We start from the raw sequence: 56591 nt of genomic DNA, 5'->3' as shown, positions 1-56591 counted from the left end.
CTCGGCGGCGTTCACCACGAACAGCGCCGCATCCGCCGCGCGCAGTCCGGCCCGCAGTTCGCCGACGAAATCGGCGTAGCCGGGGGTATCCAACAGGTTGATCTTGATGCCGTCCCACAGCAGCGGGACCACCGAGAGCTGCACCGAGCGATGCTGGCGGTGCTCGATCTCGTCGTAGTCGGACAGCGATGTGCCGTCCTCGACGCGGCCCGCCCTGTTCAGCGCGCCCGTGGTCAGCGCAAGCGCCTCGACCAGCGTCGTCTTACCGGATCCGCTCGGGCCGACCAGGACAACATTGCGGATGGCCTCCGGCCGCTCCGCCGCCATCGCCTTGCCGTTCACCTCTGCGGGTGCACTCGTCTTCTCGACCATGGTGGTTCCGCTCCCGCTGTGTCGATTGGCGGTGCGCGCGACGGCCAGCGTGGTTTACGCTTCGCCGCCTCCTGACCCGTCGTTCACACCGCAAACACCTGCTGTACTTCGAGCTTCCCACCAACGTTCACCCGGCGCACACGCTTCGCTCGAGATCGTTCCCCGCCCATGGCGCGCCTCGGGCCCCCGCATCCGATGCGAGGGCCCGACCGACGTGAAAATTCAGTTGCCGAAGCGGGCGAGTACCGCGCTGGCTTCCTGCGCCGCGGTGCCCTCCTCGGCGAGATGTGCCATGGTTTCCGGGATTTCGCGGCCGTGATGGCGCATCGCCTGCGCGTAGAGGCGTCCGGCGCGGTACGACGAACGGACCAGCGGTCCGGCCATCACACCGGCGAAACCGATCTCCTCGGCCACCTTCGAATGCGCGACGAACTCCTCCGGCTTCACCCAGCGATCCACCGGGTGGTGCCGCGGCGACGGCCGCAGGTACTGGGTGATGGTGAGGATGTCGCAGCCCGCCTCGTGCAGGTCGCGCATCGCCTGGGTCACCTCGTCGGGGGTCTCGCCCATGCCGAGGATCAGATTGGACTTGGTCACCAGTCCGGCCGCGCGCGCCGCGGTGAGCACCGACAGCGAACGCTCGTAGCGGAAGGCGGGCCGGATCCGCTTGAAGATGCGCGGCACCGTTTCCAGATTGTGCGCCAACACCTCCGGACGCGCGCCGAACACCTCGGCCAGCTGCGCGGGATCGGCGTTGAAATCCGGGATGAGCAGTTCGACGCCGGTGTTCGGGTTGAGTTTCTTGATGGCGCGCACGGTTTCGGCGTACAGCCAGGCGCCGCCGTCGGGGAGATCGTCGCGGGCGACGCCGGTGATGGTGGAGTAGCGCAGGCCCATCGCCTGCACGCTCTCGGCGACCCGGCGCGGCTCGTCGCGGTCCAGCGCGGCGGGCTTACCGGTATCGATCTGGCAGAAGTCGCAGCGCCGCGTGCACTGCTCGCCGCCGATCAGGAACGTCGCCTCGCGGTCCTCCCAGCATTCGAAGATGTTGGGACAGCCCGCCTCCTCGCACACCGTGTGCAGGCCCTCGCGTTTGACCAGGCCCTTGAGTTCGGAGTACTCGGGTCCCATGGTCGCGCGGGTGCGAATCCAGTTGGGTTTGCGCTCGATCGGGGTCTCCGCGTTGCGCGCCTCGATACGCAGAAGCTTGCGTCCTGCCGGTGCTGAAGCTGAGGTCACTTAGTCGACCTTACGCCTAGCTGATCGCTTGCTGTCAGCGTGTCCTTGCCGGTGTGACGTGCGAGATATCGTGTGCGGTAACCGGAAGTTCGCCCTCCAGCGCGCGGACGATCGCGGCGGCCACCGGCCGCTTCACCTCGGCCACCGTCACCTCGCGGCCGAGTTCGCGCGACAGCGTGGTGACACCGGCGTCGCGGATACCGCACGGCACGATCGCCTGGAAGCCGTCCATCGCGGAATTGCAGTTCAGCGAGATGCCGTGCAGGGCGACGCCGCGCTGCACCCGCACGCCGATGGCGGCGATCTTGCGCTCGGAGTAGAGCTCGGTGGCCGGTAGCCACACGCCGGACCGGCCCTCGACCCGGCCGCACACCACGCCCATCTCGGTGCAGACGGTGATCAGCGCCTCTTCGAGCCTGCGCACGTAATTCACCACGTCGACGGGTTCGGCCAGGCGCACGATCGGATAGCCGACCAGCTGCCCGGGCCCGTGCCAGGTGATCTTGCCGCCGCGGTCGACCTGGATGACGGGGCTGCCGTCGATCGGCATGTCCTCCGCCTCGGTGCGCCTGCCCGCGGTGTAGACGCTGGGGTGCTCGAGCAGCAGCAGATGGTCGCTGCCCAGCCCGTCGGCACGCTGTCCGGCGATCTCGCGCTGCAGGTCCCATGCGGCGTAATAGTCGATCAGTCCGAGATCCTCGACCACGACGGGGGTGCTGTCGAAGCGAGCGGACCAAGTGGTGCGCGAGTCGTTCACGGGATCGACGGTACGCTGAGGTCTTTACGATATTCCACTGGCCGGGTGTGTGGAGTGCCACACGGTTGCCGGGTTTACCGGATAGGCGACCGGAAATGTCCAGGTGGAAGTATTTCGCGGACAATTCCTACCGGTTCGAACCGGTTGCGCGGCAATACTTATCGGACCTCGACCGGAATGGTCAGTTGCATCAGCGTCAGATCCAGCCAGCGGTCGAACTTGCGGCCCACCTCCGGGAACCGGCCGATGGTGACGAAGCCGAAACGCTCGTGCAACGCGATCGACGCGCTGTTGGTCGACTCGATCCCGGCGATCACCGCGTGCACGTCACCGGCTCGGCGCGCCCGGTCGAGCAATTCGGTGAGCAGCAGCGTCGCCACCCCGCGCCGCTGGAACCGCTCGTCGACGTACACCGAATTCTCCACCGTGTACCGGTAGCCGACCTTCGGCCGCCACGGACCGTAACTCGCGTAACCCGCCAACTCGCCATCGATTTCGGTGACGAGCACCGGCTGCCCCGCCGCGGTCCGGTTCGCGAACCAGGCCTCCCGGTCGGCGATGCCGACCTGCTCGATATCCCAAATCGCCGCCGAGGTGGCGATATTCGCGTTGTGGATCGCGAGAATCGCCGGTAGGTCGGCGGTGGTCGCGTCGCGCACCTTCATCGTGGATCTCCGCTTCGGCCCAGCGTCGCCGCCAGCGCGGCGCCGATGGTCGGGTGATGGAACTGATAGCCCGCCTCTTCGAGGGCGGTCGGAATCGCCCTGGGGCCGTGCAGAATCGCCTCCTCCGCGAATTCACCGACCAGGGCGCGCAGGGCGAAGGCGGGTACGACGAACGGGGTCGGGCGATGCAGCACGCGGCCGAGGGCGCGGGTGAACTCGGCATTGGTCACCGGCGCCGGGCCGACCGAATTGATCGGTCCCGCAATGGTTTCGGTATCGAGTGCGAAGAGGATCGCACCGATCTCGTCGTCCAGCGAGATCCAGGGCGTGTATTGGCGCCCGTCACCGAGCCTGCCGCCGAGGCCGAGCGAATACAGCGGCCGCAGCATGCCGAGCATGCCGCCGCCGCCCGCGAGCACCACCGCACTGCGCAGCAGCACCGTTCGCACGCCCGCGTCGGCGGCGGGCCGGGTGGCCGCCTCCCAGTCCTGGCACAGCGTCGCGAGGAAACCCGTTCCGGCGGAAGCGGATTCGTCGACCACCCGGTCACCGGTGGCGCCGCCGTAGTAGTGCACGCCGCTGGCGTTCACCAGCACCGGCACCCCGGCGGCGGCCACCGCGTTGGCCAAGACGTCGGTCGGGGTGATGCGGCTGTCCCGCAGCTCCTGTTTGAAGCTGCCGTTCCAGCGGCGTCGCCCGAGTCCGGCGCCGCACAGATTGACCGCCGCGTCCGCCCCGCGCAGCGCCCGCTCGTCCAGCTCGGCCCGCGCGGGATCCCAGCGGAATTCGTCGGGGGCCGCGGTGGGACGGCGCACCAGACGGGCCACCTCGTGCCCGTCGCGGCGCAGTGCCGCGACGAGCGCCGTCCCGATCAGGCCGGACGAGCCGGCGATCACGACCTTCATTCGGCTTACAGACCGAGGTCGGCCTCGAACGCCGCTTCCTCGAGCCGGTGCCGGATGGTGGTCAGGAAGCGACCGGCATCCGCACCGTCGATGAGGCGGTGATCGTAGGTGAGCGGCAGGTAGCACATCGAGCGGACGCCGATGGATTCGTTACCGGTCTCGTCGGTCACCACCACCGGGCGCTTGACGATCGCGCCCGTGCCGAGCATGCCCGCCTGCGGCGGCATCAGGATCGGGGTGTCGAACAGCGCGCCCTGGCTGCCGATATTGGTGATGGTGAAGGTGCCGCCGGCCAACTCGTCCGGCTTCAGGCCGCCGTTGCGGGCCCGGTTGGCGATATCGGCGATGGCACGGGCCAGACCGGCCAGCGACAGGTCGCTGGCGTTGTGGATGACCGGGGAGATCAGGCCCTGCTCGGTGTCGACGGCGATGCCGAGGTGCACCTTCGCGTGGTAGGTGATCTCCTTGGTGTCCTGGTTGTAGCTGGCGTTCACGTTCGGGTGCACGCCGAGCGCCTCGACGACGGCCTTGGCGAAGAACGGCAGGAACGTCAGGTTGACGCCCTCGCGCTCCTTGAACGCCGCCTTGGCCTGCGCGCGCAGGTGCGCGATCTTGGTGACATCGGCCTCGTGCACCTGGGTGAGCTGCGCGGTGGTCTGCAGCGATTCCAGGGTCTTGGTCGCGGTGATCTGCCGGATGCGGCTGGCCTTCTGGACCGTGCCGATCAGCTGCGCGAGCTGCGGGCGTTGGGCGGCGGACGCGGCGGCCGGAGCCTTGGCGGCGGGGGCGGGTGCCGGTGCGGCGGCAGCGGCTGGTGCCTTCTTGGCCTCGGCGGCGGCGAGCACGTCCTGCTTGCGGATGCGGCCGCCGACGCCGGAGCCGCTGACCGACGCCAGGTCGACACCGTTCTCCTCGGCCAGCTTGCGCACCAGCGGGGTGACATACGGGGTCGCACCGTTGCCGGACGGCGCTGCGGCCGGAGCGGGTGCGGTCGCGGCCGGAGCGGGCGCGGGGGCCGGTGCGGGTGCGGCGGCGGCCGGTGCGGGCGCAGGTGCCGGAGCAGGTGCGGGGGCCGGGGCCGGTGCGGGGGTCGGAGCGGCCGGTGCCGGGGCAGGAGCAGCCGGGGCCGGAGCCGCGGCGGCCGGTGCGCCGGAGCCGATCACGCCGAGCTGACCGCCGACGGCGACCACATCGTCTTCCTGCGCGGTGATCTCCAGCAGGGTGCCCGCGACCGGCGACGGGATCTCGGTGTCGACCTTGTCGGTGGAGACCTCGAGCAGCGGCTCGTCGACGGCCACCTGATCACCGACGGCCTTGAGCCAGCGGGTGACGGTGCCCTCGGTCACCGACTCGCCGAGCTCGGGCATCTTCACCGAGGTGCCGGAGGCGGGGGCGGCGGGGGCGGCTGCCGGGGCGGGCTCGGGCGCCGGGGCCTGAGCGGCCGGTGCGGGCGCGGGCTCCGACGCGGCGGGCGCCGGGGCGGGGGCGGGCGCGGCCTCGGGGGCTGGCGCGGGCGACGCGGCGGGGGCTTCGTCCGCACCGCTGATCACACCCAGTTCGCCGCCGACCTCGACGGTGTCGTCCTCCTTGGCGACGATCTTCGACAGCACGCCCGCCGCGGGGGACGGGATCTCGGTGTCGACCTTGTCGGTGGAGACCTCGAGCAGGGGCTCGTCGACCTCGACCGTGTCTCCTTCCTGCTTCAGCCACCTGGTCACCGTTCCCTCGGTGACGCTCTCACCAAGAGCCGGCATCTGGACGGAGAAGGCCATGTCCGTTGACTCCTCTGACTGCTCGACGGGTTCTACAACAGTTGATCTCTGGCGGACACCGCACCGCGGTTTGCGGCGGGAGCCCGGAAGCCGCCGATCATTCTGCGCGGCACCGGAGATCCGTGTGGTTCTTGTACCGCGACCATCCTTGCACTCGTCCGGGTGCGGTGTAGCACAGGGCGGGGGAGAGTCGGCAGCTGGCAAGATGGAATAACCGGCGGGCAGTGCTTCTCCGGGTTGGAAAGGAGGTCGGCGTCGATGGGTTTGCTGGATCGTTTCCGTGGCGCCGCAACCGGGGGCGGCGGGCCGCGTCCCGGTTTCCGGGGGAATGACGACGCCAGGTACCTCGCCGAGTGGGTGCGCACCCATGTCGGCGTGGAAGGCTTCGTCGAACCGAAGACGGCGGTGACCGATGTCACGGTCGTGCTGGTCGCGGCGGACGGCGAATGGACCCGCCGACTCGTCGGCGAGCAGGGTGCGCAGCGGCTTGCCCGTGATTTGCGGATCCCGGTCTACGACGTCGGTAAAACCGGATATCCGCAACGGATGCGGGACTACGACGCGCGCAGGCGGGCCGAGCGGAAGCGGGCCATGGACGAGGATCTGCGCGATCTATAGTTTCCAGCTATCGATCCGATTGTCGCCGAATGCCTTACGCATCGAAACGGCCCACCGGGATCCGATGGGCCGTCGCGTCACGGGACGAAACGATTACTCGGCCGCGATATCCTCGATCACCGCGATGAGGGTGCGCACCGGAACGCCGGTGCCGCCCTTGCCGATGTAGCCGAACGGTCCGCCGGTGTTGTACGCCGGACCCGCGACGTCCAGGTGCGCCCACTGCACGCCCTCGGGCACGAACTCCTTGAGGAACAGCCCGGCCAGCAGCATGCCGCCATTGCGGTGCGCGGCGACATTGGCCAGGTCGGCGATCTTGGAGTTCAGGTCGGGCCGCAGATCGGCGGGCAGCGGCATGGCCCAGCCGTTCTCGCCCACCTCGCGGGAGATCCTGGCGACCCGGTCGCGGAATTCGTCGGTGCCCATCACGCCGGGCGTGCGGGTGCCGAGTGCGACGAGCTGCGCGCCGGTCAGGGTCGCGACGTCGATCAGGTAGTCGGGACCGTCCTCACCGGCCCGCACGATGGCGTCGGCCAGGATCAGCCGTCCCTCGGCGTCGGTGTTGATCACCTCGACGGTGGTGCCGCCGTACTGGGTGAGCACATCGCCCGGCCGCTGTGCGGTGGCCGACGGCATGTTCTCCGCCATCGGCACCGTCGCGGTGACCGTGACCGGCACGCCGAGGCGCGCCGCCAGCAGTGTGGTGGCCACGACGGCGGCCGCGCCCGCCATATCGGAGGTCATATTCTCCATGTTCTGCGCGGGCTTGATGGAGATGCCGCCGGTGTCGAAGGTGATGCCCTTGCCGATCAGCGCGACCTTCTTCGGGCCGCCCTGGTAGGTGATCCGGATCAGCCGCGGCGGCCGCGACGAACCCTTGCCGACCCCGAGCACGCCGCCGTAACCGGCTGCCTCCAAGGCCTTTTCGTCGAGCACCTCGACCTCCAGCCCGGCGCCCTCGGCCAATGCCTGTGCGCGCGAGGCGAATTCGGCCGGGTAGAGGTGGCTGGGCGGGGTGTTCACGAAATCCCGTGCGGTGGCGACGGCCTCGGCGACCAACTGCGCACGGGTGAGCGCGGCGTCACCGAATTCCGGTTCGGGAACGAGGAATTCGACCCGAGCCACCGGACGCTCGTCGGGCTTGGGCGCCGACTTGTCCGAGCGGAACGGAGTGAACGAGTACGCCCCCAGGTAGAAACCCTCCGCCGCGGCACCGAGATCCAGTCCGCCGAGGGTGGTCGCGACGAGTTCGGTGCCGGTCAGCGCGCGCGCCGCGGTACCGGCCGAGCGGCGGATCTGTTCGGCGTCGACCTTGTCGGGCGCGCCGAGGCCGACCGCGAGCACGCTGGTGACGCCGGCCAGTCCGGACGGCGCGGGGATCCGGTGCGATTCCTCCGCCTTGCCCTTGGCGCCGACCGCGCCCAGTTGGTCGAGCAGTTCGGCGCGCAGGTCGTCGGTGAGAATGTCGCCGAACAGGTCGGCGGGGGCGATCGCGGGACCGGCATCGGAGGAGGTGAGTCCGATGACGAGCACATCGGTATCGGGTCCGATGGTTTGGACACGGGCCAGTTCCGGTCCGAGTGGGCGATCTGCAACAGCTGTCATGGGCACAGGCTATGCGGTCGGTTCGCGGTGGACGGATCCGGTCACACCGCCGATGCCCGATTTCGTGCCATCGCGCCGGCGCGCCGCTACGTTGGCGAGTGGTCGGCAACGAACGAAAGGGTATGGATGGAAACCGGATTGACGGTGCGCCGGGCGGGCGCGGCCGATCGGGACGCGCTGATCGCCGCCTACGCCGCCGCGAACGCCGACGAGGCGGTGTTCGAATGGATTTCGGCGGGCTATCCGGTCGAGGCGATTCAGGCCGGGTTCGTGCCGGAACTGATCGATACCGCGCTGGCCGAGGACGAGATCTGGGTGGCCGGGCCCGGCGCCGAGATCTGGACGGTATCGATCTGGCAGACGCTCACCGACCTCGATCGCGCGACCGCGGTGGCAGTAGAGACCCGGGCGCAGGCCGACGCGCTGCCGGATGTGCGTCCGGTACGCCGTGCGGCGGAGGTCATGGAGTTGCTGGCGCGTGAACATCCGCGCGAATTCCCGCACGGCTATTTGCAGATCGTGGTCACCCGCCCGGAACACCGGGGGAAGGGTTCGACCTCGGCGATACTGGCCGACCGGTTGAAGGCCGCGTCGGATCGCGGTCTGCCGGTATTCCTGGAGGCCAGCACCGAGGGCTCGGCCCGGCTGTACGCGCGGCACGGTTTCACTGCCGAGCCGGTCACTCATGAGCTGCCGGAGTCCGGACCGACCTTGCGCCCGATGTGGTTTCGCGGGTAATCCGCGGCCGAGATCTGCTTCATCCCATGATCCGCCGGGTAGCGGCCCAGGCGCGGTATCGGGCGGTTAAGCTCGCCCCGTGACCGACTCGAACCTGCTGCAAGGCCCCATTCATGCCGTCCATGCCGAGCTGGGCGCCACATTCGCGCCGTTCGGCGGGTGGGAGATGCCCGTCTCGTACGCGGGCACGGTCGCCGAGCACCAGTCGGTGCGCACCGCGGTCGGGTTGTTCGACGTCAGCCACCTCGGCAAGGCGACGGTGCGCGGTGCGGGCGCAGCCGAATTCGTGAATTCGGCGCTCACCAACGACCTCGGCCGGATCCGGCCGGGCAAGGCGCAGTACACGCTGTGCTGCACGCCCGACGGCGGCGTGATCGACGACTTGATCGCCTACTACGTCGCCGACGACGAGATCTTCCTGGTGCCCAACGCCGCCAACACCGCCGCCGTCGTCGCCGAACTGCAGAAGGCCGCGCCGGAGGGCATCACCATCACCGACGAACACCGCGACTACGCGGTATTCGCGGTGCAGGGCCCGAAATCGACCGAGGTGCTCACCGCGCTCGGCCTGCCGACCGACCAGGAGTACATGGCGTACACCGACGCCGAATGGGAGGGTCGCCCGGTGCGCGTCTGCCGCACCGGCTACACCGGTGAACACGGCTACGAACTGCTGCCCCGCTGGGCCGACGCCGAACCGCTGTTCCGCGCGCTGACCGAACAGGTGCGGGCGGCGGGCGGCCAACCCGCCGGGCTCGGCGCCCGCGACACCCTGCGCACCGAAATGGGCTACCCGCTGCACGGCCACGAATTGTCGACGGAGATCTCGCCGGTGCAGGCGCGCTGCGGCTGGGCGGTCGGCTGGAAGAAGCCGCAGTTCTGGGGCAAGGCCGCGCTGGAACAGGAGAAGTCGGCGGGCCCCCGCCGAATCCTGTTGGGGCTGAAGGCACTCGACCGTGGCGTACTACGCCAGGGTCAGGCCGTGCTGCGGGATGGCGAGACCGTGGGCGAGACCACCTCCGGTACTTTCTCGCCCACGTTGAAGATCGGTATCGCACTCGCGCTGCTCGACACCGCGGCGGGTATCGAGCCGGGCGCCGAGGTGGAGGTGGACGTGCGCGGTCGTCGGCTGCGCTGTGAGGTTGTTCGTCCGCCGTTCGTGGCGGCTCGTACCGCGTAAATCGTTATGGCGCAAAGTTGATCGGTGCGTCGGATGTCGTCGGTGTGGTGTCACCGGCAATCCGGCGCACCGATCACAGGCCCGTGCCTGACGATGAGACGCGTTGCCGACCTGCGGATTTCGCTTCATCGTGGGTGCCGAATCGCTGTCCGCACGCACATGGCGTGTCGCATTCGGCGAGTCGTGTTCGGAATGGGGGATTTTCGATGTGTGAGCGTGCCTGACAGGTGTGCGCGGTCGGCACGTTTTGCTCAGTGGACGCGGGGATCGGCCGGGCGTTGCTGTGCAAGCTGCTCAGGAATGGGCGTATTGCGGGAATACGCTGGTCCACCTGGTGGGGGCAGCTTGGCAACCGGGTTAGCGGATCGGGCGCACCTGAGCGAATCCGCCCGGATAGGATCGGGGCTATGACCGTCGCCGCACAGTTCAGTCGTGTTCCGCATCCCGCCCCTACTCCGGCGCAGCGGGTACAGGAAATTCTGGCGGCACCCGGATTCGGGCGCTTCTTCACCGACCACATGGTGTCCGTCGACTACGTCGAGGGCGAGGGCTGGGGCAATGCGAAGGTCACGCCGTACGGTCCGCTTCCGATGGATCCGGCCACCATGGTCTTCCACTACGGTCAGGCCATCTTCGAGGGTCTGAAGGCCTACCGTCAGCACGACGGCAGCATCTCCTGTTTCCGCATCGATGCCAATGCCGCCCGCTTCCGCCGGTCCGCGCGCCGGATGGCGATGGCCGAACTGCCCGACGAGCTGTTCATCGAATCCGTGCGCCAGCTGCTGGCCGTCGACGCCGACTGGGTGCCGCCCGCGGGTGGCGAGGAATCGCTGTACCTGCGCCCGTTCATGTTCGCCACCGAGGCGGGCCTCGGCGTGAAACCCGCCTCCGCGTACAAGTACCTGCTACTCGGTTCGCCGGCGGGCGCCTACTTCCCGCGCGGTGTGAAGCCGGTGCGGGTGTGGCTGTCCACCGAATACGTGCGCGCCGCACCCGGCGGCACCGGTGAGGCCAAGGTGGCAGGCAACTACGCCGCCTCGCTGCTGGCCCAGGCGCAGGCCACCGAGAAGGGCTGCGACCAGGTGGTCTGGCTGGACGCGTGCGAGCGGCGCTACGTCGAGGAAATGGGCACCAACAACCTGTTCTTCGTCTTCGGGTCGGGTTCGCAGGCGCGCCTGGTCACCCCCGAATTGTCCGGGTCACTGCTGCCCGGCATCACCCGCGACTCGCTGCTCACCCTGGCCGCCGACTCCGGCTATGTGGTCGAGGAGCGCAAGATCTCCGTCGAGGAATGGCGCAAGGGTGCCGAATCCGGTGAGATCACCGAGGTTTTCGGCTGCGGAACCGCCGCCGTGATCACCCCGGTCGGCTGGGTGCGGACCGAGGAGGGCGAATTCGCCATCAACGGCGGCGAGCCCGGCGAGGTCACCATGGCCCTGCGCGACACCCTCACCGGCATCCAGCGCGGCACCTTCGCCGATATCCACGGCTGGATGACCCCGATGTGATCAGCCGGGCATGAACATGTGCCATTGCTCGAGGGTCTGCGGCCGCATGACGTAGTTGTTGTCGCGGACGTAGGACAGGCTCGCGGACGGTTCGGCGGAGTACCAGTGCCCCGGATACACCACCGGATCGCCCTGCAGTCCGGCGAGATAGCGGAGGCTGCGGAACATTTCGTCGGAGTCGCCGCCGGGGAAGTCGGTGCGGCCGCATCCGTCGACGAACAGGGTGTCGCCCGCGATCAGCCGGTTGTCGAACAGGAAGCATTGGCTGCCCGGTGTGTGGCCCGGGGTGTGCAGCAGTTCGATCTCGAAGGCGCCGACGGCGATCTTGTCGCCGTGCTCGTGCCCGGTGAGCTCGCTCGGTGCGATACCGGTGACATTGGCCACCCAGTCCAGCTCCTGCGCGTTGACATGCACTGGGACGCTGACATTTTCGAGCAGTTCCCGGACCCCGCCCAGCGTGAAGCCGAGCATGGTGCCGCCGACGTGGTCCGGGTGATGGTGGGTGGCGAGCACACCGGTCAACCGCAGCCCGTCCGCCGCGGCGGCGTCGACGAGGTCGCTCGCCGCGTACGCCGGATCGACCACCACACATTCGCCCGTCTCCCGATCGCCGATCAGGTAGGCGAAATTGCGCATCTGCGTCGCGATCGGATCGCCGACGGCATAGTCGCGACCCGACAGCAACTGACGAAAATACAGGCGCTCAGAGGACATACGCCCACCCTATTGCCCCCGCCGCAGTCCCGTCCGCCGACATCCCACTAAGTAGTCAACAGTCCAGATATGCGACGGCGTCTTATCAACGTCGAACCCGCCGACCGCCGCTGCGCCATCGAGCCACGGTTGGGGCCATGACTTTTCGACCAGCTGGCGGCGGACGGTCTCGGGCCGATCCGAAGACTGGCTAGCGTGAGCGGATGCGGAGCCTTGAACTCCCTCATCGGGTGATCTTTCTCAACGGCACATCGAGCGCGGGTAAGACCACCCTGGCCAAGGCCATCCAGGATGAGAGCGACGTCCCGTTCGTCTACTGGGGGATCGACACCCTGTTCGGGTTGGTGCCGCCGAATTGGGGTGGTGGACGCGACGGGCCGCTGAGCCGCGACGGATTCTGGTACGACCGCACCGGTCGTGACGCGGACGGTCACCCGCTTGTGGTCATCCGTTACGGCCCCGCCGGGCGCCGAATGCTGCGGTCGGCCTGCACCGCGGCCGCCGAATTCGTCCGTGGCGGCGATCATCTGGTGATCGACGAGATGCTGCTGACCCCGGACCTGCTGTCGATATGGATGGACGCACTGACCGGCCTGGACGTCCAGCTGGTCGCCGTCACCTGCCCACTGGCCATCGCCGAGAAGCGAGAGCTGGCCCGTGGCAACGAAATTGGATTGGCCCGAGGCCACCTTCGCACGGTCCACGACCACGGCTACACCTACGACACGATCGTCGATACGACCACTGGAACCCCCGTCGAACTGGCCAGGGCAGTACTGCGGTCTGCATAGGGCAGGCCGATGCCCGCTACGGCGGGCGGATCGCTGAACCGGCGCGGTCTGTGGTCAGGCGAGTGAGCAGCCGAATGCCGTTATCGCTACGGCGATTTCGATCACGGCGCCGAGCACGTCGCCGGAGAGTCCGCCGAATCTGCGGACGCAGTGACGGACGATCACGACTGTCGCCGCCAGTCCGGCGAGTACCGTGACCGGTCCGGACCAGCGGTGCTCGGGTATCGCGAAAAAGGCTGCGGCCGCGGCGAATACGGCCCAGAGCGCGCCTGTCGTCGCCCGCTGTGTTCCGGCGACCAGCGCGCCGAACCCGGCATCGGGTGCGGACTCGATGCCCCGGCGGCAGGCGAGCACCACCGCGACCCGTCCGGCCGTCACCGCGAGCGCCACCGCGAACCAGCGCCGCTCACCGGCCAACGCCGCGAACGAAAACGTTTGCACCCCAACGGCGAATACGATGGCGGCCACCCCGAACGGCCCGGCCCCACCGCTTTTCATGATCTCTCGCGCCCGCTCCGGCGGACCATACGACCCCAACCCGTCGGCCGTATCCGCGAGACCATCCAAATGCATTCCGCGCGTAACCAATGCCAACGCCCCGACCACAAGCAACCCGGCCAGCGACGCGGTCGCCCCGCCCCACCGCAACAACCAAAGCAACCCCGCCGCCCCACCCCCGAGCAGCACTCCAACCAAGGGCGCCAACGCAATAGCCCGCCCCGCCACCACCCGATCGACCTCGCCCGGCCCCCGCACCGGCAACACCGTCAGCCACGACAGCGCCAACCGCACCCCGTTCACGCCGCCCCCTCACGCGGCGCTTCGGCCGAGGGTGCCGAAGCAATCGCCCGCCCGGTCGTCGTCGAATCTGTCTGCTCCGGTTCCTGTTCCGGCGATTCTGACGGCCGCGGCAGTGCCAGCCGGACCGCGTTCACGCGATGTCCTCGTGCGTTGCCCGGGCCGAGTATGCCGAGGCAATCGCTCGCCCGGCCATCGTTCGAATTTGTTTGCTCCGGTTCTTGTCTCGGTGATTCTGACGGCCGCGGCCGTGCCAGCGGCACGGCGTTCACGCTGCGGCCTCGCGCGGTGCTCGGGCCGAGAGCGCCGAGGTAATCGCCTGCCCGGACGACTCCCAGGTACCGCTGGTAAGGAATTCACCGGCGCGGCCTGGCATTGCGGCACAGTGAGTCATCGCCCTGTTGCGCTTTGGACGAGGAGCCAGCGCGATGGTCATTTCTGGAGTTCGACGCTGGAGTCGGCTGGCTCGGCGGCGGTGCTGACACCTGCTTCGGCGAAGGTGGCCATTTCGCTGAGGGTAGCGACGGCGGCGCGGAGGATGGGGAGGGCGGTGAGGGCGCCGGAGCCCTCGCCGAGGCGCATGCCGAGGTCGACGAGCGGTTCCAGGTCGAGGTGTTTCAGTGCCAGGGCATGCGCGGGTTCGGTGGAGCGGTGCCCGGCCAGCCACCAGGCCTGCGCGCCGGGCGCGAGATCCGCGGCGAGGACGGCGGCCGCGGTGACTACGACGCCGTCGAGGATCACCGGGGTGCGGCGGGTGGCGGCCTGCGCGAGAAATCCGGCCATGGCGGCGAAGTCGGCGCCCGCGGCGACCCGGAGCAGTTCGACCGGATCCTTGGCGACCGGGCGGGCGCGGCGCATCGCATCCCGGATCGCCGCGACCTTGCGGATCCAGCCCGCGTCATCGATGCCGGTGCCGCGGCCGACGGCGGCGACCGGTTCGGTGCCGGTGCGGGTGGCGATGAGAACGGTGGCGGGGGTGGTGTTGCCGATGCCCATATCGCCCGCGATCAGCAGGTCGGCGCCCGCGTCGATCTCCTCGTCGGCGATGGCCCGGCCCGCGGCGATGGCGGCGTCGACCTCGTCGGCGCGCAATGCGTCCTCCCGATCGATCGAACCGCTCGACCGCCGCACCTTGTGCGCGCTGACCCGCGGGTCGGTGTCGGCGTCGACCGAGATATCGGCGACCCGCACGGTCGCACCCGCCACCGCGGCCAGGGTGTTCACCGCGGCGCCGCCGCCGAGGAAGTTGGCGACCATCTGCGCGGTCACCTCGCTCGGATACGCCGAAACCCCTTGGCGCGCAACGCCGTGATCCCCGGCGAATACCACGACCCTGGCCCGGGCGAACTGCTTCGGCGGGCACACACCCTGGCAGGCCGCGACCCAGTTGCCGAGCACCTCCAACCGCCCCAGCGACCCATCGGGTTTGGTCAGCTGCCCCTGCCGCTGTTCGGCCGCCACCCGCACCTGCGCGTCCGGTGGCGCAACCGGTCCGAATCCGCTTGTCACAATCGAGCCTTTCGGTAGAGGCATTCGCCGCTCATTTTCCGGCCCAATCTTGCCCGCCGCCCCCGCCGCCCCGCACACCACCCGCGCGGGTCGGCAGCGATCCTGGGATCGGCGGCTTCCGCGAGGACTGCTCCGCCATCGCGATCGAAGCCGCGACGGATATGCGGTCCGGCACCGACGCCGGACAAGCCTGCGCATGAGCGGTTGGCTTACGAAGCGGAAGTGTCTGCTCGGCGTCGATGCTCGGCGAAATCACATCTTGCGTACCGAGCCGATTGGAAATGAATCCGCAACGGTGTGGAACGAACTCGCGGTCGGCGACTCGGCGCGAGCGAGTAGTGGGCGGCCGGATCCGGTTGCTACCGTGCAGAACGTGTCGGAAAGCGCCGGAGCCCTGCGAACTCTCGTTCTCGGCGGCGCGCGCTCGGGGAAGTCGGGGTATGCCGAGCAGCTCGCGTCGGAGGCGGGCCGTCCGGTGCGCTATCTCGCTACGTCGGTCCCCGATCCCGCCGATACGGATTTCGCCGAGCGGATCGCCGCTCATCGCGCGCGCCGCCCCGCCGATTGGACCGTGGTGGAAAGCGCCGATCCGGCAACGGTTCTCGCGGATATCGCCCCGGTCACCCTGATCGACGACATCGGCACCTGGCTCACCGCCCGCATCGATGCGCGTGCTGCTTGGGAGCTGCCGCGCGGCACCGTCGCGCCCGAGTTGGACGCGCTGGTGCGGGCCGTTGCCGACTACCGGGAACGCCTCATCATCGTCAGCCCGGAGGTCGGCATGGGTGTTATCCCCGCGCATCGCTCGGGGCGGCTGTTCCGCGACGAGATCGGCGGGCTCAACCAGCGCTTGGCGAACATCTGCGACGAGGTCTTCCTTGTCGTCGCCGGAATTCCGATGCGCGTCAAATGAACTCGGCTCCGTCCGGACGTTCGCGGGTTCGGCGAACCTGACTCGTGCCAGACACTGGACAACGCGACCTGTCACCGCGCCGCTCGTGCTCGACCTTATCCACGAAATGTCTTGGCGGAACGGGCCAGAGCGAGAATTGCGTCGGCCTAGGCAGACAATAGCGGCCGTAAAGCGCCGAAAGTAGGCAAATAACAGCCGATACTGTCCGCTCAGGCCGGATACGGAACTTCGGCGTTCACCCCGAATCGCCGCCGATACTCCGTCGGCGCGATGCCGACGAGGCGCTGGAAGTGGTGGCGCAGCAGCGCGCCGGAGCCGAATCCGGAGCGTCCCGCGATCTGTTCCAGCCCGAGATCGGTGTCCTCCAGCAGGTGTTTGGCGAGCAGCACCCGCTGGTTGGTCAGCCATTTCACCGGTGTCGTCCCGGTTTCGGCGGCGAACCGGCGGGCGAAGGTGCGGGTGGACATCGCGGAGCGGGCGGCCAGATCCTCGATGGTGTGCGGGAGTTCGAGGTTCTCGCCCATCCATTCCAGGGTCTGCACCAGGCTGTCGGATGTGCAGGCGGCGACCGGGCGCTCGATGAACTGCCGCTGCCCGCCGTCGCGCTGCGGCGGCACCACCATGCGCCGGGCGATGGCGTTGGCGACCGAACTGCCGAGTTCGCGGCGCACCAGGTGCAGCGCCGCGTCGATGCCCGCCGCGGTGCCCGCGCTGGTGATCAGGTTGCCGGAGTCGACGAAGAGCACATCGGGATCGACGGTGGCGAGCGGGAACTGTTCGGTGAGTTTGTCGACGTAGCGCCAGTGTGTGGTGACCTTCTGCCCGTCGAGGAGGCCGGCGTGGCCGGCCAGGAAGGCGCCGGAGCAGACGGTGAGCACGATGGCGCCCGCGTCGGCGGCGGCGCGTATCGCGTCGAGCACCCGGTGATCGGGTGGCAGTCCGTCGTCGTAGTAGGCGGGGATGCCGATCAGATCGGCGTCGGATAGTGCGTCCAGTCCGTATTCGGGGGTGACCGACACTCCGGGACTGTTACACGGCAGCGGCACGCCTGGTTCGGCGCCGCAGACCTTGAAATCGAATACCGGCAGGCCATCCGAGCTGCGGTCGAGACCGAACACCTCACAGAGGACCCCGAATTCGAACATGGCGACCCGTCGGGAGAGCACGACGGCGACCTTCGAGAGCATGCCTCACAGTGTATATGGCAGCATATTTACGAAGCGTGACATTCCTGCCACTTTCGGCGGGAACTCGATGAGCGCAAAATTACTGCCATGATTACTTTCCTGCTCAGCCTCGCAGTCATCGTCGGATTCGCCGTCATCATCGCCCATTACACCGCCCGCTTCGGCTCCACCGACATCGTCGACCGGGACGCCCAGCGCCGCGACCACGACCTCACCGTGCTGCTGGGCCGCACCTCGCACAGGTGATGTGTGCGGCGTCCGCGTGCCGATGCGGACCGACCAGCGACCGACTACATCCACCGAATATGAAAAGATCCGTGCCCGAACGGCAACGATCACGCTTCGTGAGCGTCCCGCCGTTCGGGCACGGACTGTTTCGAGCTCGGACGAGATGGCGAAACTACACGGCCTCGCCGGGGCTGACCCTGGGTTTGGGCGCCCGCATCTTCCTGATCTGCGAGGCCCGCACGAACGCGTACCAGCCGAGACCGAATCCGGCGTCGGTGGTGTCGGGGTAGCGCTCGCGCACCCGGTTGTTCACGATCCGGCCGAGGATGACGCCCTCGATGATCATGAACAGCATCATCACCAGCATGGCCAGCGTGACGATCGTTTGCAGCGCGGGCGCGACGAACATGGACAGGATCAGTACCAGCGCCATCGGCATGAACAACCCGACCAGGTTGCGCCGCGCGTCGACGAGATCGCGCACGTACGCCCGGACCGGACCCTGGTCACGCGGCAGCAGGTACTTGTCCTCGCCCGCGAGCATTCTGGCCCGGCGGTCCTGCGCCGCGGCGCGCCGCTCGGCGGAGGCGGCCTTGCGCTCCTCGCGGGTGCCGCGCACGGCCTTGCGCCGGGCCCGCGCCTCCTTGGCGGTCAGCGGCGCCGGAGCGACCGGGCCGCGCCGTTTGCCTTGTGCCTCACGGCGTTTCGGAGTTGGGCGGCCCTTGCCCGGGGTGACGGTGGTGGTCCGACGAGTGGAGCCTGCGGCGGAATCATCGTCCACGACCGCCGTCGTCTCGGCGGTCGCGTCGGTGGTGCTGGACTCGCCGCGACGGAACAATTTCACGCGACCAGGCTATTCGATGCCGGACGCGCGACGAAATGGGCATCGCCCGCGCGCGGTGCGCGAGGTCACCCGGGCCGCTTCGTAACCCGCCCGCGGTGGTGGCAAGATGGGAATAGCAGCTCGCCGAGTGGTGTTGACCGACACGACCCGTGCGCTGTTCACGGGTTGACCACAGGTGTCCCTTTAGGAGAGTTCATGACTGTGCAGAACGAGACCGCCACCCACGGTGTGACTCTGACCGATGCCGCCGCCGCCAAGGCGAAGGCGCTGCTGGATCAGGAGGGTCGCGACGACCTGGCGCTGCGGATCGCCGTGCAGCCCGGTGGTTGTGCCGGCCTGCGCTACCAGCTCTTCTTCGACGATCGCACGCTGGATGGCGACCTCACCGTCGATTTCGGCGGCGTCAAGCTGGCCGTGGACCGGATGAGCGCTCCCTACGTGCAGGGCGCGTCGATCGATTTCGTCGACACGATCGAGAAGCAGGGTTTCACCATCGACAACCCGAACGCCACCGGCTCCTGCGCCTGCGGCGATTCGTTCAACTGAACAGCGCCGCTTACTCGTGGGTGATCCATGCTCATGGGGAGCATTCGCTTAGCTCGTTTCGCTCGTGTCTTGTGGGGGCGAAGCCCCCACACCCCACCCGGCGGGGCTCCGCCCCCCGGACCCCCAACCGGCCCTCGCCGTAACGGTGATCGGGCCGGTATTGCTGTCCGGACCGCGCCGGGATCCCTTGACTGGCAATAGCGTCGAGCCCGTGTCGAGTCCGGTGAGCTACGGTTAGGTCAGGGATGTCAGTCCCTTTCTCTCCCGTCTGTCGCCTACCGTTGAAGGGCTCAGCTCCGTGTCCATCGCCGTTTCCGCGTCCATCGCGACCGACCATCTCATGCGCTTCCCCGGGCGGTTCGCCGACGCATTGCTGGCCGATCAGCTCGACCACGTGTCCGTGAGCTTCCTCGTCGACGATCTGCAGATCCGGCGCGGCGGTGTCGCGGGAAATATCGCATTCGCCATGGGCGTGCTCAACCGTAATCCGCTGCTGGTCGGCGCGGTCGGCGCGGATTTCGCCGACTATCGCGCCTGGCTCGAGGAGCACGGTGTCGACTGCTCCGGCGTGCGCATTTCCACCAAGGCGCACACCGCGCGCTTCATCTGCACCACCGATGACGATATGGCGCAGATCGCGTCGTTCTATCCGGGCGCGATGAGCGAATCCCGCGAGATCACCATCGGTGAACTGGCCCAGGCGCATTCGCTGGATCTGGTGCTGGTCGGCGCCAACGATCCGGACGCCATGCTGCTGCACACCGAGCAGGCGCGCGAACTCGGCATCCCGTTCGCCGCCGACCCGTCCCAGCAGTTGGCCCGCCTCGACGGCGAGCAGGCGCTGCGGCTGATCGATGGCGCCGCATACCTTTTCACCAATAAGTACGAGCTCGGCCTGCTGCTGCAGAAGACCGGCCTGAGCGAGGCCGAGATCGCCCAGCGGGTCGGCATCCGGGTGACGACGCTCGGCAAGGACGGTGTCCGCATCGTCGACCGCGACGGCACCGAGGTGCACGTCGGCGTGGTGCCCGAGCGGGAGCGGGTGGAGCCCACCGGCGTCGGTGACGCCTTCCGCGCCGGCTTCCTCACCGGCCACACCGCGGGGTTGAGCCTGGAGCGGTCCGCGCAACTGGGTTCGCTGGTCGCGGTGCTGGTGCTGGAGACCATGGGCACCCAGGAGTGGACGCTCAACAAGGACGAGGCCCTGGAGCGCCTCACCGCCGCCTACGGCGCGGATGCCGCCGCCGACATCAAACCGCTGCTCTGATCCGAGCCGCTCCGATACGAACTGTGCCCCTGAGCCGAAAAGCTCAGGGGCACAGTCATATCCGGGTCAGAGCGCAATCGGGTAGGTCGGCTCCTTGATATCCGGCTTGATCCGGTTCTCCACGAAGATCCCGTGCCACACCATGAACACCAGCAGCGTCCACAGCCTGCGGCTGTGATCGACGCGCCCGGCGCGGTGCTCGTCCAGCATGCCCTTGACGGCCGCCTTGTCGAGCAGGTGATCGGTCTGCGATTCGGCGATCTGCTGCTGGGCCCAGTCGTGCAATTCGCTGCCGCGCAGCCAATGCCGCAGCGGCACCGGGAATCCCAGCTTCGGCCGGTGCAGCACGTGGCCGGGGATGATCTCCTCCAGCGCCTGGCGCAGCGCGTATTTCGTGGTGTCCTTGGTGAGTTTCTGGTCGACGGGCAGTCGCTCGGCGACCTTCAGCACCTCGGAATCCAGGAACGGCACCCGCAGTTCGAGCGAGTTGGCCATGGTGATCTTGTCGGCCTTGACCAGGATGTCGCCGCGCAGCCAGGTGAACAGGTCCAGATGCTGCATGCGTGCCGTCGGATCCCAGCCGCGCGACTGCTCGTAGATGGCGGCGGTGACGTCCCGGTGGGTCCATTCGGGCCGGAAATCGCGCAGCACGGCCCGCAATTGGGCGTCGTCGAAGTTGCGCGCGTTGCCGTAGTAGCGCTCCTCGAGGGTGAGCGAGCCGCGGCGCAGCAGGCTCTTACCCCTGGTGCCGTCCGGAATCCGGTCGGACAGCTTGCCCGCCAGCCGCCGCAACCCACCGGGCAGGTATTCGAACGACTTGAGCGACAACGGTTCCCGATAGATCGTGTACCCGCCGAACAATTCGTCCGCGCCCTCACCGGAGAGCACCACCTTGACGTGCTTGCGCGCCTCCTTGGCCACGAAGTACAGCGGGACCAGCGCCGGGTCGGCCACCGGATCGTCGAGGTACCAGACGATTTCGGGAATGGCCTCGGCGAATTCGGTGGGGGAGACCACCTTCACGACGTGCCGCGCGCCGATCGCCTCGGCGGTCTCGGCGGCCACATCGGCCTCCGAATAGCCCTCGCGCTCGAATGCGCTGGTGAAGGTGATGAGCTTCGGGTTGTGCCGGATGGCGAGCGCCGCCGTCGCGGTGGAATCGATGCCGCCGGACAGGAACGCGCCGACGGTCACATCCGCGCGCATATGCTTGGCGACCGAATCCTCCAGTGCCGCGGTGATTTCCCGGATCCGCGCCCGCTCGGTGCCCGGCGCGAACGAGCTCGAGCTGAACCGGGGCCGGAAGTAGCGCGAAATCTGCGGTGCGGCACCGGGTTTCACGGTCGCGTAGCTGCCCGATTCGAGGCGGCGAATATCCTTGTGCAGCGTCTCCGGCTCGGGCACGTACTGCAGCACCGCGTAGTGCTCCAGCGCGCGCGGATCGAGCTCCTCGCCGAGGCCGAGCGGGGCGAGCAGTTCCAGCAGGCTCTTCTTCTCGCTGCCGAACGCGGTGCCGCCGGGGCCGGTGGCCAGGAACAGCGGCTTGATCCCGAACGGGTCACGGGCCAGGAACAATTCACCGGTCTCGGTATCCCAGATCGCGAACGCGAACATGCCGCGCAGCTTGTGCAGCACCTCGAGACCCCAGTAATGGAATCCGGCGACGATCGACTCACCGTCGCCCTGGGTGCGGAACATCGAGCCGTCCGGGAACTCCGCTCCGTGTGCCTCGGCGAGTTCGGCGCGCAGCTCCAGGTAGTTGTAGATCTCGCCGTTGAAGGCGAGCGCATAACGTTCCCGGTTCTCCGGCGGACCCCAGTGCAGCGGCTGATGCGAGAGCTCGAGATCGATCAGCGCCAAACGATTGAACCCGAAGATCAGATGTTCGTCGTGCCAGGTGCCGCGATCGTCCGGGCCGCGATGCCGCGCGCAGTGCAGCGCATGATACACCCGCTCCACGACGTCATCGGTTGCCGCGTCAGATGTCAGGAATCCGAGCAGTCCACACACGGCGTCGGCAACCTCGCTTCTCCGGTCGAGCCCCGGGTCGGCGGGGCGTCCAAATGTCTTGGTGAGTGCACATCGTTGTCGGCGCCTGGGTGCGCGCGCCCGCGGGCCGAAATGCTGTGTCCGAGTATGCCGCACGCGCCGGATTCGTGCCCCGGAGGATGGCGTCGCGACGGCAAATCGCAGGTGGCCGCGTCGGGTTGCGGATCGGCGGAGTGTCGAATGCGACCCGACGTCAAACAGGGCGCCGGTTTGGTCTACGCTGCGTAGTACTCAGGTCATTCTTAGGAAGCGCATGTCTTCCGGAGGGCTGGCCTGAAACGTGCTTAGTACGTGTCGGCGGGCGTTCGCGGCCCGCCGGCGCAATGTCGGAATGTGTGGCGACCAGGAAGGCGTGAGCGTGGCGCACAAGGCGAGCGAAGAGATCGGGGCACGACCCGTCAAGGGTCGGCGGGGCCGCATCCTTCGGCGGGCCGGGCTGGCGGTGTCCTTGGGGATCACCGCGGTGCTCGTCTCGGGCTGCTCGATCGACAATGTTTGGCTGCGGTTCGGCTGGCCCTCCGGTGTCACCCCGCAGGCCACCCGGATGCGGGAGCTGTGGACCTACTCGGTGCTCGCCGCGTTGGCCATGGGTGTGCTGGTGTGGGGTCTGACCTTCTGGACCGTCACCTTCCACCGCAAGAAGGCCGATTCGCCCGAGTTCCCGCGGCAGACCGGCTACAACGTGCCGCTGGAGCTGACCTACACGGCGATTCCGTTCGTGATCATCGCGGTGCTGTTCTACTTCACCGTCGTCGTGCAGAACTACGTGCACGAGAAGGTGTCGGACCCGGACGTGACGGTCGACGTCACCGCGTTCCAGTGGAACTGGAAGTTCGGCTACCGCAACGTCGACTTCAAGGACGGCTACAAGTTCGACGGCATCGACAAGGAAAAGGAAGCCGCGAACCAGGAGCAGCTCGAGAAGTACAAGGAGCGCACCGAGGACGGTCACCCGCAGCCGGGGCCCGTGCACGGTAAGCCGGCCAACGACATCCTGTCCTACCTGCACTACGACAAGGTCGAGACCGTCGGCTCCAGCACCGAGGTTCCGGTTCTGGTGCTGCCGACCAACCGGGTCATCGAGTTCCAGCTGGCCGCCGCCGACGTGATCCACGCCTTCTGGGTGCCGGAGTTCCTGTTCAAGCGCGACGTTATGCCGAACCCGAAGGAAAACCACTCGGACAACGTCTTCCAGATCACCAAGATCGAGAAGGAGGGCGCGTTCGTCGGCCGCTGCGCCGAGATGTGCGGCACCTTCCACTCGATGATGAACTTCGAGGTCCGCGCGGTCACGCCGGAGAAGTTCACCAAGTACCTCGACGCGCGCAAGGACGGCAAGACCAACGCCGAGGCGCTCGCGAGCATCGGTGAGTCGCCGGTCGCCACGTCCACCAGGCCGTTCAACACCGACCGCACCACCAAGACCGCGGCCGAGGCAAAGTAAGGACTGATCTGACATGAAGATCGAAGCGCGGATTTTCGAACTGCTCACGGTGTTCTTCGTCATCGTGGCGATCGTCTACGGCTTCTTCACCGGACAGTCGCGCACCGGCGTGGAGTGGGCGGGCACCACCGCCACCGTGCTCACCGCGGGGCTGTCGCTGATCATCGGCACCTACTTCCGATTCGTCGCCCGCCGCCTGGACCTGCGTCCGGAGGATTACGAGGACGCCGAAATCGTGGACGGCGCAGGCGATCTGGGCTTCTTCTCGCCCGGCAGCTTCTGGCCCATCACGCTGGCCGCGGCCGGCTCGGTGACCGCGCTGGGCCTGGCCTTCTTCCAGCTCTGGCTGATCGCCATCGGCGTGCTGTGCGTGCTCGGCGCCGCCGCGGGCCTGGTGTTCGAGTACTACCTCGGCCCTGAGAAGCACTGAGCGTCAGTTTCTTTCGAAGCGTCCCGCCGGAACTCCGGTGGGGCGCTTCGTTTTTGCTGGAAATGGGCTTTTCGGCGCCGCGGCCGTCCGTGTTACGGCGTGTCAAGGGAGCTGACGAGCAGTAGCATGATCATCCCTGCTCAACGGGGGTTCGAGGGCCGCGGAAAATTGGGGTCCGATTCGAGTGAGCGTGTCGCGCCGGGCTGTGGTTGGATTTCGTGCCATGAGCACGCCGCGTTCCGTTGCCGCCGAAGAGTATCTACCCCGCGACACCGCGGATGTCGTTCGCACCGTTCGGGATTCGCGGGGGCGGGCGGAACGGCTGACGATTGTCGGCGGCGACAACGTCGACGACGGGTTCGCGCTGCCCGATCAGCGCACGGTGGTGTCGCTGCGCCGGATGAATCAGGTGCTCGATATCAACCTGGGCCGTAAGACGGTGCGCGTGCAGGCCGGGGCCAAACTGTCCGATATCGATCGCAGGCTCGGCGCGCACGGGCTCGGGCTGCCGATCGTCGGCGACCACCGCGATATCACTGCGGGCGGTTTCGCCTCCGTCGGCGGGGTGAGCACCGCATCGCACAAGTACGGCCTGTTCATCGACCGGGTCGTCGACCTGGAATACGTCGACACCGACGGGCGGATCGGCACCTGCGGTCGCAACCACCACACCGAGCGATTCCACCGGATCCTCGGCGCGGGCGGGCGCGCGGGCATAATCACCGCGCTCACCCTCGACGTGGTCGAGGTCGACAAGGAGCACACCTGGTTGACCACCGACGCGGACCGCTTCCTCGACTTCGATTCGTTCGTCGAGCACGCGCACGCGCAGATCCTGCATCCGGGCACCGCCTCGCTGCAGGTGGGCCGCTGGGTGGACACCGCACCGCTCAAGGTTTCCCGCCCGGTCGGCACCGGCAATATCCAGCTGGGCACGGTGCGGTTCGGTCAGTGGTCCAGTCTGCATCCCACCACGCCGACCCGCGGTCTGCGGGCCCGGCGTGAGGCGGGCACCAGGACCCGGAAATCGTTGGGCGCCATCGCATCCGCCGCGGGCGGCCGCGCGGGTATGCCGGTCCGCAACGCGGCGGCGGCCGCGCTGATGTTCGCGCCCAAGGTGCTCACCTTGCGCGACGCCGAATACCTCGCCGACACCCAGCTCAGCTCGTCCGAGCGCGGGCCCGCCTACCGGGTCGGCGTTTTCGCGCCGCTGTCCAACTACGCGTCGGTGTTCTACCGGCTACACGATCTGTTCTCCGGGCACCGGGAGCAGACCGGCTGCTTCACCGTCATCTCCGCGATGACCTACGGTGTGCGGTCGCCGTACCTGCGCGAGGAGGCCGCGGCGCGCGGGATTCCGGGCGAGGAGCACGGGCTCATCACCTTCACCTGCCGGTTGCGGCCGTCCGCGCTGCCCTCGGAGCTGTTGCGGGACATCGTTTCCGGGATCGACGAGATCTGCCGGTCCGAACACGCCATGCGGTACGAGTCCGGCGATTAGACTGCCATCGTCGCCGGAAGGTAGCGGCGGCGATTCGGCACTGTCGGCGGGGTGTCGATGCGTGTGCCTCAGCTCGTTCGTCCGTGAAGGTTGCTGTGCCGATGCTCGAATTCCGTACCTCGCCGAATCATCGCCGCGTCGAACCCGTGGAATCCATTGCGGGTCTGCGCATTCTGCTCACCGACGCCTGCTCCGGCGTCGGCCGTGCCACCGCGGCGCTCCTCGCGTCACGCGGTGCGCGGCTGTTGCTGGTGGGTCGGCGCGGGGATCGGCTCGTCCCGCTATCCGAGGAACTCGGTCGGGTCGGCGCGCAGGTGCACTGGTGTCGCTGCGATATCGCCGCACTGGGTGACGTCGATCAATTGACCGATTGGGTGCTACGCGAATTCGGTTCGGTCGATGTGCTGATCAACAATGCCGGCCGGCCGCTGTGCCGCCCGGTCGCCCAATCCGTCGACCGCTTCCGCGACTATCAGCGCACCATGGCCGCCGAATATTTCGGCCCGCTGCGCCTCACCCTCGGCCTGCTGCCAGCCATGCTCGCCGCGGGCTCCGGACAGGTGATCAACGTCGCCCCCGAAAATACCGGCGCCACATCGAATTTCGCGCCATACACGAGCGCGCAGGCGGCGTGGACGGCCTTCGCCGAATGCGCGGCCGCCGAACTGTCTCCGCAGGGTGTGCAGGTGACCTCGGTGCGGTATGCGGGCGTGTCCGCTGCCGAGGAGCCGGATTTCGGTTTCGACGCCGAAACGGTGGCACGTAAGGTCGCGGCGGTCATCCAAGTGCGGCAGTTGCGGCAGGAGACGCGGATGCCGCCGGAAGCGGCGCGGTTATCGCGTGCGTTCGGGTTGTGATTTGGAGTGGTCGGTGCGTTGGGTGCTTGGTCGCGTCGCTACGACGACGTAATCGCCCGAGCGGCGCGACCACGTTTCGACATGCCGATCCGTCCTGACCGGGGCCGGAGCCCGAACCGCCGCGTCCCGTCGCCGAACCTCACGTGGCAGGGGTGAGTTTCAGGATCGGGATGACTCGGTCGGTCTTCTCCTGATATTCGATATACCGGTGATGCTCGGTGGTGATTCGTTTCCATGCCGCCTCGCGTTGTTCGCCGGTCAACTGTTGCGCGACGACCCGGAACTTCTTGCCGCCCACCTCGATCCACACCTGGTCCGGATGTGCGGCGATGTTGTGGTACCAGCCCGGATGCTGGATCGATCCGGCCATGGATGCGACGACGAGCCAGCCGTCGCCGTCGGCGAAGCGGGAGAGGACGACCGTGTGTTGCCGGCCGCTCTTCGCGCCGACGGTGGTCAGGTAGAGCAGGTCCATGCCCAGGTAGCGGTCGCCGCGCAGGCGATGGTAGCGCCGCATGACCCCCATCAGGACGCGGACGAAGCCATTGGATGAGAACGGGCGCGTACCCCTGGTGCCCGCCGGGGTTTTGCGAATGCTCATGGAGCCAAGCCTTTCGGTCGGAACTCGTGCGATCAGCATGGCACCGCGAGATCCCGATGGGCGGAAAACGAAGGCCCCGAACAGTGTTCGGGGCCTTCGCGTCAACCCGGTGGGTGGTGAGAGGTGGCTGACCACCGGGTGATGGGTGCTGTCAGGCGGTATTGCTGCACAGCACCTCGTAGGCGCGTACGGCGTCTTCGGGAAACACCAGTACCCGCCACGGTTTCCGGCTGATCGGGCCCGGCGCCCCGGCCGGGCCGGTGGTCGCGCGGATCCCGTTGGCCCGCAAGAGGTCCCGCACGGTGCGTGCGGTGATCGGGTCGGGCACGGTCGCCGCGGCGGCCAGCAGACCGTAGTCGTCGGCCGGTGGCGCGGATCGGTTGGGCCGCAACATGATCAGTGCCCCTCGCGGTCGCGCTTCTGGTATTCCAGGAGCACGGCCAGCTGCTTGCGTTCCTCGGCATGTTCGATCTCGAAGTGCTTCTCGCTCTCCTGCCGCGGATCGGCCCGCAGGAAGCTGCCGAGCCCGGGTTTGCCCGCCGAGCCCAGCTTGTTCATCTTCTTCGGCACCGGAGCCCCCTGGTATGCCAGCGGTACCGGATGCCCGTGCTCGTCGACGGGGCCGAGCGCCTGATGCACCTCGACGTACGCACCGTGCGGCAGCCGCTTGACGAGGCCGGTCTCGATGCCGTGCTCCAGCACCGCCCGGTCGCTGCGCTGCAAGCCGAGGCAGAACCGGTAGGTGATGAAATACGCGATGGGCGGGGCGATCAGCATGCCGATGCGGCCCATCCAGGTGGTGGCGTTGAGCGAGATATCGAACTTCAGCGCGATGACGTCGTTCAGGCACGACAACGTGAGCACCAGATAGAAGGTGACCGCCATCGCGCCGATCGCCGTGCGCACCGGCGCATCGCGCGGCCGCTGCAGCAGGTTGTGGCGGGCGTTGTCCTTGGTCAGCCGCTTCTCGATCCACGGGTACATGACGAGCGCCGTGAACACCAGACCCATGATTACCGCGACCCAGAAGGCCGAGGGGATGGTGTATCTGCCGAGATAGATCTCCCATGGCGGCACCAGCCGGGCGAGCCCGTCGGTCCACATCATGTAGAAATCCGGCGCCGATCCCGCCGACACCTGCGCCGGGTTGTACGGGCCCAACTGCCAGATCGGGTTGATCTGGAAGACGCCGCCCATCACCGCGAGCACACCGAGGGTGAACATGAAGAACGCGCCCTGGTCGGCGGCGAACACCGGGACGATGCGCGCGCCGACCACATTGCGTTCCGAGCGGCCAGGCCCGGGGAACTGCGTGTGCTTCTGATACCAGACCAGCGCGATATGCGCCGCGATCAATGCGAGCATGATGCCGGGGAACAGCAGCACATGCGTGATGAACAGGCGCGGAATCAATACCGTCCCTGGGAATTCGCCACCGAACAGCGTCCAGTGGATCCAGGTGCCGATGATCGGGATGCTCATCGTGATACCGCCCAGCGGTGAACGCAGGCCGGTGCCGGACAGCAGATCGTCGGGCAGCGAGTAGCCGAAATAGCCCTCGAACAAGGCCAGGATCAGCAGCAGCGAGCCGATCACCCAGTTCGCCTCGCGCGGCTTGCGGAACGCGCCGGTGAAGAAGACGCGCAGGCAGTGCAGGATCATTCCGGCCACGAAAAGCAGTGCGGCCCAATGGTGTACCTGCCGCACGAACAGTCCGCCGCGCACCTCGAACGAGATGTTGAGCGAGCTGGCGTACGCCGCGGACATATGCACCCCGCGCATCGGCTGATACGCGCCGTCGTATACGACCTCCTGCATCGACGGATCGAAGAACAGCGTCAGGTAGATGCCGGAGATCAGCAGGATGATGAAGCTGTACAGGCAGATCTCGCCGAGCAGGAAGGCCCAGTGGGTCGGAAAGACCTTGTTGATCGAGCGTTTGAGGAATGCGGCGGCCCGGTAGCGCTCGTCGGCTGCGTCGGCGCGCGCGGCCACCTTCGCGCCCGCACTCATCGGTTGATCCCGGATGAACCCAGTAGTTCGAACGCGTCCTCGGTCACCGCGTAGCGGATGATCAGCTCAGGCATCGTCATCTCCTTGTCGATAGAAGTGCTACCGATCCCTTGACGCCCCAGCCGCCGAAAAGGTGACTTCGATTCGGTATGGCGCCCGTCACCATCGAATTCGCGATGCGGGAGCGGTACGGCTCGAGCTCGTCGCCGCGGCGATCATCGACAGAGAAATGTTGCTGGATCCGGGAATTCGCGAATCTCAGCCGAGGCCGATCTGGATCCAGGTCACCGCGAGCCCGATCGCGTAACCGGTGAATCCGACGCCGCCGAGCACGAACAGCACTGTGCCGAACCGGCTTCCGGCCGAGAGCGCCGGATCGCCGCGCAGCAGCATCAGCAGCGGCACCTGGTATTCGTCGGGGTCGCCGAAGTCCGGGAACAGCAGCGCGCCGAACAGCGCGAACCCGTCGGCGAGGAATAGTGCGGGATGGGTGATGTGGGTCGCCGCGAATCCGGCGCCGATCAACGGTCCGAGCACCAGTGCGGGCACCACCCCGAATGACAGCACCGACACCTTCAGCAGCCATCCGGTGGCCAGCAGCCGCAGCGCCAACACAATGGCCACCACCGCGACCTCGATCCAGCCCAAATTCATACCAAGCGTCCTACTCCCGTGTTCCGCGCGCCATACTCGCACAGCGACAGCGGTCCCGCAGGGCAGCATTCCCCGGAATGCGCACGTAGGCAAGGCCGTTCGAAACAAATCCGCCCCCACCGATGGGTCGGTGGGGGCGGGAGACTTCGGGGATCCGCTAGCTCGCGGCGGTGTCCGGAATGCGGCTGGCCTCGGGGCGGGAACCGCTCGGCACACCCTTCTTGAGGCTGGCGGCGTACACGTCGACGTACTCCTGGCCGCCCATCCGCATCAGCTCGTACATCACCTCGTCGGTGACCGCGCGCTCGACGAAGCGGTTGCCGCCCATGCCCTCGTAACGCGAGAAGTCGATGGGCTCACCGAATTTCACGGTGACCCGGCGGCGGCGCCAGCGGAACGGTCCGGGCGGGCTCACCTCGTCGGTGCCGATGACCGCGACCGGGATGACCGGAACACCGGTCTCCAGCGCGAGCCGGGCCAGGCCGGTCTTGCCCTTGTACAGACGGCCGTCGGGGGAGCGGGTGCCTTCCGGGTACAGCCCGACGAGACGGCCCTCGTCGAGCAGCTTGCGGGCCGCGTTCAGCGCGTCCTCGGCCGCGTCGGCACCGCTGCGGTCGATCGGGTACTGGCCGGTGGCGCTGAAGAAGAACTTCTGCAAACGGCCCTTGATGCCGGGGGTGTTGAAGTATTCGGCCTTGGCCAGATAGTTGATCCGGCGCGGGCTCATCAGCGGCGCGAACAACCAGTCCGCGAACGAGAGGTGATTACCCGCCATAATCGCCGGCCCGTCCGCCGGAATGTGCTCCACGCCTTCGACCGTCGGCCGATTGTAGAGATGGATGAACGGTCCCAGCAGCACGAACTTCAGCAGCCAGTAGAACATGACGTCCTTCCCCCGGGACCGGGATCGAAGCGGGCACCTGCGTCTGAGGCGACTTTACCGCTGGTTCCAGATCACATCCAACCTCAGGGGCGTATCTCACCACACCCGTCACCGGGAGGAACGCGCGACCCGGACCCGCCCGCTGTCCGCGCCGATCGCGGTGGCCCGCGCCAACTCCGCCGCGCCGATCATGCCCGCGGCCTCGCCGAGCTGAGTGGTCCGGATCCGGGCCAGCGGCCGATGTCCGGCGCCGGTCACCGATTTGGCGTAGTGCTCACGCGCGTCGTCCAGGAACAGCGGCGCGGAACTGCTCACGCCGCCCGCGATGACGATCAGGTCCGGGTCGAAGATATCGCTGACGAATGCCAGGCCGAGGCCCAGCCAGCGCGCGAAATCGGCGAGCACCAGGCAGGCCAGCGGATCGCCGTCCTGCGCCGCACCGGCCACCCGGCGCCCGGTCAGCGAGCCCGGATCGCGGAAAACGTCCTTGGCCAGCACCGAACGCACCGGATCGGTGGCCAGCATCTCGATCGCGGTATCGGCGAGTGCCGTTCCGCTGCAATACCTTTCCCAGCAGCCGCGCTTACCGCACGGGCAGGCGCGCCCGTCCGGCACCACCTGTAGGTGGCCGAGTTCCGGTGCGACGCCGTGTGTTCCGCGATACAGCTGGCCGCCGATGAGCAGTGCGGCGCCGATGCCGGTGCCGATCGCGACCAGCACGACATTGTGGCCGCCCGCCGCGGCGCCGAACCGGTACTCGGCCCAGGCGGCGGCGTTGGCGTCGTGCTCCAGGATCACCGGTAGCTCCAGCCGCTCGGTGAGCCGCCGCGCCACCGGCGCGTCCTTCCACGGCAGATGCGGTGCGAAGCGGACGGTGGACCGATCGCCGTTGATGAATCCGGCGACCGCGAGGCCCACCGCGCCGATCGGATGCCTGCGGCACAGTTCACGGACCGCGCGATCCAGCGCGTCCTCGAGTGCGCGCGCCGAATGCGGGGTCGGCGCCTGCACCGTGTCGAGCACCTCGCCGTCGGCGTCGACCACCGAGGCGCGAATGTTGGTGCCGCCGACGTCGATTCCGACCGTCAACGGTGGGCCACCTGCCATGCGCCGCGTCATGCCTTGATCGTCACGGGGATGTGAACGTATCCGGTGCGGCGCGGTGTCTCGTTCGATTCGGTCACCGAATGATCATGGGGTGCACCCGTTTCGGGATCGAATTCGGGCGGCAGGATCGGCTCGACCGGCACGCCCGCCAGCGCCTCGCGCAGGATGGTGACGATCGCGGTGCCGTGTTCGGCGATGGCCGCGGCCACGTCGTGATGTTCGCCGCGCACCAGCGCGGCGGCCGCGCACACCGGACACCACGAGCAGCTCGACCATTCGGTCTGCCCGTCCGCCGCACCGCGCCGCAGCACCGGCTCGACCCGCTCCAGCACGGCCTCGGCGAGCAGGCGCAATTCCTCGGCGAATTCGGTGAACCCGTCGGCCTGCGTCGACCCGGTCATTTCGGCCACACCTCCGGATCGGGCAGGAAACGCACCGTGAGATAACCGCTGTCGAGTTCGGCGCCCTCGACCGTGCACCGCCGCAACACCGGAGCAAGGCGCACCCGGCGCCGCACACCGTCCGCTCCCACGATCAAATCGTCCTCCACTCGTCCCAGTCGCAGCGTTGCCGGATCGACAACGGGCAGATGCATCCGCAGCGTGTACACCGCCTGCGGGCCGGCGCCCGACTCCCATCGAACCACCGGTTCGCCGGAACTCGCGCCAACCCCCGCCGGATTGTCGCCCGCCGTCGGATCCGCGTCCAGCGCGTAGGAGAAGGCCGACAGCGATTGCAGCCCGACCGGCTCGGATCCGGTGTGCTGGGCGATGACCACCGGGACCGGCCCGGCCGCGATCTCCAGCTCAGCGACCACGAGGAGCTGTTCGGCGCGCCGGTTCAGATACCAGTCCACCGCCGGATGCGCGACCGGTTCGGCGGGCGGCAGCGGCGGCAGCACCTTGTTCACCACGATCGCGTCCAACCGCAGCCCGAGCAGCGCGGCCGCCGAACGCACCCGCTCCGATTCGGCGACCGTCACCCGCTCGGCGACGGTGACCAGACGCGCTCCGGTCCTGGTGTGATCGGCGAGCAGATCGCGAACCTCGGTGACCGCCTTGACGATTCGCTCCACCGTCGCGGCGAGCACGGCCCGGCGCAGATCGGTGCCCGCGCCGCTCATGGCCCGCGCATGCGGCGGCCACACCCGCTCCAGATAGCCGAGCAGGGTGTCCGGCGCGGTGATGATGCGCAACATATCCGCGGTCGGCGGGCAGTCGACGACCAGCAGATCCCATTCGTCGTCGGTGGCGAAACCGGTGAGCTCCACCAGCATCAGCAGTTCCTGCACACCGGGCAGCCCGGTCAGCTCGGCCGGGTCGAGCGCGCCGAGATCGATGCCGTGATCGTGGCCCGCCCCGGACAGCATCCGCGTCACCTCGCGGAACCGGTCCTCCAGCAGCGCGAGCGAATCCACCTCGATCACATCGAGATTCGGCAGCACATGCGCGATACCGGTGACGGCGCCCGGATCGTGCGGGAAGCGGAAGCCGAGCGCGTCACCCAGCGAATGCGCCTGATCGAGCGATGCGATGAGCACCCGGCTGCCCGCCCTGGCCGCGGCCAGCGCGGTGGCACAGGCCAGCGTCGTCTTGCCCACCCCGCCTTTGCCGATGAAGAGTTCGACGCGGGTTCGCTGCGTGGTCAGCCTTCGACCCGTTTCTTCAGTTCCTTGAGCGCGGTATCGGTGATGACCTTCTCCGCCTTGCGTTTGAACATGCCGATCATCGGGATGTTCAGGTCGACGGTCAACTCGTAGATCACCTGGGTGGTGCCATCGGGTTGATCGATCAGTTCGTAGGTGCCGTCCTGTGCCTTCTGCAATTCGCCCTCGAGCAGTGTCCAGCTGACCGCCTTGTCGTCGGCGCGCCAGCGATAGGACAGCACGTAGGTGTCCTTGACGACGCCCGCGTCCAATACGAAGCGTGCGGTGCGGGCCCGGCCGTCGGGTCCCTTCTCCAACACTTCCACCGATTTCGCGGCCGAAACCCATTCCGGGTAGGACGCCAGATCGGCGATGACGGACATCACCTGCTGCGACGGGGCCTCGATGATGATCGACCTCTGGGTCCTGTCGGCCATGGCGGGCGGTATTCCTTTCGGGCGCGATGCGGTCGGCGCTGGTTTCAGGAGGCGTGCGTCGGCGGGACGCCCGCCGGACGGCCCGCCTCCAGCCGGGCCTTCAGTTCGAACGACATGTTCTTACCCGCCACCCGGCGCGCGCGATTCGCCGCGAGCAACCGGCGCGGCGAGAGCTGTTGCGCGTCCACCGGTTCGGCGTGCAGGAAGTAGTGCAGGATCACTCCGTCCAGTGCGGGCTGCAGCCAGACCTCCATGGTGCCGTCCAACGCGCCGGTGACGGTCCAGCGGATTCCCTTGTCGCCGCGGTCCTCCCGCACGTCGAGGGTCAGATCCGGCCACCAGCGGCGCCAATTGTTCGGGCCCGCCAGCACATCGGCGACGGCGTCCCCGGGCGCGGCGACGAACGTCTGATCAGCGACCTGAATACTGCTCATGACAGCACCTCACCAGGGCTCGGCTCCGTCATGAGCAACGCCGCTGTGTTCATGGTTCGCTCCCTCACGTCCGGAAGCGTAGTAGATCGCGCCCGATTCACCGCAGCAGTGTGCGCAGCCGGGCGCCGAGGTCGTCCCAGCGCCACTGCTGCTCGACCCAGGCCCGCCCCGCGGCGCCCATTTCGGCCGCCGCGTCGCGGTCGCTCAGAATGTCGATGATGGCCGCGGCGATCTGCGGAATCTTGCGGCCGTCCACCACCCGGCCGGTGCTGCCCTCGACGACGGTCTCCGGCGCGCCGCCGGAATTCCCGGCCACCACCGGCACGCCCGTCGCGGACGCCTCGAGGTAGACGATGCCGAGCCCCTCCACGTCCAGTCCGGCGCCGCGGGTGCGGCACGGCATCGCGAAGACGTCGGCGATGGTGTGGTGGGCGGCCAGTTCGGCGGAGGCGACCCGTCCGGTGAACACCACGCTGTCGGCGACGCCCGCGGCGGCCGCGAGCGCGTGCAACTTCTCCTCGTACGGTCCGCCGCCCGCGATCACCAGCACCGCGCCGTCCACCCGCGCGCGAATCTCGCGCATCGCCATGATCAGCGCGTCCTGTCCCTTGCGCGGTACCAGCCGGGACAGGCACAGGATGGTCGGGCGGTCGCCGAGGCCGTATCGGGTGCGCAGCTCCGCGCGGGCCGCCGGATCGGGCCGGAAGACATCCGGATCGACGCCGGGCGGCAGGTATTCGAGTCCGGCGGCCGGCCCGAAGGCCGAGGCGAACCGATTGCGCGTGTACTTGCTGACGTAGGTGACCACATCGGTGTTGTCGCCGATCGCCCGCAGCGCCTGCCGCGCGCCGGGCAGCATCGACCAGCCGACCTCGTGCCCGTGCGTGCTGGCCAGGATGCGTTCGGCGCCGGCCCGGCGCAGCATGGGGGACAGCAATGCCAGCGGTGCGGCCGCGCCGAACCACACCGTGTCGCAGTTCTCGCCGCGCAGCAGGCGGGTGGCCCGGCGCAGCACCAGCGGGGTCGGCAGCATCAGCGTGGTGGGGTGGCGGACCACCTGGAACTTCTGTTTGGCGTCGAACTTCAGATGGCTGTCGCCACGCCAGCGCGGGGCGTAGACCACCAGATCATCGGGCGGCAGCTGCGTCGCAAGGGTGTGCAGATACGACTGGATACCGCCCGGCCGCGGCGGGAAATCGTTGGTAACCAGCAAAGTTCGGGCCATGGGCAACAAAATACTGTGTCGTTTCCGGCCGCCGCCCAGCGCAGTCACCCGGCGCGGGCGCGATCAGCCGATCTGTCGCCGCAACCAGGCGCGCCAGTCGTTCACGAAGTCCGCGCGGCCGACTCCGAGCGCATCGCGCAGTATCCGGTCCTCGCCCGCGGCGTCGACCTTGGCGGCGGCCACCCGTCGATACAGGTCCACCAGCTTCGGCTGGTCGTATTTCTCGGCCACGTATTCGCTCACCGACCAGGCGCGCTCATAGGCGTAAGCGGCCTGCGCGCCGCCGAATTCGCGGTCGGCGGGCAGGTCCGCGGGGGTATCGCCATCGCGTAGCCGCGCGGTGAGCGTCGGCGCGATATCGACGAAGCGATGCCCCTGCCCGTGTTGTGCGACGTAGTCGGCGAAACCCTCCAGCATCCACAGCGGCGCGCCGTCCGCGGTTTTCGCGCGGGCCGCGACGTGGGTGAGCTCGTGCCGCAGCAGCGTGCGCAGACCCGCCGGCCCGACCCGGCGGCCGGATTCGGGGCTGAACACCACCCGCTGCCCCGTCGGCGTCGTGCCGGGCGCGAACGGATCGGCCACCGAGGCCGCGGCGATCTCGGTCGGCATATCCGCACCGGCATGCACCAGCGCGGCGAATTCGGACGGATTCGATGCGACGACCACCACCACCGACTGCGCCCAGTCGGCGCCCCACACCTGGGTGACGGCATCGGTCGCGGCGCCGAGTTCGCCCTCCAGGACGGTCATCTCGCCGTCCTGCTGCGCATGCCCGACGACGATCGACTCCTTGCCGTCACCGGTGGGCACCCGCCGGGCGATCAGCGCGCCGAACGGTTCCATGGTCCGGCGCACCGCGGCCAGCCGCGGATCGTCCGATTTGGCCTGCGCATAGCTTTCGACCGAGGCGGCCTGCGCCGCATTGGGTTTCGGCAGCACCGAATTCGGCAGCAGGATCAGCGCGCCGCAGACACCGGTCAGCGCGGTCACCATGCCGACGGTCAGACAGAACTGAAACCGTCCGCGGGCCGAAAGCCAGGCGCGAAACCTACCCATAGCCCACTAGTATCGCCGAGCCGAATGGAACGGCGTCGAACCCAGTGGCGCGACCGCCACCGGAACACCGAAGGTCGAGGCGTGCACCATCAGGCCGTTACCCGCGTAGATGCCGACATGCGAGATGTCGGAATAGAAGAAGACCAGGTCGCCGGGTTGTAGCTGATCCCGCGACACCGGGGTGCCGAAATTGGCCTGTTGCGAACTGGTTCGGGGCACATCCATGCCGACCTGTTTGTACGCCCACTGGACCAGACCCGAGCAGTCGAACTGGTTCGGGCCGGTGGCGCCCCAGACGTACGGGTCGCCGATGCGGGTGAGCGCGGCGGCCAGCGCGCTGGTGCCGCTGCCGGGCACCAGGCCCTGCAGCAGGGTGTCGCGGTCGAAGCCGGGCGGGAACGGCGATCCGGCCAGCGTCGCCTTGTCCTGGGTGGACAGGCCGGTCCACGCCTGCACCACATTGGTGATCGCGGCGGACAGATCGGTGCGCTTGCGTTCCAGATCGGCGCGCACCTCGTCGGCCTTGGCGGCGGCGGCCTTGGCGGCGTCGTCGGCGGTGCGGGCGATGTTCTCCGCGGCGGCCGCGGCGTCGGTGGCTTTCTTGTACTTGTCGACCTGATCGGCGGTTTGCGCGGAAAGCACGTCCAGCGTTGACATTTGGTCGAGCAGCTGCTGCGGGGAGTCGCTGAGCAGGACGGCGAAGAGTTTGTTGGTGCGTGCGCCCTGATAGGTCGCGATCGCGGTGCGGTCGATGACCGGCTGGTACTTGCGGACCTCGTCCTTGGCGAGTTCGACCGCCTTGGTGGCCGAGGCGAGTCTGCCGTCGGCGTCGCGCTGGATGGCGAGTTTGGCGTCGAGGTCGGCCTGTGCGTTGAGCATCTGCTGGTTGAGCTGCTCGGATTGCCGGGACAGGTCGATCATTCGCTGGATGGCGTCACTCGCGCTGGCCGGGGCGGGCATGGCCGCCGGATCGGCGCCGGCCGGACCGCCACCGTAGAGGGTCGTGGCCAGCACCCCGGCCGCGAACATAGCTCCCACCAGACGATTCCTGCGCTGTCTTCGGTGACTTGTCACGGCCTGCCGTGCCCCGTTTCTCTCGTGTAGCGAATGCGACTCGAGTGCGAGGTTTGACAACCCCGCAACCCGGGAAGGTCTCAGTTAGGTTACGGAACAGCGTCGGTCCGTGTCCAGAGGACAACCGTTTCGAGACGAAGATCGGGCCGCGATAGCTCGCGGCCCGATCGGAGATGATGTCAGAAGCGGCGCGCGCCCGCGAACGGCATCGACGAAATGGGCGAGACGTGCACCGGGCTGCCCGCGGTGGAGGCGTGCACGACGTTGCCGTCGCCCGCGTACAGCGCGGAGTGGCTGCCGCCGTAGAACGACACCAGGTCGCCGGGCTGCAGATCGTCCAGCGAGACGGGGGTGCCGGTGGCCAGCTGCTCGTCGCTGGTGCGGGGGAGTTCGCGGCCCGCCTGGCGGTAAGACCACTGGACGAGACCCGAGCAGTCGAAGGCGTTCGGGCCCGCCGCGCCGTAGACGTACGGCGCGCCGACCTTGGACATAGCGGCGTCGAGCGCGATCTGGCCGAGCGACTTCCTGGGCGCGGCGAACGGCGGCGGGGTGCCGGGCAGTTCGATGCCCGGGATGCCCTGCGGGATCTGGATCTCGTTCGGCACCTCGAAGGTTCCGACGCCGGGGATGGTCACCGGCTGGGCCGACGCGGGGGCTGCCGGAAGCAGGAACGCGCCGAGGGTGGCAGCGCCGACAGCTCCGAACGCAGCGACTCGCTGCGCCTGTCGCTTGACGGTGTTGGTCGCCATGATGCGGTACTTCCAATCTGCCCCGCGACGCCGCACCCGGTGGTGCGTCGGACTCCGCGAGGTCTCGAAAAGATTACGAACGCATCACGGTCATTTGTAAAGTCGCCGACTTGCGAAATGCCGATGGGCAACAAATTTGCACCGGATTAAATGCGAGATATCTCACAACAAATAACGAAACGATAACTCCGGGTAACGAGCGCGGGCATCGGGGCGGCAACCGGGGCGGCGCGCCGAGTGATCCGGGGCTCGCGAATGACCATCGCGTGCGATGTTTCCCCAGCTCGTATCGCGCGTCATTGATGCTACCGGCCAGTTGGAAGGTATCCGTCCAGTCTGTTTTGCCGAGGCGCCGCAGCGGGCCGCTGGCACCGCCGTACCGGAATCCGGCGCATCCGGAGAATTGATGCATTTTTGACAATAATGTGAGCTGCGTCACTTTTGACAATGGAAGATCATTTCACGGGCAACGCGCGAAGAAACTCGTCGAGCGATTCGGACAATCGTGGTGACTCTTCCGTCGCCCGATACCTGTCGTACCCGGGGCCTACGCTGCACGCCGTGTCCGTCCCCCATTCGGCCCGTCAGATGGCCTTCGACGATCTCGACACGCCCCTCTACGACACCACCTTCGTGGTCGTCGACCTGGAGACCACCGGGACCAGTCCGGGCGCCGACGCCATCACCGAGATCGGCGCCGTCAAGGTGCGCGGCGGCGAGGTGCTCGGCGAATTCGCCACCCTGGTGAACCCGGGACGGGCGATCCCGCCCGCGGTCGTACACGTCACCGGCATCACCACCGCCATGGTGTGCGCGGCCCCGCGCATCGAGGCGGTGCTGCCCGGATTCCTGGAGTTCGCGTCCGGCGCGGTGCTCGTCGCGCACAACGCCCGCTTCGATATGGCCTTCCTGCGCGCCGCCGCGGCAGGCATGGACGCCGCATGGCCGAACCCACAGGTGCTGTGCACCGTGAAACTGGCCCGGCGGGTACTCGGCCGGGACGAGGCCCCGACGGTGCGGCTCGGCGTGCTGGCCAGGGTGCTGGGCGCGACCACCCAGCCGACGCACCGCGCGCTCGACGACGCCAGGGCGACGGTCGACGTACTGCACGCGCTCATCGCGCGCGTCGGCAATCAGGGCGTGCACAGCCTGACCGAACTGCTCGACTATCTGCCCGGCGTCACCTCCGGCCAGCGCGCCAAACGTGTTTTCGCACAGGATCTGCCGAGCGCGCCCGGCGTCTACCTGTTCCGAGGTCCGGCGGACGAAGTCCTCTACATCGGGACCGCGGTGAACCTGCGCCGACGAGTGCGCAACTACTTCACCGGATCCGAGACCAGGGGCCGGATGAAGGAGATGGTCGCCCTGGCCACCCGCGTCGACCATGTGGTCTGCGCGCACGGACTGGAGGCGGGGGTGCGTGAGCTGCGCCTGCTCGTCGCGCATGCTCCGCCGTACAACCGCCGCTCCAAATTTCCCAAGCGCGGCTGGTGGATCACGCTCACCGAGGAGGCGTTCCCGCGCTTCGCCATCGTCCGCGGCCCGACCCGGGATGCCGTAGGGCCCTTCCCGTCCCGGCTGGACGCCACCGAAATCGCCGTCGTCATCGCCGAATTCACCGGGCTGCGGACCTGCACCACCCGCCTGCCCCGCGGCGGGCGACACGACTGCCCGCCCGCGGTGGTCGGCGGCTGCCCGGCCGCGTCACCCACCCCTATTAATAGGGAGATATACGTGCGGGCGCCCGCGCTGGTCCGCGCGCTGTTCGCCGGACGATCCGACGCGCCGCTGCGCGCCATGCTCGACCGCATCGAAACCCACTCCCGGGCCGAGCATTTCGAGGCGGCCGCCCGGCTGCGCGACCGCACCGCCGCCGTGGTCCGTGCCCTGTATCGCACCCAGCGCCTGGCCGCGCTCGCCCGCATCGCCGAACTGATCGTCGCGCACCCGGATGGCGCGCGCGGCTGGGAGTTCTCGGTGATCCGCTACGGACGGCTGGCGGGCGCGGGCGTCGCCCCGCGCGGCGTCCCGCCGATGGCCGTCGTCGAACAGATCGTCGCCGCGGCGGAAACGGTTGTCCCGGAAGGGGAGGCATCGCTGCTCGATCTCGCGGGCGACCCGCCGGTACGAATCGACTCGGCGACCGAGGCTGCCTTCCGTCGCCGCGACGGGGATAAGGGCCTTATAGACATAGGCCCTATAGATAAGGACGCGATAGACGACGCTCCACCCTTGCGCGGCGCGTCGCCGGAGGAGGTCGGCCTGATCGCCCGCTGGTTGACGAAGCCCGGGGTGCGGATCGTCCGGACCAGCGAGGGCTACCGCGAGCCGATCTTCGGCGCGGCCCGATGGCTCGGTTGGGCGGATGTGGCGGCGCGGGCGCGATCGGGGGAGAGCGAATATCTCGACCATTAGGCTGACACCCATGATTACCGCGATCGTCCTGATCCACGTCGAGAGTGCCCGTATCCCGGAGACCGCCCAGGAGGTCGCCGACACCGAGGGTGTCGCCGAGGTCTACTCCTGCGCTGGCGATGTCGATCTGATCGCGATCGTGCGGGTCCGCGACCACGCGGAGATCGCCGAGGTGGTGACCAACCGCATCGATCGGGTGAAGGGCGTCGTCCGCACCACCACCCACATCGCGTTCAAATCCTATTCGCGATCGGATGTGGAGGCCGGATTCTCGTTGGGCGAGTGAACGATTCGGCCGCGGCGCACCCCTCCGGCCGCCGCGGCCGAGCGTTCAACCGCCGATCACCACCGATTTGCCGGTATAGCTGCCGGACGAACCGGCGGTGAGGATGCCGCTCGCGGAGCCGCCGCACTGACCGGTCGGATAGACGGTGATCACGCTGCCGGTGTTGTTCTCCATATAGTGCGTGCCGCCGCCGAGCAGAATGCATCCGGACGGGTCCGAATAGGTCACGCCGTCGATGATCAGATTTCCCTGAGCGGCCGCCGCGGCCGGTGCGCCGAGCACGATAGCGGCGAATACCGCTGGCAGGATCGGGATTCCGTGCATCGCCGAGGAAGCCATCAGCCGACGAGCGCGGATTTGGCGGTGTACGAACCGGAATCACCGGGGGAGAGGATGGCGGTGGAGTCGCCGTCGCACTCGGCCTTCGAATAAAGGGTGATGACGTTGCCGGTGTTGTTCTGGATGTCGTAGACATCGTCCGCGCCGAGGAAGACGCAGCCGGCCGGGTCGGAGAAGGGGCTGCCATTGACGATCAGGTCGCCACTCGCCGCATGCGCGCCGGGTGCGCAGACCAGCGCCGCGACCGCGAAGCCGATCGGTATCGCATACATACTGCGCCGCATCTCGTGCTCCTCACTCGTCGATGGGTCGGCGCACGCCGGACGTCGAGCGGGCGCGCCGGATTACAAGATCAGCTTACGCGCATCTGACCAGCTGTTATGTGGTGTTGGCAGCTGAAGTGTTCAGCGGTCGCCGAGGGTGTTCGTCAGCGCGACCCAGCGCTGCAGCAGCGCGGCGGCCGCACCCGTATCGATCGCGCCCGCCGCGCGCTCGATGCCGAGCGCCAGCGCCTCGTGCACATCCTGCTCGAATGCGCCTGCGCCGCGCGACAAGTCATAGGCGACGATGGCCGCCGCCGAATTCAGCAGCACCGCATCCCGCACCGGCCCCGCCTTCCCGGCGAGGACATCCCTGGCCACCTCCGCGTTGGTGGCCGCATCCCCGCCGCGCAGCGCGGCCAACTCGACCCGAGGGATGCCGATGCGGGTCGGGTCGATGGTGGTCTCGCGCACCCGTCCGCCGGAAACCACGAACGCGTCGGTGGTATCGGAGGTGGTGATCTCGTCCAGTCCGTCGTTGCCGCGCACCACCAGCGCGGTGCTGCCGCGCTCGGCGAATACGCCCGCGATCACCGGAAGCAGTTCGGTGAACGCGCAGCCGATCAGCCCCGCCCTCGGCTGCGCCGGATTGGTCAGCGGGCCGAGCACATTGAAGACGGTGGGGATGCCGATCTCCTTGCGCGCCTGCCCCGCGTATCGCAGCGCCGGATGGAACAGCGGCGCGAAACAGAACCCGATTCCGGTCTCGCGCACACATCGGGCAACCGATTCCGGACCGAGCGCGAGCCGCACCCCCAGCGCCTCCAGCACATCGGCGCCGCCGCTCTTCGACGAGGCGGCCCGGTTGCCGTGTTTGACCACCGGCACCCCGGCCGCGGCGACCACGATCGAGGACATGGTGGAGATGTTCACCGAACCGGAGCGGTCGCCGCCGGTGCCGACGATATCCACCGCGTCGCCGTCGATATGCACCAGCCTGGCGTGCCGCAGCATGCCGGTGGCCAGGCCGCGCAGTTCGGCCGGGGTCGGACCCTTGATCTTGATGGCGACGCCGAACGCGGCGATCTGCGCGGTGGTGGCGTTATCGGTGAAGATCTCGTTGATCACCCAGGCCGTATCCTCCGCGGCCAGATCGCGGCCGTCGGCCAGGGTCCCGAGCACCTGGGGCCAGCTGCGCACGCTCATTGTCCACTTCTCCCGTCACCACTGGTTCGCGCACCAGTTCGTTCGCGAAGCAGCCTAATCGGCTGCCGGACCGGGCTGCAGCGCGTCCCAACCGTCCGCGACGCCGTCGTTGCGCTGCGCGAGACCGGCCATCCTGGACCGCTCCTGCGCGCAGTGCAGTGCGTCCAGCAGCTGAACACGTTGCAGCAGAAGCCTTTTCAGGCCATCACCGGCATCGGAAGGCGTTTCGGCCGCGGCGTAGCCCTCCTGCGCGGCGATCGCGCACACCTGCCCGACCCGCTCCGCCGGGATCCGCAGATGGTGACGCAGCACCGCGGGCGCGTCCCGATTGAGAGCCGTCGCGCGGTCGAGTGCCGTTGAACACGCCTCCGCGTCATCGAAACTCGCTACCACCACAACGAGATCGGCCCGGCCCGGATCGAGCGACACCTGATCGCTACGGCCGAGCAACCGTCGTAGCCAACCCGCCACCTTCGCCTCCTCATCTCAGCTTTTTCTCAACCTGGCCTGCCATGATGCCTCCGGACGCCCCAACACGCCGACGCCCGAACGAGACCCCCTCTGTCCGTGGGTTTTCCGACACGGACGGACAAGTTTCGCACCCGGGTACTGCTGTCGTACTACGACGAGTCATACTTACCCCCGTGACGACCGCAGTAGGGACCCCAGGATCGGCCATTACCCAGCGTGTGCACTCGCTGAACCGGCCCAACATGGTCAGCGTCGGTACCATCATCTGGCTGTCCAGCGAGTTGATGTTCTTCGCCGGCCTCTTCGCGATGTACTTCGTCGCGCGCGCCCAGGCCCATGGCAACTGGCCGCCGGAACCGACCGAGCTGAATATGAAGCTCGCCGTGCCGGTTACCACCGTGCTGGTCGCATCGTCGTTCACCTGCCAGATGGGCGTGTTCGCCGCGGAGAAGGGCGACGTGTTCGGGCTGCGGCGCTGGTACGTCGTCACCCTGCTCATGGGCCTGTTCTTCGTCATCGGTCAGGGGACCGAATACCGCGCCCTGTACTCGGAGGGCACCTCGATCTCGAGCAGCTCGTACGGCTCGGTGTTCTTCATCACCACCGGCTTCCACGGCCTGCACGTCATCGGCGGTCTGATCGCGTTCGTGTTCCTGTTGATCCGCACCAAGGTCAGCAAGTTCACCCCGGCGCAGGCCACCGCGGCGATCGTCGTCTCCTACTACTGGCACTTCGTCGACATCGTGTGGATCGGGCTGTTCGCCACGATCTACTTCGTCCGCTGATTTCGCGCGGGCAGCACACAGCACACAAGTCGGTTCCGTCTACTCCAAAGGGACACAGATGAGTTCATCTCCCCCGTCAGCGCCAGAGCCCGCCGATGTCGGCAGTGTCATCTCGAGCGACCTGCAAGCAGTCGCTGTCGGCGGCCAGGCCAAGGCCAGCAAGACGCGCAGGCAGCGGCGCGTCCGCCGTCGGATCGCGGGCGGTCTCGCGCTGCTGGTGGGCCTGGTCGGAGCCGGCTTTCTCGCCGCGGCGCTGACGCCGACCGCGCAGGTGGCGACGGCCAAGGACGATCAGTCCGCGCTGATCCGCGAGGGCCAGCAGCTCTACGAAACCTCCTGCATCACCTGCCACGGCGCCAACCTGCAGGGCGTGCAGGACCGCGGCCCCAGCCTGATCGGCGTCGGTGAGGCCGCCGTCTACTTCCAGGTGTCCTCCGGCCGTATGCCCATGGCGCGCAACGAGGCCCAGGCCACCCGCAAGGACCCGAAGTTCGACGCGCACCAGACCGACGCGCTCGGCGCGTACGTCGCGGCGAACGGCGGCGGCCCGACCGTCATCCGCGACGCCGACGGCAAGGTCGCCGAGGAGTCGCTGCGCGGTCCGGATATCGCCCGCGGTTCCGAGCTGTTCCGGATGAACTGCGCCTCCTGCCACAACTTCACCGGACGCGGCGGCGCGCTGTCCTCCGGTAAGTTCGCCCCGCCGCTGGAGCCGGCGAGCGAGCAGCAGATCTACGACGCGATGGTCACCGGCCCACAGAACATGCCGAAGTTCTCCGACCGGCAGCTCAGCCCGGAGGAGAAGCGCGACATCATCGCCTACGTGAAGAACGCGACCGAGGAGAAGAGCCCGGGCGGCTGGGATCTCGGCGGGTTCGGACCGGCCACCGAGGGCTTGGCCATGTGGGTCATCGGCATCGTGGCCGTCGTCGGCGCGGCGATGTGGATCGGATCCCGCTCATGAGCGACGACAAGGAGACCAACGACATGCGGCCGGAAGAGGGCCACGACGGCGGTGCGCCGAAGGAGTACACGGAGGCCGAGCTCGACGCGATGTCGCGGGACGAGCTGGTCAAGCTCGGCACCGAACGCGACGGCGTCGACGTCGCCTACCGGCGCGAGCGGTTCCCGGTTCCGGGCACCCGCGCCGAGAAGCGGGCCGAGCGCCAGGTGGCGTTCTGGTTCGCCATCTCCGGACTGGCGGCGGCCGTGCTGGTCGGCGTCTTCCTGTTCTGGCCGTGGGAGTGGAAGGGCAAGTCGGAGTCCGGGCACGGCGCCTACTCGCTCTACACCCCGCTGGTCGGTATCGGCCTCGGCGTCTCGGTGCTCGCCATCGGCATCGCCGTCGTGCTGATCCGCAAGAAGTTCATCCCGGCCGAGCTGTCCATCCAGGTCCGCCACGACGGCCCGTCCGACGAGGTGGAGCGGCGCACGCTGGTCGCCGAGCTGTCCGACGCGCTGGAGACCTCGACGCTGGGCCGCCGCAAGCTGATCACCCGCACCGCGGGTGCGGGCGTCGGCGTGCTCGGCATCGGCGCGCTGCTGGTGTTCGTGGGCGGTCTGGTGAAGAACCCGTGGGCCAAGGGCGACAAGTCGCCGCTGTGGGTGTCCGGCTGGACCCCCGACTACCCGGGCGAGACCGTCTACATCCGCCGCGACACCGGTCGCCCGGAGGACGTCGTGCTGGTCCGTCCCGAGGATCTGGACGCGGGCGCCATGGAGACCGTGTTCCCGTGGAAGGAGAAGTGGCGCGGCGACGAGCACGCGACCCTGCAGTCGCTGCGCGGCATCCGCAACGCCGTCATGCTGATCCGCCTGCGGACCGCCGACGCGCAGAAGGCGATCAAGCGCAAGGGCCAGGAGAGCTTCAACTTCGGCGACTACTTCGCCTACTCGAAGATCTGCACTCACCTCGGCTGCCCGACCTCGCTGTTCGAGCAGCAGACCAACCGGATTCTGTGCCCCTGCCACCAGTCGCAGTTCTCGGCGACCGAATGGGGTAAGCCGGTCTTCGGTCCCGCCGCTCGCGCACTGCCGCAGCTGCCGATCACCGTCAACTCCGAGGGCTACCTGGTCGCCAACGGCGACTTCATCGAGCCGCTCGGCCCGGCTTACTGGGAGCGTCGTTCATGAGTCGTGTGGCAACGCAAGCCAATGAGATGGACGAGCGGTATCGTGCCGCCGCGTTCGCGAAGCGGTCGATCAACAAGGTCTTCCCGACCCACTGGTCGTTCCTGCTCGGTGAGATCGCGCTGTACGCGTTCATCATCCTGCTGCTCTCGGGTATCTACCTGACCCTGTTCTTCGATCCGTCGATGACCGAGGTCGTCTACAACGGCGCCTACCAGCCGTTGCGCGGCGTCACCATGTCGCGGGCGTACGAGTCGGCGCTGAACATCTCCTTCGAGGTGCGCGGCGGTCTGTTCGTCCGGCAGGTACATCACTGGGCCGCACTGCTTTTCGCGTGCTCGATCATCATCCACCTGTTCCGCATCTTCTTCACCGGCGCGTTCCGCAAGCCGCGTGAGGCGAACTGGGTGATCGGCTCGCTGCTGTTGATCCTGGCCATGTTCGAGGGCTACTTCGGCTACTCGATCCCGGACGACCTGCTCTCCGGTACCGGTCTGCGGGCCGCCTTCGGCGGTATCACCATGTCGATCCCGATCATCGGCACCTGGATGCACTGGCTGATCTTCGGTGGCGACTTCCCCGGCGACATCATCATCCCGCGCCTGTACATCGCGCATGTGCTGCTGCTGCCCGGCATCATCCTGGCGCTGATCGCGGCGCACGTCGCGCTGGTCTGGTACCAGAAGCACACGCAGTTCCCCGGCCCCGGCCGCACCGAGAACAACGTGATCGGCGCCCGCATCATCCCGGTGTTCGCCGCCGACCAGGGCGCGTTCTTCATGTTCACCCTCGGCGTCGTCGCGCTCATGGGTGGTGTGCTGCAGATCAACCCGATCTGGAACCTGGGCCCGTACAACCCGTCTCAGGTATCCGCGGGTTCGCAGCCGGACTTCTACATGATGTGGACCGACGGCATGGCCCGACTCATGCCGCCATGGGAGCTCTACCTGGGTCGCTACACCGTTCCGGCGGCGTTCTGGGTGGCGCTGGTCATGGGTCTGGTGTTCACGGTGCTCATCGCCTACCCGTGGATCGAGAAGCGGCTCACCGGTGACGACGTGCACCACAACCTGCTGCAGCGCCCGCGCGACGTGCCGGTGCGCACGGCGATCGGTGCCATGTCGATCGCGTTCTACCTGGTGCTGACCCTGTCGTGCGTCAACGACATCATCGCGCTGAAGTTCGACATCTCACTGAACGCCACCACCTGGATGGGCCGCATCGGTCTGCTGATCGCGCCGCCGATCGCGTACTTCATCACCTACCGGTTCTGCCTCGGCCTGCAGCGCAGCGACCGGGCGGTGCTGGAGCACGGCATCGAGACCGGCGTGATCAAGCGCCTGCCGCACGGTGAGTACATCGAGGTGCACCAGCCGCTCGGCCCGGTCGACGACCACGGCCACCCGGTGCCGCTGGAGTACCAGGGCGCCGCGATCCCGAAGAAGATGAACAAGCTGGGTTCGGCCGGTAAGCCGGGCACCGGCAGCTTCCTGCGGGCCGACCCGCCCGCGGAGAGCGAGAAGCACTTCGAGATCGAACACCAGGAAGAGCACAAGCAGCTCGCCGTCTTGCAGGAGGCCCAGGAGCGGGCCAAGAACGACATGCACGGTCACTGACGTTCGATGTGAGAAGCGCGGGCCCTGAGTCGAAATCGACTCGGGGCCCGCGCTTTTCGGTCAGCTCCCGGCGGCCGCGCGGCGGGCCGCCTCGATGGCCTCGAATTTGGCGAGGTTGTGGCGGGCGTCGGCGAGGGCGTCGTGCGCGTCCGGCGGGACCGGGGGGAGTTCCGGTCGGCCGTGTGCATCCCAGTGCTGGCGCAGTTCATTCGTGTAGCGGGGCAGGGCGTTCGGTAGGTCGACCATCGAACCCCACAGCTGGCACAGGGCGACATGGTCGTACGCACCGACCCAGGCCCACAGTTCCGGCTGCACCGACGGGCGCGGCACCAGGAATTGGTAGAGGTCGTCGCGGATCTGCCTGCGGCCGCGCCACAACGGCGACGACGGCGGCGGCAGCTGCGGCAGCACATACTTGCGCACCCACGGCCCCGCCTTATCGGGATTGAATTCCGTTGAGACGGCGTAATATTCGCGACCGTCCTCGCAGACGACGCCGATCGAGACGAGATCGATCACCAGTCCGTCCTCGATGAATTCGCAGTCATAAAAGTATCTCAACGAGATCGCTCTGTCCTCCGCGTTCCGGCCCATCGCTGTCGATGCGCTTTACGAATCACCCTAGGTGGGTGAATCTCACCCCTACCACCGGGTATCTCCGGCACCGGGTGCGTCCGTATTCTGATCTCGTGAACTGGACCGTCGACGTACCGATCGATCGCCTGCCGGAACTGCCGCCGTTGCCCGCCGAGCTGCGCAGGCGACTGGACGAGGCGCTCGCGCGGCCCGCGCTGCAGCAGCCGTCCTGGGATCCGGAGCAGGCGGCGATGATGCGCACCGTATTGGAGAGCGTGCCGCCGATCTGCGTGCCCGCCGAGGTCGAGGACCTGCGGCTGCGGCTGGCCGAGGTCGCGCGCGGTGAGGCGTTCCTGCTGCAGGGCGGCGACTGCGCGGAAACCTTCGCCGACAACACCGAACCGCATATCCGCGGCAATATCCGCACCCTGCTGCAGATGGCGGTGGTGCTCACCTACGGTGCCAGCCTGCCCGTGGTGAAGGTCGGCCGGATCGCCGGGCAGTACGCGAAGCCGCGTTCGGCCGACACCGATGCGCTCGGCCTGAAGTCCTACCGCGGCGACATGATCAATTCGCTGGTCCCGGATGCGGCTGTGCGCGAACACGATCCGTCGCGTCTGGTCCGCGCCTACGCCAACGCCAGCGCCGCGATGAACCTGGTTCGCGCGCTCACCGGCGCGGGCATGGCCGATCTACACAAGGTGCACGACTGGAACCGCGATTTCGTCGCCCAGTCGCCCGCGGGCGCCCGCTACGAGGCGCTGGCCGAGGAGATCGACCGCGGCCTGCGGTTCATGACCGCCTGCCGGGTGAACGATCCGAGCCTGCAGTCCGCGCGCATCTACTGCAGCCATGAGGCGCTCGTCCTCGACTACGAGCGGGCCATGCTGCGGCTCAGCGAGAACGCGGTGGGCGAGCCGGTGCTCTACGACCTGTCCGCGCATTTCCTGTGGATCGGCGAGCGCACCCGGCACCTGGACGGCGCGCATATCGCGTTCGCCGAACTGCTCGCCAACCCGATCGGCCTCAAGATCGGCCCCGGCACCACCCCGGAACTGGCCGTCGAATACGTCGAACGCCTCGACCCGAACAATGAGCCGGGCCGGTTGACGCTGGTGTCCCGCATGGGCAACGGCAAGGTGCGCGACGTGCTGCCGCCCATCATCGAGAAGGTGCAGGCCACCGGCCATCAGGTGATCTGGCAGTGCGATCCGATGCACGGCAACACCCACGAGGCGTCCACCGGCTTCAAAACCCGCCACTTCGACCGCATCGTCGACGAGGTGCAGGGCTTCTTCGAGGTGCATCACGCCCTGGGCACCCACCCCGGCGGCCTGCACATCGAGCTCACCGGCGAAGACGTCACCGAATGTCTCGGTGGCGCCCAAGACATTTCGGACCTCGACCTGAACGACCGCTACGAAACCGCCTGCGACCCAAGGCTCAACACCCAGCAGTCCTTGGAACTGGCCTTCCTGGTCGCCGAAATGCTCCGCTGAACTTTCGGCGTATCGGGCGCGGTCAGCGATGGCCGCGCCCATTTCTTCAAGGCAAGGCGGTCAGGGTAACGGTGTCGCCCGATTCGACATTGGCTCCCGCGCCGGGGGATTGGGAGATCACCACCGAACCGTCCAACGGCGCAAGCTGTTTCACCTCGACATCCAGACCGAGCGCTTCCAGCTTGGCTCGGGCCGCCCCCACATTGAGCCCTACGACGCCGGGCATTTTGACGGCGTTGGACACCAGCAGGGTAACGCCGTCTCCCGATTGGATCGTCGTACCCGCGGCGGGCGTGGTGCCGATCGCCTTATCGGCTTCGATGGTCCTGTCGTACTGAGTCTTGGTGTCGCGCACCGTGATTCCTGCATCGGTAAGGATCCTGGTGGCGTCCGCGGCGGATTTGCCGCGCACCTCGGGCACCTTCACCGGCTGAGATCCCTTGCTGCGGTAGACCTTTACCTGCGCGTTGGCGGGGAGGACGGTGTCGGCGCCCGGATCTACCTTGGCCAGTGTGCCTTTCGGCGCCGGATTGGAGATCTCGCCCCCGTCGACGGGTATCAGGCCCGCGTCGCGAATCAGTTGGTTGACCTTCGAGATGTCATCGCCCGGTTTGACATCGGGCACCTTCGGTTTGCCGCTGGAGACCAGCACGGCGACGGTGGAACCCTTGGTGAGCTTGCTCCCCGCCGACGGATCGCTGCCGACGACGCCGCCGACGGGGATGGTATCCGAGGCCTTCTGCCGGATCTCGGTCGAGAAGCCGGCGTTCTTCAGCGCGGCCACCGCGTGATCTGCGTCCAGGCCGGCGACCGGTGGTACCGCCGCGTAGCGGCCGACCCCGACCCACCAGCCACCGACCCCGACGATCAGTGTCACGATCGCCACAACGGCTATCCAGATCCACGTGGTGCGCCGCGAACGTCTGCGGTCCTCGAACCCGTTGTACGGCGGTTGGCGCAGGCTCTGCGGCGGCGCGTAGTCCTCCGGCTGGTAATCGTCGCGGTATTCGTCGGGCTCGTAGTCGATTCTGGGTCTCGGCGCGGTCACCACTCTGGTGTGCTGGGTCGACGGCGGGGTGTACGGCTCCGGCGCCGGTCTCGGCGGGGCCGGGGCCACCGCGCGATAGCTTGCGCTCAGGTGTTCGGCCGAATCCTGCGGCGCCGGAACGCGATACACGGGTAGGTTCAGCGTGGTGGCGATCGAGCGCAGCGCGGCGGCCATCTCGTTGGCGTCGGAGTACCGATGCGCGGGTTCACGCGCCGTCGCCTTGGCGACCAGCTCGTCGAATTCCGGCGGCACGCCCGCGATGAACCGGCTCGGGCTCGGCACGTCGTTCTCGATGCGCTGATACGCCACCGACAGTGAGTTGTCGCCGCTGAACGGCACCCGTCCGGTCAGCAGTTCGAAGATCAGGATGCCGAAGGAGTAGACGTCGCTGCGCGCATCGGCCGTGCCGCTCGTCACCTGTTCGGGGGACAGGTACGCGGCCGTGCCGAGAATCACGCTGGCCGAGGTGGTGGTGGCCGCGGCGACCGCGCGCACCAGACCGAAATCCGCGATTTTCACCTCACCCGCATCGGAGATGAGCACGTTCTCCGGTTTCACATCGCGGTGCACCAGGCCCGCGTCGTGCGCGACGCCGATGGCGGCCAGCACCGGCTCGGCGACCGCGCGCACCGCATGCGGTGGCATCGGCCCGCGTTCGCGCAGCAACTCGCGCAGCGTGCCGCCCTCGACCAACTCCATGATCAGGAACGGGTAGTCGCCGTCGATGCCCTGGTCGTACACCGCGACCAGGGACGGATGCTTGAGCCGGGCCACCGCGCGCGCCTCGAATTCGAACCGCGAGAGGAATTGCGGGTCACCGGCGAACTTGGGATCCATCACCTTGATGGCGACCGGCCGGTCCAGGCGGGTATCCACCCCACGGAAGACCATCGACATGCCGCCACGCGCGATCGGCGCATCTATGCGATAGCGCCCTTCCAGCATTTGGCCGATCAATTGATGTCCTCCGGTTTTCACAAAGTTCTCACCCCTCGCTGCGCGCGCGACAAGCGATCGACCGCCCCGTGCGGCCCCCACGATGGTATCGACGAATCGGGCAAGGGTGTCTCACGACGTGCGGCGCGCAACCGTCTACCGTTATCCCGGTGAGTGCATTTCCCTGCAGTGATGATGTCCTTCCGCAGTCGGTGGAGCTGCTGCCGCTGCCGGACGTGGCCGACAAACTCGGGATCGTGGTGACCCGGGTGCATCAGATGCTGCGCGACCATCAGCTCATCGCGGTGCGCCGCGATGGTGTTGCGGGCGTACCCGAGGTGTTCTTCGACGAAGCGGGCGCGGTAGTGAAGCCGCTGCCCGGCCTGATCACCGTGATGCGGGACGCCAAGTACACCGATGAGGAGATCCTGGAGTGGATCTTCACCGATGACGAGACCCTGCCGGGCAAACCCGTCGAGGCTCTGCACGGCCCGCTGGCAAGGGAGGTGCTGCGCAGAGCAGCCGCGGATCCCTTCTGAGCTCGATCATCAGTTCCAGCCCCGTGGCCCCGGTACGCGACCGGGGCCACGGGGGCTACCGCCGCCTGCCGTTCAGTGCGGCGCTCGCGAATTCCGTTGCGGCGACTCGCAGTCGGCGGTGTCTGGGAACGACGGCCCGCCGCTCGAACACCGCGTAATCGGCGCGTTCGATCTCGGTGAGGATATCGGCGTAGAGGGTGGCGGCGGTGCGGATGGCCGGGCGCACCCGCGGCAGCAGCAGTTCGATGCCGGGGACGGCGCGGCGGTAGATATCCCGATTCAGCGCGATCAGGTGGGTCAGCGCGCGGCGTACCCGCCGATCGGTGTGACCGGTGTCACGGCAGTGGGCGAGTAATTCGGCGTCGACACCAAATGTGGCGAGTTCGTCGGCGGGCAGGTAGATCCGGCCGCGGTCGAGGTCCTCGGCGATATCGCGCAGAAAGTTGGTGAGCTGGAAGGCCTCGCCGAGCGCGGCCGCCGCGGGTTCGGCCGCCTCGATCTCGACCACCGTGCCGAGTACGGGCAGTAGTTGCAGGCCGATGGCGGCGGCGGAACCGCGCATATAGTCCCGCAATTCGGCCATGGTGGCGTAGTGCGCGCGGAAGCGCGGGGTGCCCGGGACGTCCATCCGCATGGAGTCCAGGAAGATCCAGAAGTGTTCGGGCGCTATGTCGTAGCGCAGGATGGTGTCGGAAACGGCGGCCAGCACGCGCGAACGGGATTGTCCGCCTTGCCGATTCGGATCCGGCTCGCCTTCCAGCAGCAATCGGAGCCGCTTCTCGATCAAGTCGAGTTCACCGGCCGGGCCGTGTTCGGGCGCGAAATCGGTTGGCGGGTAGCCGTTGTCGACGATGTCGTCGACCGTTCTGGCGAAGGCGTAGAGCGCATGCACGGCAGGGCGGTGTTCGGGTGCGAGCAGGCGGGTCGCCAGGAAGTAGGTGCGCCCGTGCGCCGCGGCGATCCTTCGGCATTCCCGGTACGCGAGTTCTAGGCCACTCATGAGCGCGTGGACGTGGTCGACCCCGCCGAGGTGGCGCGCAGGCGCAGCGGATCGACCGTGCGCAGTGAGATCGCGGCCACCACGGCCGCGAAGGTCGCCGCGGCCACGTGCCAGGTGGTGTACAGGCCGTTCGAACCGTCCGGCTGGAAGACCAGCATCAGCCAGGTGCAGATGCCGACCAGGACCATCAGCGCCCTGGGGGACAGCGCGAAACCCGCGGCCAGCGCGAGCGGCCACGAGTAGTACCAGGGCAGTGCGGCCGGCGAGAGCACGACGATGCCGACGAAGGCGATGAGGATGCCGAGCACCGCCTCGCGTTCGCTGTGCCTGCACCGCCACCAGGTCCACACCAGCACGACGACGAGCGCGGCGGCGCACAACATCCGGGTGGTCTGCAGCGCCGCCGAATCCGGTCCGATGACCTGCAGCGGGGTGACCCAGCTGACCGCGTACGCCATGATCGTCGGCAGCGAAAGCCAGTTGATGATGTTCTTGGAACCCGACAGCGCCGACAGCCAGCCGAGGCCGACGCCGGCGGCCGCCGACGCGACGGCGAGCACCGCCCCGAATATCGCGAGCCCCAGCCCGGCGATCTTGACGAAGGTGATGGCCGGATGCGGCATATCCTCGCTCGGCCGCGCCGCGTCGGGGTGATCGTCCGGAATGGCCGCGCTGTCATCGCGTTCGGCGCGCTGGGCGGCCCGGCGCTCGCGCTCGTGCAGCATCCAGATCCACACCAGGAACGGCAGCGCCACACCGGCGGTGGCCTTGATGGCGACGCCGATGGCCACCACCACGATGCCCGCGACATGATGGCGTTCCAGCACCAGCGCGATGCCCGCGGCCATCAGGCCGACCATCAGCATCTCGTTGTGTACGCCGCCGATCAGGTGGATGAGCACCAGCGGGTTCAGCACCGCGAGCCACAGCGCGACGGTCGGTTTGCCGCCGAGGTGTTTGGTGAGATACGGCACCGCCCACATCATCAGCGCGAGGCCGGGCAGCATCACCAGCCGCAGCGCGATGGTGCCCGCAACGACGTTGTCCCCGGTGATGACGGTGATCGCGCGGCCGAGCAGCAGGAAGATCGGGCCGTACGGCGCCGTCGTATGCGTCCAGACCTGGCTGACGTTGTCGAACAGCACGCCGGGATTGATGTAGGGACCCACCTTGTAGGGGTCGAAGCCGTCGCGCAGCAGCGCGCCCTGCGCCAGGTAGGAGTAGGCGTCGCGGCTGAACATCGGGACCGCGAAAAGCAGTGGGAAGATCCAGATTCCGACGATGCCGCGTAGCTCGTTGAGCGTGACGCCCGCGCCGGGACGGTCGTTCCGCCCGATCGTGGTGCGGCCCAACCGGACCCACGCGGTGATCATCATCAGCACGCCGATCCAGATGACGATCGTGCTGAGCACGTAGCCGTGCCCGTAGCGCAGCCAGGACAGGTGCATGGATTCCAGCAGCGGGTCGCGGACCCGGGTGCTGCCCGCGCCGAAGCCGCCGAAGGTGATCAGGATCGCGCCGACGAAGCCGAGCAGCGCGGCGTGACCCTCCGGGGTGCGCAGGAAATCGCCGATATCGCGCAGCCAATGGTGCGGTGCATCGCCGACGACCCCGACGGGTGCGCGATCGGTGGTCGGGGTGTTTTCGGTGGTAGGTGCTGCCGGGGCGTGCGTTTCGGGGGAAGCCATCGTGGTGTCGGTCCCCCCGGGAGTGGTCGGCGGTCGCAACCGCGAGCGAATAGGTCGGCGCTTAGTTTACGGCGTTGCGGGGAACACTATGCCGCTGGTAGGTGGGGTTTCGATCGCGCCGGCGCCCGGAACGCCCGTTATCCGGTTTGCCGCCAGTTTTCCGGATAGCAGTGCGGTCGGCACGCCGATCCCCGGAGTTGTGCCGCAACCTGCGATAACCACATTGTCGCTGGTGCGTGGAAAATTGCGGGTTCTGAACGGTCCGGTCTGCCGGAAGACGTGCGCGGCGGAGAACGGCGTCCCGGCCAGCATGCCCTGCGCCTGCCAGGTGAGCGGGGTATCCAAATGATCGACGGCGAAGTGTTCGGCGATGCCGTGATAGCCGCGTTCTTCCAGCACGTTCAGCAGTTCCCGGAGGTAGGCCGGGCCGAGCCGCGCCCAATCCAGCGGCGCCGACCGAAGATTCGGGCACGGGGCGAGCAGGGAGAGCGGCTCGTGCCGGCCGCCGGGGCGGTTCAGATAGAGACTCGGATCGGTGAGTGCGGGCCGGGTGAGCAGCAGGGAGGGGTCGCTCATCAGGCGGCCCCGGCGGCGGGCGGTGATCTCCCGGAACGTCCGATCCCATGCCGCGCCGAAATCGATGGTGTGATGCGCCCGCACCGGCCAGGCGTCGGCGACCGCGGCGGGGACGGTGCCGTGCGCGACGAATGCGGAGGGCGCGGCGCGCAGGCCCCGGCGCGGACGCACCCCGAACCGGTCCAGCGAGCCGAGATCGGCAGTGAGCACGACGGCATCGCAGTCGACCGTTTCGCCGCCGGCCAGCCGGATGCGGTGGGCGCGCCGGTCGCGGTAGTCGATGCCGGTCACCTCGGTGCCGAGGGCGAGGGTGCCGCCCGCGCCGGTGAACGCCTCGGCCATGGCCGCAGCGATCGCCCGCATACCGCCCTCGGGAAAATAGACGCCGAGCGAGGTGTCCATATGCGGGATGGCGCCGTAGACCGCGAGCGCGTCGGCGGGCGGCATGCCCGCGTACAACGCCTGAAAGGTGAACAGCCGAGCCAACTTCGGGTCGCGCAGCAATCTGCCGACCTTGCCGCCGAGCCGGCCGAATCCGCCGAGACGCACCAAACCGACCAGGGCCCTGCGCTTTTCGGGTGTGCGCAGCATATCCAGCGGCGAATCGAAGTTGGTGTCCATGAATTCGGTGAACTCGGCCCGGTAGATCCCGGCCAGCCAGCTGCGCAGCTTCAGGTAGCGGCGGGCGGTTTCCGGGCCGCAGGTGCGGCGCACCTCATCGGCCATGGCCTCCGGGTCGGCGAATACCCGGATGGTCGAGCCATCGGCGTACCTGGCGTGGTAGGCGGGTGCGAGCTGGTGAATCCGCAGCGGTGGGTGCAGCGTCGCCGGATCCCGCCCGACTGCGGCCAGTGCCTGGTAGATCTGTTCGGGCAGGGTCAAAACCGTTGCGCCGTTGTCGATTTC

General features: G+C 68.0%; 57 protein-coding genes (2 of these 57 cut by a window edge). 21 read left to right on the top strand and 36 right to left on the bottom strand.

Annotated elements, in window-relative coordinates:
• The 6 genes from LGY53_RS22670 to sucB all read right to left on the bottom strand — a co-directional run.
• Positions 1-372 carry the beginning of an elongation factor G-like protein EF-G2 gene (locus LGY53_RS22670; protein ID WP_225728701.1) on the bottom strand. The gene continues 1806 nt to the left of window position 1, outside the view, so only the first 372 of its 2178 coding nucleotides appear in the window; its start codon is at positions 370-372; the stop codon falls past the left edge of the window.
• A 222-nt stretch (positions 373-594) separates the two neighbouring features.
• Positions 595-1611, bottom strand: a complete 1017-nt coding sequence (gene lipA, locus LGY53_RS22665; protein WP_225728700.1) for a lipoyl synthase — start codon at positions 1609-1611, stop codon at positions 595-597.
• Between the two features lie 34 nt (positions 1612-1645).
• Positions 1646-2368: a lipoyl(octanoyl) transferase LipB gene (gene lipB, locus LGY53_RS22660; RefSeq protein WP_225728699.1), complete on the bottom strand. Its 723-nt coding sequence runs from the start codon at positions 2366-2368 to the stop codon at positions 1646-1648.
• Positions 2369-2526: 158 nt separating this feature from the next.
• Positions 2527-3033, bottom strand: a complete 507-nt coding sequence (locus LGY53_RS22655) for a GNAT family N-acetyltransferase (protein WP_225728698.1) — start codon at positions 3031-3033, stop codon at positions 2527-2529.
• Entirely contained in the window at positions 3030-3938 is a 909-nt protein-coding gene (locus tag LGY53_RS22650) for a TIGR01777 family oxidoreductase (protein WP_225728697.1), read from the bottom strand. The genes LGY53_RS22655 and LGY53_RS22650 overlap by 4 nt, the downstream gene beginning before the upstream one ends.
• A gap of 5 nt (positions 3939-3943) precedes the next feature.
• Positions 3944-5710, bottom strand: a complete 1767-nt coding sequence (gene sucB, locus LGY53_RS22645) for a 2-oxoglutarate dehydrogenase, E2 component, dihydrolipoamide succinyltransferase (RefSeq protein ID WP_225728696.1) — start codon at positions 5708-5710, stop codon at positions 3944-3946.
• 258 nt (positions 5711-5968) lie between these two features.
• Here sucB and LGY53_RS22640 point away from each other — a divergent pair, with 258 nt between their 5' ends.
• Entirely contained in the window at positions 5969-6328 is a 360-nt protein-coding gene (locus tag LGY53_RS22640; RefSeq protein ID WP_225728695.1) for an oxidoreductase, read from the top strand.
• Positions 6329-6421: 93 nt separating this feature from the next.
• Here the strand turns inward: LGY53_RS22640 and LGY53_RS22635 are convergent, their stop codons facing one another.
• Complete coding sequence (locus LGY53_RS22635; RefSeq protein WP_225728694.1) at positions 6422-7933, bottom strand: leucyl aminopeptidase; 1512 nt, start codon at positions 7931-7933, stop codon at positions 6422-6424.
• Between the two features lie 126 nt (positions 7934-8059).
• On the opposite strand from LGY53_RS22635, the gene LGY53_RS22630 reads away from it, so the two are divergent.
• From LGY53_RS22630 to LGY53_RS22620, 3 genes are all read left to right on the top strand, one after another.
• Positions 8060-8671 (top strand): GNAT family N-acetyltransferase, encoded by a 612-nt coding sequence (locus LGY53_RS22630; protein WP_225728693.1) that lies wholly within the window; start codon positions 8060-8062, stop codon positions 8669-8671.
• A gap of 79 nt (positions 8672-8750) precedes the next feature.
• A complete protein-coding gene (gene gcvT, locus LGY53_RS22625) occupies positions 8751-9851 on the top strand; it encodes a glycine cleavage system aminomethyltransferase GcvT (protein WP_225728692.1) in 1101 nt (366 codons plus the stop codon).
• A 407-nt stretch (positions 9852-10258) separates the two neighbouring features.
• Complete coding sequence (locus LGY53_RS22620; RefSeq protein ID WP_225728691.1) at positions 10259-11359, top strand: branched-chain amino acid aminotransferase; 1101 nt, start codon at positions 10259-10261, stop codon at positions 11357-11359.
• Here the strand turns inward: LGY53_RS22620 and LGY53_RS22615 are convergent, their stop codons facing one another.
• Positions 11360-12073, bottom strand: a complete 714-nt coding sequence (locus tag LGY53_RS22615; protein ID WP_225728690.1) for an MBL fold metallo-hydrolase — start codon at positions 12071-12073, stop codon at positions 11360-11362.
• Positions 12074-12276: 203 nt separating this feature from the next.
• Between LGY53_RS22615 and LGY53_RS22610 the strand changes: the two genes are divergently transcribed.
• Positions 12277-12864: a chloramphenicol phosphotransferase CPT family protein gene (locus LGY53_RS22610; RefSeq protein WP_225728689.1), complete on the top strand. Its 588-nt coding sequence runs from the start codon at positions 12277-12279 to the stop codon at positions 12862-12864.
• Positions 12865-12918: 54 nt separating this feature from the next.
• On the opposite strand, the gene LGY53_RS22605 is transcribed toward LGY53_RS22610, so the two are convergent.
• Entirely contained in the window at positions 12919-13665 is a 747-nt protein-coding gene (locus LGY53_RS22605; protein WP_225728688.1) for an adenosylcobinamide-GDP ribazoletransferase, read from the bottom strand.
• Between the two features lie 429 nt (positions 13666-14094).
• Positions 14095-15195 (bottom strand): nicotinate-nucleotide--dimethylbenzimidazole phosphoribosyltransferase, encoded by a 1101-nt coding sequence (gene cobT / locus LGY53_RS22600; RefSeq protein ID WP_225728687.1) that lies wholly within the window; start codon positions 15193-15195, stop codon positions 14095-14097.
• Positions 15196-15544: 349 nt separating this feature from the next.
• Here cobT and cobU point away from each other — a divergent pair, with 349 nt between their 5' ends.
• On the top strand, positions 15545-16084 hold the full coding sequence (cobU, locus tag LGY53_RS22595) for a bifunctional adenosylcobinamide kinase/adenosylcobinamide-phosphate guanylyltransferase (protein WP_225728686.1): 540 nt from the start codon (positions 15545-15547) through the stop codon (positions 16082-16084).
• A gap of 209 nt (positions 16085-16293) precedes the next feature.
• Here cobU and LGY53_RS22590 read toward each other — a convergent pair whose 3' ends face one another.
• Positions 16294-17271 carry a helix-turn-helix domain-containing protein gene (locus tag LGY53_RS22590; RefSeq protein ID WP_225728685.1) on the bottom strand — a complete coding sequence of 326 codons (978 nt, stop codon included), beginning with the start codon at positions 17269-17271 and terminating at the stop codon, positions 16294-16296.
• 87 nt (positions 17272-17358) lie between these two features.
• Here LGY53_RS22590 and LGY53_RS22585 point away from each other — a divergent pair, with 87 nt between their 5' ends.
• A complete protein-coding gene (locus LGY53_RS22585; protein WP_225728684.1) occupies positions 17359-17517 on the top strand; it encodes a hypothetical protein in 159 nt (52 codons plus the stop codon).
• Between the two features lie 154 nt (positions 17518-17671).
• Here the strand turns inward: LGY53_RS22585 and LGY53_RS22580 are convergent, their stop codons facing one another.
• Positions 17672-18280, bottom strand: coding sequence for a DUF3043 domain-containing protein (locus LGY53_RS22580; protein WP_225728892.1), 609 nt, complete (start codon positions 18278-18280; stop codon positions 17672-17674).
• 258 nt (positions 18281-18538) lie between these two features.
• Here LGY53_RS22580 and LGY53_RS22575 point away from each other — a divergent pair, with 258 nt between their 5' ends.
• Positions 18539-18889, top strand: a complete 351-nt coding sequence (locus LGY53_RS22575; protein WP_167473779.1) for an iron-sulfur cluster assembly accessory protein — start codon at positions 18539-18541, stop codon at positions 18887-18889.
• A gap of 298 nt (positions 18890-19187) precedes the next feature.
• Positions 19188-20156, top strand: a complete 969-nt coding sequence (locus tag LGY53_RS22570; RefSeq protein WP_225728683.1) for a carbohydrate kinase family protein — start codon at positions 19188-19190, stop codon at positions 20154-20156.
• Between the two features lie 66 nt (positions 20157-20222).
• Here the strand turns inward: LGY53_RS22570 and asnB are convergent, their stop codons facing one another.
• The gene (gene asnB, locus LGY53_RS22565) at positions 20223-22166 is read right to left on the bottom strand and encodes an asparagine synthase (glutamine-hydrolyzing) (RefSeq protein WP_225728682.1); all 1944 of its coding nucleotides are present in this window, start codon (positions 22164-22166) and stop codon (positions 20223-20225) included.
• 397 nt (positions 22167-22563) lie between these two features.
• Between asnB and LGY53_RS22560 the strand changes: the two genes are divergently transcribed.
• The 4 genes from LGY53_RS22560 to LGY53_RS22545 all read left to right on the top strand — a co-directional run bounded on the left by LGY53_RS22560 (position 22564) and on the right by LGY53_RS22545 (position 26437).
• Positions 22564-23649 (top strand): cytochrome c oxidase subunit II, encoded by a 1086-nt coding sequence (locus LGY53_RS22560; protein ID WP_167473782.1) that lies wholly within the window; start codon positions 22564-22566, stop codon positions 23647-23649.
• Positions 23650-23662: 13 nt separating this feature from the next.
• A complete protein-coding gene (locus LGY53_RS22555; protein WP_167473783.1) occupies positions 23663-24079 on the top strand; it encodes a cytochrome c oxidase subunit 4 in 417 nt (138 codons plus the stop codon).
• Positions 24080-24302: 223 nt separating this feature from the next.
• Positions 24303-25580 carry an FAD-binding oxidoreductase gene (locus LGY53_RS22550; protein WP_167473784.1) on the top strand — a complete coding sequence of 426 codons (1278 nt, stop codon included), beginning with the start codon at positions 24303-24305 and terminating at the stop codon, positions 25578-25580.
• Between the two features lie 101 nt (positions 25581-25681).
• Positions 25682-26437 carry an SDR family NAD(P)-dependent oxidoreductase gene (locus tag LGY53_RS22545; protein WP_225728681.1) on the top strand — a complete coding sequence of 252 codons (756 nt, stop codon included), beginning with the start codon at positions 25682-25684 and terminating at the stop codon, positions 26435-26437.
• A 139-nt stretch (positions 26438-26576) separates the two neighbouring features.
• Here LGY53_RS22545 and LGY53_RS22540 read toward each other — a convergent pair whose 3' ends face one another.
• From LGY53_RS22540 to LGY53_RS22475, 14 genes are all read right to left on the bottom strand, one after another.
• Positions 26577-27038, bottom strand: a complete 462-nt coding sequence (locus LGY53_RS22540) for a nitroreductase/quinone reductase family protein (RefSeq protein ID WP_225728680.1) — start codon at positions 27036-27038, stop codon at positions 26577-26579.
• A 151-nt stretch (positions 27039-27189) separates the two neighbouring features.
• Positions 27190-27432, bottom strand: a complete 243-nt coding sequence (locus tag LGY53_RS22535; protein ID WP_225728679.1) for a DUF2007 domain-containing protein — start codon at positions 27430-27432, stop codon at positions 27190-27192.
• A 2-nt stretch (positions 27433-27434) separates the two neighbouring features.
• Positions 27435-29051: a cytochrome bc complex cytochrome b subunit gene (locus LGY53_RS22530; protein WP_225728678.1), complete on the bottom strand. Its 1617-nt coding sequence runs from the start codon at positions 29049-29051 to the stop codon at positions 27435-27437.
• A gap of 258 nt (positions 29052-29309) precedes the next feature.
• The gene (locus LGY53_RS22525) at positions 29310-29705 is read right to left on the bottom strand and encodes a hypothetical protein (RefSeq protein ID WP_167473790.1); all 396 of its coding nucleotides are present in this window, start codon (positions 29703-29705) and stop codon (positions 29310-29312) included.
• Positions 29706-29862: 157 nt separating this feature from the next.
• On the bottom strand, positions 29863-30588 hold the full coding sequence (locus tag LGY53_RS22520) for a 1-acyl-sn-glycerol-3-phosphate acyltransferase (RefSeq protein ID WP_225728677.1): 726 nt from the start codon (positions 30586-30588) through the stop codon (positions 29863-29865).
• Between the two features lie 108 nt (positions 30589-30696).
• Entirely contained in the window at positions 30697-31707 is a 1011-nt protein-coding gene (locus LGY53_RS22515; protein WP_225728676.1) for an ROK family protein, read from the bottom strand.
• A complete protein-coding gene (locus LGY53_RS22510) occupies positions 31704-32096 on the bottom strand; it encodes a hypothetical protein (protein WP_225728675.1) in 393 nt (130 codons plus the stop codon). Before LGY53_RS22510 ends, LGY53_RS22515 begins: the two co-directional genes overlap by 4 nt.
• Positions 32093-33343, bottom strand: coding sequence for an ArsA family ATPase (locus tag LGY53_RS22505; RefSeq protein WP_255664014.1), 1251 nt, complete (start codon positions 33341-33343; stop codon positions 32093-32095). Before LGY53_RS22505 ends, LGY53_RS22510 begins: the two co-directional genes overlap by 4 nt.
• Positions 33340-33777 (bottom strand): SRPBCC family protein, encoded by a 438-nt coding sequence (locus LGY53_RS22500; protein ID WP_167473793.1) that lies wholly within the window; start codon positions 33775-33777, stop codon positions 33340-33342. The genes LGY53_RS22505 and LGY53_RS22500 overlap by 4 nt, the downstream gene beginning before the upstream one ends.
• Positions 33778-33821: 44 nt before the next feature.
• Positions 33822-34211, bottom strand: coding sequence for a polyketide cyclase / dehydrase and lipid transport (locus LGY53_RS22495; RefSeq protein ID WP_225728674.1), 390 nt, complete (start codon positions 34209-34211; stop codon positions 33822-33824).
• Positions 34212-34308: 97 nt separating this feature from the next.
• Entirely contained in the window at positions 34309-35436 is a 1128-nt protein-coding gene (locus tag LGY53_RS22490; protein ID WP_225728673.1) for a glycosyltransferase family 4 protein, read from the bottom strand.
• A gap of 63 nt (positions 35437-35499) precedes the next feature.
• On the bottom strand, positions 35500-36492 hold the full coding sequence (locus LGY53_RS22485) for a hypothetical protein (protein WP_225728672.1): 993 nt from the start codon (positions 36490-36492) through the stop codon (positions 35500-35502).
• Between the two features lie 6 nt (positions 36493-36498).
• On the bottom strand, positions 36499-37521 hold the full coding sequence (locus tag LGY53_RS22480) for a C40 family peptidase (protein ID WP_225728890.1): 1023 nt from the start codon (positions 37519-37521) through the stop codon (positions 36499-36501).
• A 224-nt stretch (positions 37522-37745) separates the two neighbouring features.
• Positions 37746-38315, bottom strand: a complete 570-nt coding sequence (locus LGY53_RS22475) for a C40 family peptidase (protein WP_225728671.1) — start codon at positions 38313-38315, stop codon at positions 37746-37748.
• Positions 38316-38903: 588 nt separating this feature from the next.
• On the opposite strand from LGY53_RS22475, the gene LGY53_RS22470 reads away from it, so the two are divergent.
• On the top strand, positions 38904-40730 hold the full coding sequence (locus LGY53_RS22470; RefSeq protein WP_374111223.1) for a DEDD exonuclease domain-containing protein: 1827 nt from the start codon (positions 38904-38906) through the stop codon (positions 40728-40730).
• A gap of 10 nt (positions 40731-40740) precedes the next feature.
• Positions 40741-41016: an Lrp/AsnC family transcriptional regulator gene (locus tag LGY53_RS22465; protein WP_167473800.1), complete on the top strand. Its 276-nt coding sequence runs from the start codon at positions 40741-40743 to the stop codon at positions 41014-41016.
• 45 nt (positions 41017-41061) lie between these two features.
• Here the strand turns inward: LGY53_RS22465 and LGY53_RS22460 are convergent, their stop codons facing one another.
• The 4 genes from LGY53_RS22460 to LGY53_RS22445 form a co-directional block, all read right to left on the bottom strand.
• Positions 41062-41355 (bottom strand): hypothetical protein, encoded by a 294-nt coding sequence (locus LGY53_RS22460; RefSeq protein WP_225728669.1) that lies wholly within the window; start codon positions 41353-41355, stop codon positions 41062-41064.
• Positions 41355-41639: a hypothetical protein gene (locus LGY53_RS22455; protein ID WP_225728668.1), complete on the bottom strand. Its 285-nt coding sequence runs from the start codon at positions 41637-41639 to the stop codon at positions 41355-41357. The genes LGY53_RS22460 and LGY53_RS22455 overlap by 1 nt, the downstream gene beginning before the upstream one ends.
• Positions 41640-41759: 120 nt before the next feature.
• A complete protein-coding gene (gene trpD, locus LGY53_RS22450) occupies positions 41760-42821 on the bottom strand; it encodes an anthranilate phosphoribosyltransferase (RefSeq protein WP_225728667.1) in 1062 nt (353 codons plus the stop codon).
• Between the two features lie 54 nt (positions 42822-42875).
• A complete protein-coding gene (locus LGY53_RS22445) occupies positions 42876-43292 on the bottom strand; it encodes a hypothetical protein (protein WP_225728666.1) in 417 nt (138 codons plus the stop codon).
• 173 nt (positions 43293-43465) lie between these two features.
• Here LGY53_RS22445 and LGY53_RS22440 point away from each other — a divergent pair, with 173 nt between their 5' ends.
• The 4 genes from LGY53_RS22440 to LGY53_RS22425 are packed head-to-tail and all read left to right on the top strand — an operon-like array spanning position 43466 to position 47823.
• The gene (locus LGY53_RS22440; protein WP_225728665.1) at positions 43466-44077 is read left to right on the top strand and encodes a heme-copper oxidase subunit III; all 612 of its coding nucleotides are present in this window, start codon (positions 43466-43468) and stop codon (positions 44075-44077) included.
• A 58-nt stretch (positions 44078-44135) separates the two neighbouring features.
• The gene (locus LGY53_RS22435) at positions 44136-45041 is read left to right on the top strand and encodes a c-type cytochrome (RefSeq protein ID WP_225728664.1); all 906 of its coding nucleotides are present in this window, start codon (positions 44136-44138) and stop codon (positions 45039-45041) included.
• 23 nt (positions 45042-45064) lie between these two features.
• Positions 45065-46210, top strand: a complete 1146-nt coding sequence (locus tag LGY53_RS22430; RefSeq protein WP_225728889.1) for a ubiquinol-cytochrome c reductase iron-sulfur subunit — start codon at positions 45065-45067, stop codon at positions 46208-46210.
• Positions 46207-47823 carry a cytochrome bc complex cytochrome b subunit gene (locus tag LGY53_RS22425; protein ID WP_225728663.1) on the top strand — a complete coding sequence of 539 codons (1617 nt, stop codon included), beginning with the start codon at positions 46207-46209 and terminating at the stop codon, positions 47821-47823. The genes LGY53_RS22430 and LGY53_RS22425 overlap by 4 nt, the downstream gene beginning before the upstream one ends.
• Positions 47824-47883: 60 nt before the next feature.
• On the opposite strand, the gene LGY53_RS22420 is transcribed toward LGY53_RS22425, so the two are convergent.
• The gene (locus LGY53_RS22420; protein WP_225728662.1) at positions 47884-48384 is read right to left on the bottom strand and encodes a polyadenylate-specific 3'-exoribonuclease AS; all 501 of its coding nucleotides are present in this window, start codon (positions 48382-48384) and stop codon (positions 47884-47886) included.
• A 128-nt stretch (positions 48385-48512) separates the two neighbouring features.
• Here LGY53_RS22420 and LGY53_RS22415 point away from each other — a divergent pair, with 128 nt between their 5' ends.
• On the top strand, positions 48513-49898 hold the full coding sequence (locus LGY53_RS22415) for a class II 3-deoxy-7-phosphoheptulonate synthase (protein WP_225728661.1): 1386 nt from the start codon (positions 48513-48515) through the stop codon (positions 49896-49898).
• A gap of 46 nt (positions 49899-49944) precedes the next feature.
• On the opposite strand, the gene pknB is transcribed toward LGY53_RS22415, so the two are convergent.
• Complete coding sequence (pknB, locus tag LGY53_RS22410) at positions 49945-51903, bottom strand: Stk1 family PASTA domain-containing Ser/Thr kinase (protein WP_225728660.1); 1959 nt, start codon at positions 51901-51903, stop codon at positions 49945-49947.
• 149 nt (positions 51904-52052) lie between these two features.
• Between pknB and LGY53_RS22405 the strand changes: the two genes are divergently transcribed.
• Positions 52053-52421: an Rv2175c family DNA-binding protein gene (locus LGY53_RS22405; protein WP_225728659.1), complete on the top strand. Its 369-nt coding sequence runs from the start codon at positions 52053-52055 to the stop codon at positions 52419-52421.
• 55 nt (positions 52422-52476) lie between these two features.
• Here LGY53_RS22405 and LGY53_RS22400 read toward each other — a convergent pair whose 3' ends face one another.
• The 3 genes from LGY53_RS22400 to crtI all read right to left on the bottom strand — a co-directional run.
• Positions 52477-53421, bottom strand: coding sequence for a phytoene/squalene synthase family protein (locus LGY53_RS22400; protein ID WP_225728658.1), 945 nt, complete (start codon positions 53419-53421; stop codon positions 52477-52479).
• Entirely contained in the window at positions 53418-55109 is a 1692-nt protein-coding gene (locus LGY53_RS22395) for an alpha-(1->6)-mannopyranosyltransferase A (RefSeq protein ID WP_225728657.1), read from the bottom strand. The genes LGY53_RS22400 and LGY53_RS22395 overlap by 4 nt, the downstream gene beginning before the upstream one ends.
• Before the next feature lie 66 nt (positions 55110-55175).
• Positions 55176-56591, bottom strand: partial view of a phytoene desaturase family protein gene (gene crtI, locus LGY53_RS22390; protein WP_225728656.1) — the 3' portion only. 165 nt of this gene lie beyond the right edge of the window; the window shows 1416 of its 1581 coding nt (coding positions 166-1581); its start codon lies off the right edge, out of view; the stop codon is at positions 55176-55178.

The sequence above is a fragment of the Nocardia sp. JCM 34519.1 genome (assembly GCF_020361265.1).
Taxonomy (GTDB): Bacteria; Actinomycetota; Actinomycetes; order Mycobacteriales; family Mycobacteriaceae; genus Nocardia; species Nocardia arthritidis_A.
This window is presented reverse-complemented; position numbering and strand designations above follow the sequence as displayed.

Bases quoted from the DNA above. Each gene is read 5' to 3' on its own strand.
- LGY53_RS22475 (WP_225728671.1), bottom strand. From the start codon at position 38,315: ATGGCGACCAACACCGTCAAGCGACAGGCGCAGCGAGTCGCTGCGTTC.
- LGY53_RS22485 (WP_225728672.1), bottom strand. From the start codon at position 36,492: ATGGGTAGGTTTCGCGCCTGGCTTTCGGCCCGCGGACGGTTTCAGTTC.
- LGY53_RS22510 (WP_225728675.1), bottom strand. From the start codon at position 32,096: ATGACCGGGTCGACGCAGGCCGACGGGTTCACCGAATTCGCCGAGGAA.
- LGY53_RS22465 (WP_167473800.1), top strand. From the start codon at position 40,741: ATGATTACCGCGATCGTCCTGATCCACGTCGAGAGTGCCCGTATCCCG.
- LGY53_RS22500 (WP_167473793.1), bottom strand. From the start codon at position 33,777: ATGGCCGACAGGACCCAGAGGTCGATCATCATCGAGGCCCCGTCGCAG.
- LGY53_RS22515 (WP_225728676.1), bottom strand. From the start codon at position 31,707: ATGACGCGGCGCATGGCAGGTGGCCCACCGTTGACGGTCGGAATCGAC.
- LGY53_RS22525 (WP_167473790.1), bottom strand. From the start codon at position 29,705: ATGAATTTGGGCTGGATCGAGGTCGCGGTGGTGGCCATTGTGTTGGCG.
- LGY53_RS22610 (WP_225728689.1), top strand. From the start codon at position 12,277: ATGCGGAGCCTTGAACTCCCTCATCGGGTGATCTTTCTCAACGGCACA.
- LGY53_RS22655 (WP_225728698.1), bottom strand. From the start codon at position 3,033: ATGAAGGTGCGCGACGCGACCACCGCCGACCTACCGGCGATTCTCGCG.
- LGY53_RS22630 (WP_225728693.1), top strand. From the start codon at position 8,060: ATGGAAACCGGATTGACGGTGCGCCGGGCGGGCGCGGCCGATCGGGAC.
- LGY53_RS22430 (WP_225728889.1), top strand. From the start codon at position 45,065: ATGCGGCCGGAAGAGGGCCACGACGGCGGTGCGCCGAAGGAGTACACG.
- LGY53_RS22460 (WP_225728669.1), bottom strand. From the start codon at position 41,355: ATGGCTTCCTCGGCGATGCACGGAATCCCGATCCTGCCAGCGGTATTC.
- LGY53_RS22550 (WP_167473784.1), top strand. From the start codon at position 24,303: ATGAGCACGCCGCGTTCCGTTGCCGCCGAAGAGTATCTACCCCGCGAC.
- LGY53_RS22470 (WP_374111223.1), top strand. From the start codon at position 38,904: ATGGCCTTCGACGATCTCGACACGCCCCTCTACGACACCACCTTCGTG.
- LGY53_RS22615 (WP_225728690.1), bottom strand. From the start codon at position 12,073: ATGTCCTCTGAGCGCCTGTATTTTCGTCAGTTGCTGTCGGGTCGCGAC.
- LGY53_RS22620 (WP_225728691.1), top strand. From the start codon at position 10,259: ATGACCGTCGCCGCACAGTTCAGTCGTGTTCCGCATCCCGCCCCTACT.
- LGY53_RS22480 (WP_225728890.1), bottom strand. From the start codon at position 37,521: ATGTTCGCGGCCGGGGTGCTGGCCACGACCCTCTACGGTGGCGGTCCG.
- LGY53_RS22455 (WP_225728668.1), bottom strand. From the start codon at position 41,639: ATGCGGCGCAGTATGTATGCGATACCGATCGGCTTCGCGGTCGCGGCG.
- sucB (WP_225728696.1), bottom strand. From the start codon at position 5,710: ATGGCCTTCTCCGTCCAGATGCCGGCTCTTGGTGAGAGCGTCACCGAG.
- LGY53_RS22555 (WP_167473783.1), top strand. From the start codon at position 23,663: ATGAAGATCGAAGCGCGGATTTTCGAACTGCTCACGGTGTTCTTCGTC.
- LGY53_RS22650 (WP_225728697.1), bottom strand. From the start codon at position 3,938: ATGAAGGTCGTGATCGCCGGCTCGTCCGGCCTGATCGGGACGGCGCTC.
- LGY53_RS22490 (WP_225728673.1), bottom strand. From the start codon at position 35,436: ATGGCCCGAACTTTGCTGGTTACCAACGATTTCCCGCCGCGGCCGGGC.
- LGY53_RS22425 (WP_225728663.1), top strand. From the start codon at position 46,207: ATGAGTCGTGTGGCAACGCAAGCCAATGAGATGGACGAGCGGTATCGT.
- LGY53_RS22395 (WP_225728657.1), bottom strand. From the start codon at position 55,109: ATGGCTTCCCCCGAAACGCACGCCCCGGCAGCACCTACCACCGAAAAC.
- cobT (WP_225728687.1), bottom strand. From the start codon at position 15,195: ATGCCTCTACCGAAAGGCTCGATTGTGACAAGCGGATTCGGACCGGTT.
- LGY53_RS22400 (WP_225728658.1), bottom strand. From the start codon at position 53,421: ATGAGTGGCCTAGAACTCGCGTACCGGGAATGCCGAAGGATCGCCGCG.
- LGY53_RS22590 (WP_225728685.1), bottom strand. From the start codon at position 17,271: ATGCTCTCGAAGGTCGCCGTCGTGCTCTCCCGACGGGTCGCCATGTTC.
- LGY53_RS22435 (WP_225728664.1), top strand. From the start codon at position 44,136: ATGAGTTCATCTCCCCCGTCAGCGCCAGAGCCCGCCGATGTCGGCAGT.
- LGY53_RS22635 (WP_225728694.1), bottom strand. From the start codon at position 7,933: ATGACAGCTGTTGCAGATCGCCCACTCGGACCGGAACTGGCCCGTGTC.
- LGY53_RS22535 (WP_225728679.1), bottom strand. From the start codon at position 27,432: ATGTTGCGGCCCAACCGATCCGCGCCACCGGCCGACGACTACGGTCTG.
- LGY53_RS22495 (WP_225728674.1), bottom strand. From the start codon at position 34,211: ATGAGCAGTATTCAGGTCGCTGATCAGACGTTCGTCGCCGCGCCCGGG.
- LGY53_RS22520 (WP_225728677.1), bottom strand. From the start codon at position 30,588: ATGTTCTACTGGCTGCTGAAGTTCGTGCTGCTGGGACCGTTCATCCAT.
- LGY53_RS22540 (WP_225728680.1), bottom strand. From the start codon at position 27,038: ATGAGCATTCGCAAAACCCCGGCGGGCACCAGGGGTACGCGCCCGTTC.
- LGY53_RS22585 (WP_225728684.1), top strand. From the start codon at position 17,359: ATGATTACTTTCCTGCTCAGCCTCGCAGTCATCGTCGGATTCGCCGTC.
- LGY53_RS22640 (WP_225728695.1), top strand. From the start codon at position 5,969: ATGGGTTTGCTGGATCGTTTCCGTGGCGCCGCAACCGGGGGCGGCGGG.
- LGY53_RS22530 (WP_225728678.1), bottom strand. From the start codon at position 29,051: ATGAGTGCGGGCGCGAAGGTGGCCGCGCGCGCCGACGCAGCCGACGAG.
- LGY53_RS22575 (WP_167473779.1), top strand. From the start codon at position 18,539: ATGACTGTGCAGAACGAGACCGCCACCCACGGTGTGACTCTGACCGAT.
- LGY53_RS22545 (WP_225728681.1), top strand. From the start codon at position 25,682: ATGCTCGAATTCCGTACCTCGCCGAATCATCGCCGCGTCGAACCCGTG.
- trpD (WP_225728667.1), bottom strand. From the start codon at position 42,821: ATGAGCGTGCGCAGCTGGCCCCAGGTGCTCGGGACCCTGGCCGACGGC.